Below are 47,531 nucleotides of genomic sequence, written 5' to 3' on the forward strand. Positions count from 1 at the left end.
AGACCACCTTTCGAGAGACAAACGGGGACAGGCCACCTTCAAATTCGCGTCGAGCGTAAAAGCGGCGGTGACCTGCAGCTCGATGCCGTCGCAACATCTATTTGTCCTCGGCCGGAGATGAATACAACGTCGAAACCCATAGCAAGGACGGCAAGAAACGTGTCCATGAACAGGACGACCACACTGTTCAGAAAGCCGCCGAGTTCATCGCCGGCGGCGACGTAAAAACCAGTTCCGGCCGTGACACCACACTGGTCGCGAGCAAAATCAGCGCAGGCAATGAAGCCTACGTCTACGCCGGTAACGACCTCAATCTGCTGGCCGCGCAGAATAGGGACCACACGCTCTATGACATGAAGGAGAAGGGCGGTTTCGGCAACCTGAAACTCCAGCGCGACGAAGTCACCCAGGTCACCCACGTCGGCAGCGAAATCAAGACCGGCGGCAACCTGTCTCTGGTCAGCCTGGGCGACCAGCATTACCAGGTGGCCAAACTCGACAGCGGCAAGGACATCCTCCTCGACAGCGGCGGCGCCATCACCTTCGAAGGGGTGAAGGATCTGCATGACGAGAGCCATACCAAAACCAACAACAACGCCGCATGGGTCTCGGCCAAGGGTCGCGGCAACACCGACGAAACCCTGCGCCAGACGCAGATGATCGCCAAGGGCAACATCGTCCTGAAAGCGGTCGATGGGCTGAAGATTGATATCAAGGATGTGAGTCAGGAGTCCGTCAGCCAGACCATTGATGCGATGGTCAAGGCTGATCCGCAACTGGCGTGGTTGAAGGATGCGGAGGCTCGGGGAGATGTTGATTGGCGGCGCGTGAAGGAGATTCACGAGTCGTTTAAATACAGCAACTCGGGGCTTGGCCCGGCGTCCCAAATGATCATTGCGATCGTGATGGCTGCGGTTGTTGGACCGGCAGCTTTGACGGCGATGAGTGGGATGGGCACGTTCTGGGCGGCATCTTATGCTGCTGTAGCTACCGGAGCAGCGACAAATGCCGCCACCAGTTTTATCAATAACGGTGGCAACCTTGGCGCTGTATTCAAAGATGTAACGTCTTCTGATGCGCTGGCTGGCTATGTTATTTCAGGAGTAACTGCTGGCCTGACGGCGGGCTACTTCGACAGCATTCTCAAGACCACAACAAATCCGATAACCGGCCAAGTCATGACTGACTTGAGCAGTCTGGAAGGCATTGGCCGTTTCGCCGGTAACCAGCTGCTGCAGAACATGACTTCCACTGTTTTGGGCGCGACTTTCGGTCAGCACGCGGATTTCGGTAATGCGTTGACGGGCGCTCTGTTGAGTACTCTGAACGCCGCGGCATTCAATGCTGTAGGCGATTTTGCTGCTAAACAGGGCTGGAAAGACGGCAGTCTCGAAAAAATCGCATTGCACGCGGTTGTTGGAGGGTTGCTGACTGAAGCTGCGGGTGGCGATTTCAAAACGGGTGCATTGGCGGCGGGTGCAAATGAGGCTCTGGTTACACAGTTGGCGACGCTGGTCAAGAACGACAGCAACCTGTTGTCGATGTCCTCCCAACTAGTGGGTATCGCTGCGGCAGCCGTAAGCGACGGTAACCTTCAAGAGGGCGCGACTATTGCGAAGGACGCTACTAACTACAACTACCTTATGCACCACGAAATCGTGGAAATGCTGGATGAGCAGGCAAAATGCGCATCCGAGACGTGCAAAGCAGAAGTGCGAGAGCGTTATGCCAATCTGGATGAGCAGCGAAATGCGGAGTTGGGTAGCCTCTGTCAGAAAAACTTGAGTGCCTGCAAGCAGCTTTCGGATCAGCTCCTAGCCGATCAGCCAAAAATTCGCGAACTGGCAGAGCAGCTGAGGCTCAGTGGGGATATATGTGCAGCTGCAAACGTAGGCTGGATCATTACGGAGAATAACCAAACTGCGCAAAACACGATCATCAGAGAGATTGTAGTTCAGCGTGATGGTGAAAGCGCCGCGTTTTGGGCAGATGCCGCAGGCGTAGCCGCAGATGTCGCGGGCGGTGGTAAACCGGGCGGTAGCAAAGGAACGACCAAAAACAGCGCTTCTCATTCACCAGATGTCGACGGTAATCTTGGTGGGTCTGGAGGCGTAAAGGGCGCGGGTGATATTGTTGTGCGCAGCGATGACGATTTCAGTGCCACCGTGAATGGAAACGGAAAACCGAAAGCGCATCTTAACGAAAATGGCGATTTAGTTCCGCCAAATATAGACGGGACCGGTAGCGTTCAATCACATGTACGCGGTGGTAACGCTGAAAACTCGCCGTATATTTCTGTTACCGACCCGAGCACAACGTCAAACCCAAAAGATTACGGTACGAACAAAATTGAGATTGACGTAAAAAGATTGCAACAGGACATTGATTCCGGTGTATTGCCAAACACTAAATTTTTGACAAATCAGGAAGTGACAACGGAGTTGCAGACGAAAGTCGATGCGGCGCGTGATAAATTTACGAACAATCCCACGCCAAAAAATCAAACCTCATTAGACAGAGCAGAGACAGATTTGGCAAGCGCTGCGAGGGATGGGGAATGTTTGATCAAAGGTTGTGTTCCGGCTGACTACATTAAACCGGTGAAAAAATAGGTGAAGGCGATGGATCCCAAAACATACGAACTGCTCAATGGTATTCCGGAACACGCCGATTACGCTGTGGAGGCGGGTGACCTTGACCGAGAAGACATTTCAGAAGAAAGAATGGCCGCAGTGAGGCAACTGCTCAACAGTGGGAATGAAATGGAGCGTTTTCAGGCTTCTAAACTTCTCACCAGCTGGGGCGTCCATAACGGCTTGATAGTGCTGGAAGAATATATGCGTCGCCCAGAGATTATTGAGGGTATTTATACCCATAGACTCCATGGGTACGATGATACATATCGGCATATATTGATGGCAGTGACGATGTATTTCGCAAATGCCGCTGAGGTCAGTGGAAAGGAATTAGCGAGGCGTCAGGTATATGATGTGCTTTCAAAAATAATCGCTCTGGCCAACGAGAGGCCTTTTGAAATATCGGAAATATATTCTTTCGTGCATCGTGAAAAGTATTCAGAGTACCTACCGCTGCTGAAGCAGCATTTGATCGCAATGGTTGAACATCCGGAACTTCATCGGTGGAAAATCAAGGATGCCATTGGTTTGATAATGGAATTTGACGCTGATTTTGTCAGAGCCTTATTGTCTGAGAAAAATAAAATTCTGGAAAATTTTGTGAAAAAATAAAAAATCAAATTTTCTGTGAAAAAGAATAGGTGGGGGTAGGTCACGTTTAGAAAACACTCTAAAAACTTGGTCTGTCCCCATTTCTCACTATTGAAGGCGGGTCTGACATTTATAATCATTTTTTTGGGGCGGTAGCCCGTCTAATTACAACCCGGTGAAGGACGCATTTTCCTACATTCCCGGAGGGTATGGCCCTGCAGTATATAGTGGCGGGGATCTTGTGTTTTCAGTTGGAGCAGGTTTTGTAAAAGTATCTTTGAAAGTCATCGCTGCGGATGGCCTCAGGTGAACTTCCTTGTTTGGTGTGACTGTGGTGCGAAATAAAAAATATTGTGCTTTAGCTGATTATGTACTTAAGTCTGGCAGGGTTCGTTTGGACTGTATTCATGACGATTACTTTAGTTATGGTTTTCTTGTTGATGGCTGTTATGTATTTGTTTTTTGAACCGGATTTTGAAATGGTGTTTAAATAGTTGTGCCTGCCGTTGTCTATTCTCATGTCTGTATATTGGGCTTCCAGCAAACTTTCAAAAATCAAAGATTATGTTGAAGGGGCGTAAAGGGGCGGAACACGAGGCTGATCGAGCATTGGTTAGCTCGCTCCCTGGTTACTTGTCTCGATGACTTACGTTAGATAAAATGATTGATGATTTTTCATGAGTGTCTTTAAGACTTAGAGTCAGAAGTGGTTGACCAGATTAGTGCCGCGACCAATGGAAGTAATGTTTTTGGCGGCCCAAAGTTTGCTGTTGAAGTCGAGGCAATGATCGGTCGTCGTGTGCAGCGAGGGAGCCCGGGACGGCCGAAAAAATCTACCATTTAGTAAAAGGTGGGCTGTCCCCCTTTTTCCCAAGAAGAATTTTTAGAGTTTAAGAAATGACCATTGATCAAGAAGTTTTTGATGACCTGTGGGACGGCAAAAAAAGTATCGGTTTTTTTGTTCAGTCAGCTCAGTGCTACTGGGTTGTTGATGAAAAACGTAATTTTACGCTTGACGTTGACAAGAGTCTTAGAGCGTCATTGAGTAACGGAACTATGACGCAAGAGCAATACGAACGATCCTGCCTGAAATTCAGGAATGGAATCTTGAAGATGACAGCTGAGAACTTTCCTTCGTATCTTCAAGGGCCGAGTGTGAAGATTTTGTTGTCTTCCGAATTGCAAGGCTTTATTGGGGCTGAGTCGGATGTTTTCGAAAGAATTGAAAACTACTATCTCACAGGCGAAGGTCTGGATTCGGAATTGTTCAAAAATGCAAATGTCATACGCTCGCGGCTTCCTCTGTTTTACGTGAATTTTGATCGAAAGATTTTCATGCATGTGGATGACGGTCGATTTCATGAGGAGTATGTGCATCCGGGTTGGATTGCTGAATCTAGCGATTTCAGCTACTTGATTCCGTCACGAGAAAAGTATTGGGTGGATGCAGGTAAAGATTTTTGGAAAGTCCGTTTTTTATAAACTAAATGCTGATATTTAATATATTGGAGGGTAAATTGGCGCAGGCCACCTTTGAATCACCTTTCAATTCGTGTCGAACGTAAAAAAAGCGAAAAAAAGGGGACCGTCCCCTTTTGTCACCGGCGGCGGTACAAAAGGCGCTAGGAGTAACATTGAAATGATTTACGGCGATCCGTTTATATTCTCAATTCAGTTTGATGTAGTGAGGGATTGGACTGATTCAAGTTGTTTCTGGGTAAACGGCTTGTTTTCGTTGTTTGTTGGTGGGGAAAGGCTCCTTGATGTCGTGGATGTCGTCGAACTTAAAACTGCCGTGAACTTCTACGCAAAAATGGAATTTGAAAATATAGAGGAGGGCGATTCAGCGATTTCTGCAAAAGAATTATTTGCTTCCGCGCATCGTTATTTCTTCAAAGGGGAGTCCGCCATTTTAGAAGGCGTGCAAGATATGACGTGCACCTTCTTGGGGGACGCCGGTCTGTTTATTTATTTTCAAAAAACGGAGCATGCGGACAGGCTGGTCTGGAGTAAAGACTTTGGCAACCTTGTCCATGAGGCGTTGCTGCCTCGGGGGGCAGTGAATGGCGTAATTGAAGGTATTGATGAATTTTAGAGTTCGCAGCGGCATGGATGGGCAGAATGTCCTGATGTTCAAGTCCATTACTGTCTTTTGACTTTATTTAATGGTGGTTGTAGCGGGGCAGGTTTGTTGAGCCCGACAAATCTGGCCGCTACTCTTTGAAAGGGTAATAAAAATTGATTAAACCCGGACTTTTGCTGCCTTTTGTTTTCCTGATTGCAGGCTGCCATTCCAACGTCAGAGACTCTTCCCCCAGTCTTTTAAAGGAGGGTGTCCAACTTCAGCAAAAAACGGTAACACCAGATGCACAACACGCCAAAATCATCATGAAAGCGACAGGTTACACATACCCTGTCGAGTTCTCGGTTCGCCAGGCTTCAGATCCCGATCGGCGAATGGAAGTGCTGGGTACTGTGGTGGATTCCGGGCGGGGCAAGGTATTCGGCTGGATCGCCAAAGTCAGCGAAGCGGCCAATAGCGCCACGTTCAAGCACTTCCCTCAGTTGGAAACGCAAGCCAATGCCGACGAACCTTTCGAGGTGTCGGGGCGTTCCAACGGCATGGGCACTGGCAATACTTATAGCTGCGGGCCGCTGAACAGTACTTTTACCCCGGAGCGAAGCAAGGTCTACCTGGTGGAGTTTCAGTTTGTTGGGCAGGCTTGCGAGCAGCATGTTTACGATGTCACCCGGCCGGGTCAGCGTAGCCTCATCGGAACCTGAGCCATTTGAAATTAAATATTCATTTCCCTGACAACCTGATCTCCGATGACTTGCTCAGACAGCAACGGATTCCGTGTATTTGCAAGGTTTCAACGCAATTCGAAATTTCCTTCTCGGATACAGTCCCTGAATCATCCGGGATCGTATCGGGCTGGAGTCGTGAGGAACTGGAACGACGTGCGGTCGCCGGGGCGGGTGGTCAATACACCCACTATGCCAATGGTCTGATTACCTTGGGTAAAATTAGCGAAGGCTTGTACCAGATCATTGATCTTGAAATGTTCTACCGAAGTTTTGGTTGGTGCGCCGTTTTCCGAGATGGCCAATACGCACCCGCTGGCAATTTTTGGGACGACGAGCCGACGTAAAACTAAAACGCCCCGAACTCTGCCGGGGCGTTTTAATTTACCGGGCCGAGCCAGTAGGGGGTTACCGAAACGCCGGCACCACATCCCTGATAAACAACTCCAGCGATTTCTTCTTCTCTTCATGCGGCAAGCTGTTATCACACCAGAAACTGAACTCATCCACCCCCAGTTCCTGGTAGTACTTGATCCGCGGAATGATCTCTTCCGGCGTGCCGATCATCGCGGTCTTGTGCAGGCTTTCCAGCTCAAACTCCGGACGTCCGGCAAACTTCTCTTCCGGGCTCGGCGCGAGGAAGCCATTGACCGGTGTCTGCTTGTTACCGAACCACGCATCAAAGGTGCGATAGAAACGTGAGATCGCTTTCGCGCCGACTTTCCAGCCGTCCGGGTCGTCGGCGGTGTGCACGTGGGTGTGGCGCAGTACCATCAATTGCGGACGCGGCACGTCTGGGTTGTTGTCCAGCGCGGTCTGGAATTTGTTCTTCAGGTCGAGGACTTCTTCGTCGCCTTTCATCAATGGCGTGACCATGACGTTGCAGCCGTTGGCCACGGCGAAGTTGTGCGAGTCGGGGTCGCGGGCGGCGATCCACATGGGTGGGTTGGGCTTCTGGATCGGCTTCGGCACGCTGGTGGAGGTGGGGAATTTCCAGATGTCGCCGTCGTGGGCGTAGTCGCCTTGCCACAGGGCGCGGACCACCGGGACCATTTCGCGCAGGGCCTGGCCGCCGCTGGAGGCGGGCATGCCGCCGGCCATTCGGTCAAATTCAACTTGATAGGCGCCGCGTGCGAGGCCGACTTCCATGCGGCCGTTGCTGATCACGTCGAGCAGGGCGCATTCGCCGGCGACGCGTAGCGGGTGCCAGAACGGCGCGATGATGGTGCCGGCGCCGAGGTGGATGGTGGTGGTTTTCGCTGCGAGGTAGGCCAGCAGCGGCATCGGGCTTGGGGAGATGGTGTATTCCATGGCGTGGTGTTCGCCGATCCACACGGTGCTGAAACCGCCAGCCTCGGCCATCAGGGTCAGTTCGGTCAGGTCTTCGAACAGTTGGCGGTGGCTGACGCTTTCGTCCCAGCGTTCCATGTGTACGAACAGGGAAAATTTCATGACGCTACCTCGAGTCTTTTGTAATTGGCCGGTCGTGTGCGGGCCTGTCGAACTGACGTGAGCGCTGTGCGCTCGCGAGTCTTCTCACCATTCAGGCACGCCTTCGAGGACGGCTGTTCGGTTGATTGAATATTGGTATACCATAATACGGAATATCCGCAAAATATTTCTGACCGACACTTCGAACAAGGAAGGCGCAAGCAATGAACATAAAACAAAAACTGACTCTGGCGTTTGCGGTAATCGCCAGCCTGCCGGTGTTACTGGTGGCAGCGCTGATCATCCTCAATGTCCGCGAGGGCGCGCGCGACACCTTTACTGACAGCACCGGGCGCGAGGTGCGTCAGGTGGAAAACGCGATGCAGCTGTTTTTCGAGGGCATCAGCCAGAACGTTGCTTATCTGGCCGAGCATCCGCAACTGCAGAGCATCGACACCAGCCTTAAACGCTACCTGAGCAGCGACGCTGCGCAAGTGCCGATGGGGCCGCAGGATCAACAGCTGTTCAAGCTGTTCGACGGTCTGGCCAAGGCGCACCCGGCTTACACCTATCTATCTGTCGGCACCGAGCAAGGCGGTTATCTGTTCTGGCCGGGCGATGCGCAACTGGCCAACTACGATCCGCGCACCCGGCCCTGGTACAAAACCGCGATGGCCAATCCCGGCAAAACCCTGCGCACCGAGGCCTATTACTGGGCGGCGGATGACGTGGTGCTGGTGAGCACCGTACGCAGTTTCAACAACCAGTTGGGCAGCAATGCTGGCGTGGTCAATATCGATGTGTCGCTCAAGCAGTTGACCGACCTGGTCAAGCAGATCCGCCTCGGCGAGAGCGGTTATCTGATGTTGATGGAAGCCAACAACACCGTGCTGGTGGACCCAAGCGATCCGGCGCACAACTTCAAGAAACTCAGCGATCTCGGCGACGGTTATCAGCAACTGGCCGAGGCGGGCAAAGGGCTGGTCGAGGTGCAACTGGCCGGCGAGGATTACATGGCGCTGGTCTGGCCCTCGCAGGCGTTGGGCTGGCGGTTTGTCGGCTTGGTCAAGGCGAGCGAAGTGATGGCCGGGGCGACGCATTTGACCTGGCTGATCGGCGCGATCGCTGTGGTTTGCGCACTGTTGTTTGCAATGGCCGGCGCGTGGTTTGCCGGGTTGATGGTCAAGCCGATTCGTGGTGTCGCCAGCGGACTCGAAGGCATTGCCCAGGGCGAGGGCGATCTGACTGCGCGACTGGAAGTGCGCGGGCAGGATGAAACCGCGCAACTGGCCGGCTGGTTCAATCAGTTTCTGGAAGCGATTCGTACGTTGATTCAGCGCATCGGCCAGGCAGCGGGGCAGATTCACAGCAGCTCTGGCAGCGCCACTGAAGTCTCGGCGGAAATGGCCGATGTCGCTTCGCGTCAGCGTGAGGCGGTGGACATGGTTTCTACGGCGTTTCACGAAATGGTCGCCACTTCCAACGAGGTTGCGCGCTCGTGCAGTCAGGCGGCCGACTCGGCAGACAACGGTCAGCGTCAGGCTCACATCGGGCAGCAGCAGATCGACGCGGCGGTGAGCAACGTCGGGCGCTTGAGTCAGGAGATCGGCCACAGTGCCGAGTCGATGCAGCAACTGGAGCAGGACAGCAACGACATCCAGTCGATCCTCGGCACCATCCGCTCGATTGCCGAGCAGACCAATCTGCTCGCGCTCAACGCCGCCATTGAGGCCGCGCGCGCTGGTGAACAGGGCAGGGGCTTTGCCGTGGTCGCTGATGAAGTCCGGGCGCTGGCCAAACGTACCTCGGATTCCACCGGTGAGATTGACGCACTGCTCGGCAATCTGGCGCGGCGCACCCACCAGATGGGCAAGCAGATGCACGCCAGCCTTGAGGTGTCACAGGAAACCGTGGTGTCGATCAACGAGGCACGGGCGAGTTTTGAGTTGATCCGTGAATCGGTCGACGTGATCCGCGACATGAACACGCAGATCGCCACGGCGGCGGAGGAACAGCATCAGGTGGCGGAGGACATCAATCGGCACATCAGCCAGATTCATGGCGATGCGCAGTTGGTGGCGAGCCTGGCGGATTCGACTCGGCAGGATGCGCAGAACCTGACGGCGTTGTCGCAGACGTTGAATCAGTTGGTGAGCCGGTTTAGGACCTGAAACGGTCGCCCAGGCAACACCAAAACCTGTGGGAGCGAGCAGGCTCGCTCCCACATGGGATATCCGAGATCTGGTGAAATCACGCCACAACCGGCAACGCACCCATCTTGCCGTGGCAATACACCAGCGGCCCGGCGACCTGCTCGGGGACGATCAGGTTCTTCACCGCGCCGACCATGATCGCGTGGTCGCCACCTTCGTATTCACGCCACAACTCGCACTCGATCACCGCCGTCGCATTGGCGAGGATCGGGTTGCCCAGTTCGCTCAAAGTCCACTCGATGCCCTGCGCCTTGTCCTTGCCTTTGCGGGCGAAGGCATAGGCCTCGCTTTGCTGCACGCTGGACAACAGGTGAATCGCAAAGCGTTTGTTCTTGATCAGCACGGGATAAGAGTCGGAGCTGTAATTGGGGCAGAACAGCACCAGCGCCGGGTCCATCGACAACGAGCTGAACGCGCTGGCGGTCAGGCCGACGATCTGGCCGTCGTCGTCCAGCGTGGTGATGACGGTGACGCCGGACGGGAACGAGCCCATGACTTGTTTGTAAATGGCAGCATCGATCATTGGGTGGTCCTCGAGTGGTGTGACGCGGTTTTTATGGTTTGCAGGTCTGATGGTATACCGTAATACATATCTTGCAAGAGCTTTTCTGGTGAACCGATAAACGTGCCACTTTCGTCGGAAACTCAGTGTTTACGGGGCTTTCAGCTAGCCGGTCAGGGGTGGGATCAGCGAGGATAGCGGATCAGACAGCGACAGAATCAGCGGATCAGGCTTGTGCAAAGTTTGGAATACCATAATATGGTCTGCATCTGAGGGGCGACCCAAGAGTCCTCCCGGTTTGGCTTCATACAAAGATAAAAACAGACAAACTCGAGTTCATGCATATGTCCCAGATGTCCCGGCAAGATCCGTTGATCGAGAATCATACGGTCGATTACGTCCCACTCGCGGAACGCCACGGGAAGGCCCGCGATCTGTTCACTCTTTGGTTCAGCACCAACATCGCGCCACTGCCCATCGTCACCGGCGCCATGGTGGTTCAGGTGTTCCACCTCAATCTGTTCTGGGGGCTGCTGGCGATTGCCCTGGGGCACATGATCGGCGGCGTGGTGATTGCGCTGGCCTCGGCGCAGGGCCCGCGCATGGGCATTCCGCAAATGGTCCAGAGTCGCGGTCAGTTCGGCCGCTATGGCGCGCTGCTGATCGTGTTCTTCGCAGCGCTCATCTACATCGGTTTCTTCATTTCCAACATCGTGCTGGCCGGCAAATCCATCGTCGGCATTGCCCCGTCAGTGCCGGCACCGCTGAGCATTCTGATCGGCGCGCTGGCCGCCACGGCGATCGGTGTGATCGGCTACAACTTCATCCATACGCTCAACCGCATCGGCACCTGGGTGATGGGCGGCGCGTTGCTCGCCGGGTTCATCTACATCTTCGCCCATGACTTGCCGGCGGACTTCCTGACGCGCGGCAGTTTCAATCTCTCCGGTTGGCTGGCGACGGTGTCGCTAGGGATCATCTGGCAGATCAGCTTCTCGCCGTACGTCTCCGACTATTCGCGATATCTGCCAGCAGACATCGGTATCGCCAAACCCTTCTGGGCGACGTATCTGGGCGCGACGCTGGGCACGATTCTGTCGTTCAGTTTCGGCGCGGTGGCGGTACTGGCGACGCCGGAAGGCACTGAAGCGATGGCGGCGGTCAAGCAGTCCACCGGCTGGCTGGGGCCGATTCTGATGGTGCTGTTTCTGCTCAACATCATCAGCCACAACGCGCTGAATCTGTACGGCGCGGTGTTGTCGATCATCACCTCGATCCAGACTTTCGCCAGCCAGTGGACGCCGAGCATCAAAGTGCGCGTGGTGCTGTCGAGCGTGATCCTGGCGGGATGCTGTGTGGTCGCCCTTGGCGCTTCGGCAGATTTCATTTCCGAATTCATCGGGCTGATTCTGGCGCTGTTGTTGGTGTTGGTGCCGTGGGCGTCGATCAACCTGATCGACTTCTACCTGATCAAGCGCGGTAACTACGACATCACCTCGATCTTCCGCGCTGACGGCGGGATCTACGGGCGCTTCAACCTGCACGCGATCATTGCCTACTTCATCGGCATCATCGTGCAGTTGCCGTTTGCCAACACCTCGCTGTACGTCGGGCCCTACGCCAATCTGGTGGAAGGTGCCGACCTGTCGTGGCTGGTTGGCCTGGTGGTCACCGTGCCGTTGTATTACTGCCTGGCAACTCGCGGTCAGGCGCAGCAGAGCAGGGCGGCCAGACTCGGCTATACCGACTGATCCCAACGGCAACACAGCAATGCCCGGCCCAGCGCCGGGCATTTTTGTTTGCGTATCTCGGCGGTCAAGCAAATTGGCCATATCGATCCCCTTTTGGCCTGCCGCCTACTGTCATCGCGCTACGCTGTCAGCAAGAATCGAAACCATAACAACAGGCTCGACCTTTTTTGCCCTTGGCTATCGTTACAGCCACTGCCGTGTACAGAACATAAAAACCATCGATCTCACGTCGCATTCGGGGAAACAACCATGGTCACGATCAAACGCATTCTGGGCGCCACCGTGTGGGGCCTGACGCTGCTGGCCAGCGCCGTCCAGGCCGAGCAGCGCGAACTGCGGGTGTACAACTGGGCGGATTACATTCTGCCGTCAGTGCCCAAGGACTTCGCCGAGCAAAGCAAGATCAAAGTGACCTGGGACACCTTCGACACCAACGAATCCCTGGAAGCCAAACTGCTCACCGGCAACTCCGGTTACGACCTGGTAGTGCCGTCCAATCAGTTCATCGAAACCCAGATCAAGGCCGGCGTGTTCCAGAAACTCGACAAGTCGAAATTGCCGAACTGGCAGCACCAGGATCCGGCGTTGCTCAAGTTGCTCGACGCCAACGACCCCGGCAACCAGTACGGCGTGCCATACATGTACGGCACCGTGCTGATCGGCTTCAACCCGGCCAAGGTCAAGGCTGCCCTGGGCGACAACGCGCCGGTGGACAGTTGGGATCTGGTGTTCAAGCCCGAGAACATGGAAAAGCTCAAGGCCTGTGGCGTGGCGATGCTCGATTCGCCGTCGGAAATCCTGCCGCTGGCCCTGCATTACCTCGGCCTCGATCCGAACAGCCAGAACCCGGCGGACTATGAAAAGGCCAAGGCCTTGATGATGAAGATTCGCCCGTACGTGACCTACTTCAACTCGGCCAAGTACATGACCGACATCGCCAACGGCGACATCTGCGTGGCGATCGGTTATTCCGGCAGCTTCTACCAGTTCGGCAATCGCGCTAAAGAAGCGGGCAACGGCGTGGTGGTCGACTGGCGTCTGCCGAAGGAGGGCGCGCCGATCTGGTTCGACACCTTCGCCATTCCGAAGAGCGCGAAGAACGTCGCCGAGGCCCACGAATTCCTCAACCACTTGCTCGACCCGAAAGTGATCGCACCGATCAGCGATTTCCTTGGTTACCCGAATGCTAACAAGGACTCGATGCCGCTGGTCAACAAGGACATCACCGACAACCCCAACCTGACCCCGACCAGCGAAGCGCTGAAAACCCTGTATGTGGTGCAGCCGTTGCCGCAGAAAATGGAGCGGGTGCGCACGCGGGTGTGGACGAGTATCAAGTCCGATAAATAAGAGCACCGCACTTCAAATGTGGGAGCGAGCCTGCTCGCGAAAGCGGGGTGTCATTCAACTTCTACGTTGAATGATCCGGCGTATTCGCGAGCAGGCTCGCTCCCTCAGGTGGGGTTGGGTGGTGTCATTCGGTGCGGCGTTCAGCCTCGCGGGTCGTCACCAGGCTCAACAGCACCGACCCGAGAATCACCGTCCCGACGATTGCCAGCGACCATTCCACCGGCATGTGGAACCACGGCATCAGCACCATCTTGCCGCCGATGAACACCAGCACGATCGCCAGCCCGTATTTGAGCAGGTGAAAGCGATCAGCCATGTCCGCCAGCAGGAAGTACAGCGCGCGCAGACCCATGATCGCGAAGATGTTCGAAGTGAAAACAATGAACGGGTCGGTGGTGACGGCGAAGATCGCTGGAATGCTGTCGACCGCGAACATCAGGTCGCTGGCCTCGATCAGCACCAGCACGAGGAACATCGGTGTTGCCCAGCGCACGCCGTTCTGCAGGATGAAAAACTTCTCGCCATGAAAGCCACTGGTGATGCGCATATGCCCGCGCACCCAACGCAATAACGGATTCTTTTCCAGATCCGGTTGATGATCAGCGAACACCAGCATCTTGATCCCGGTGATGATCAGGAACACACCGAAGGCATACAGCAGCCATTCGAACTGCGACACCAGCCACACACCGGCAAAAATCATGATCGCGCGCATCACAATCGCGCCGAGCACGCCGTACAGCAGCACCCGCCGCTGCAATTCCGGCGGTACGGCGAAGTAGCTGAAGATCATCACGAAGATGAACATGTTGTCGATCGACAGCGACTGCTCAATCAGATAGCCGGTGAGGAATTCCAAGGTTTTCTGCCGGGCGATTTCACCGCCGAATTCACCGTGCAGATACCACCAGAGCAACCCGGCAAAACTCAGCGCCAACAGGCACCAGGCAACCACCCAGGCCGACGCTTCCCGCACCGAAACCCGGTGCGCCTTGCGCCCGCCGAAGACAAACAAGTCCAGGGCCAGCATGGCCAGAACGAAGACGATGAAGGCGCCCCACATCCAGGGTTCGCCGATATTGATGTTCGTGGCAGGCATGGCACGCTCCCCTGTCTTTGGTTTGAATTGAATCAGACGGGGGCCATGCTAGCGACGCATTTGTGGCAAAGAAAAATCGTTTATTTCTGAGGGTTGGTTCGAGAAAAACGAAGTGTCCTACCTCGGGGCACTTTGGCATTTCATTGGAGCATTCCTGCATCGAAAGTACCGCTGATTGGCGAATCCAACTTCCAGCGATACCGCATCACAGAATTCAGGTTGATATCGAGGGGATATATGGATCAAAGCTCTCCCGTTGCCAGCAGGAATATATCTGCAGTGACCGTGTAGGGGGTTGATTCATAAACGATCTCGAACTCGAGAGTTGCTTTAACTGATTTCCGGCTGTCGTCTACATCGTAAGTAACATTACCTCCCTTGACGCTAACTCCGTAGACCATAAAAACAACTGAATGCTTGCCGGGGCCATAATCCTCGAGTTTATACGTGCCGCTTTTAAGCTCCCGTGGAGTAAGTAATGTCAACTGGTAGAAGTTCTGCGAGGTTTGATGGCGCCCAATGATGCTGCGCGAGTCTTCTGTGAAGGAGGCGTACCAGGTATGCGTTGTTTCAAACTTTTTAAGGGGCGGAAAATTTTCTGGGAACGTTACGTCGAAGCGCTCGCCTGCGGCGATCTTGTGCGGCAGATCCTGTGGCTTGTCTTCGCTGTCGAGTCCAAGTTTTTTGTTCTTGGTCAGGTCGGTCATGATCGAATCTCCTGATAAAAATGCGTTCCGTTTTTTTGGCAAACCGGCTTTTCCGCCGGTTGGGAGATTCAATTTACGCTTCGGTTTGTGTGCTAACTACTGACAGACCTGACAGGCGCAAAATTTTGATGAATATGGTAGCGAAGTGTCGGGCGATGAGTTCCCTCGTATACAAACAGGCCATTGGCACATGCCTCAGCGGAAAAACTCCCCCGGCGTCTCGCCAAACTGCTGACGAAACGCTGCGATAAACGCCGATGTCGAGTCGTATCCACAAGCCAGCGCAACGTCGGTCACACGCTCGCCTTTTTCCAGCGGGGTCAGGGCGCCGAGCAAGCGCAAGCGCTGGCGCCAGGCGCGGAAGGTCAGGCCGGTGTCGCGCAAAAACAGCCGCGTCAGAGTCTTTTCGGTGACACCGAATTTTTCGCTCCAGTGGCTCAGCGTGGTCTGCTGCTCCGGGTGTTGCTCCAGGCTCTGATAGATCTGCTTCAGGCGCGGGTCTTGCGGGAGCGGCAGCATCAAGTCGATGGTCGGCGCGTCGGCCAATTGATCAAGGATCACCTGGGCCAAGCGTCCGTCAGGGCCGCTTTCGTCGTATTCCACTGGCACCTGACTGAAGGCGCGAATCAACTCCCTGAGCAAATCGCTGACGCCGAGCACATGGCAATGTTCAGCCGCCCAACCGGTGACGCTGCTGTCGATGTACAGGCTGCGCATTTCCGTATGCGGTGCGCTGAACACCCGGTGCGGCACGCCGGCCGGAATCCACACCGCACGCTCCGGCGGCGCGACGAATCGGCCGGCGCTGGTCTGCACTTCGAGCACGCCTTGAATCGCGTAGGACAACTGCACCCACGGATGACTGTGGCGGCGGGTGAGGGCGCGATTGGGCAGCGATTCGGTGCGTCCGTACACGGGGCGCGGCAGGCTGGGCAACCCGGGAACACTGCGGCGAACGCTTTTGCTATGTCCTTTAGGCGGCATCTTGCGGCTCTTCGGCGTTAGTCGGTAATTGCCAGTCACGTTAGAGTCGTCGGCACGCACTGGCAACCCCCGGATGAATCTCATGACGCGCCCACGTTTTCTGCCCGATAACTTCACGCTGACCTTGATCGGCGTCGTCCTGCTGGCCAGCTTCCTGCCGGCCAGCGGCCAGGTCGCGGTCGGCTTCGGCTGGCTGACCAACATCGCCATCGCCCTGCTGTTTTTCCTGCACGGCGCCAAGCTGTCGCGCGAATCGATCATCGCCGGCGCCGGCCACTGGCGTCTGCATCTGCTGGTGTTCGGGCTGACCTTCGTGCTCTTCCCGATTCTCGGTCTGGCGCTCAAACCACTGTTGTCACCGCTGATCGGTGATCAGCTGTACATGGGCATGCTCTACCTCTGCGCGTTGCCCGCCACCGTGCAGTCGGCGATCGCGTTCACTTCGCTGGCGCGGGGCAATATTCCGGCGGCGATCTGCAGTGCAGCGGCGTCCAGCCTGTTCGGGATTTTTCTCACGCCGCTGCTGGTGACGCTTCTGCTCAACGTCCACGGCGACGGCGACGGCGGCTCGACGCTCGATGCGATCGTCAAAATCAGTGTGCAATTGCTCCTGCCATTTATTGCCGGGCAGATCGCCCGCCGCTGGATCGGCGCGTGGGTAGGGCGCAACAAGAACTGGCTGAAATTCGTCGATCAGGGCTCGATTCTGCTGGTGGTGTACGGCGCATTCAGCGAGGCGGTCAACGAAGGCATCTGGCAGCAGATTCCGTTGTTCGAGTTGCTCGGTCTGGTCGTGGTCTGCTGCATCCTGCTGACGTTGGTTCTGGTGGCATCAATTCTGTTGAGCAAAGCCCTCGGCTTCAATCAGGAAGACCGCATCACCATCCTCTTCTGCGGCTCGAAAAAGAGCCTGGCGACCGGCGTGCCGATGGCGCAGGTGTTGTTCGCCGGCAGCACCATCGGCGTGCTGATTCTGCCGCTGATGCTGTTTCACCAGATTCAGCTGATGGTCTGCGCGGTATTGGCCCAGCGCTATGCGAAACGACCGGAGTCGGTGCCGGATCTGATGGCGCAGGTTGATCCGTAAAAGCGCTTCACAGCCCCGAATACTTGACCGCCGCTGCCGCCCGCGTCGGCACATCCAGCGTGCGCAGCAACGAAGACACATGGATGCGTACCGTGAACGGGGAGATATCCAGTTCACGGGCAATTTCCTTGTTGGTCTTGCCTTGCGCGATCAAACGCAGCACGTCCTGCTGACGCGGCGTCAGCGTCGTCGCGGTTTCCAGCGGCAAGAGGCCGGACGGCGCCGACTTCACCAACACCTCGCCTTCACGAATGGCCAGAATCGCCTGGCCGATTTCATCCGGCGCAATGTTCTTGCCGATAAAACCGTCAATGCCCGCCGCCATGACTTCACTGATCAGCGCCTGATCGTCAACCATCGACACCACGATCAGCGTGGTGCGCGGCAACTGTCGGCGCAAGTCGGTGAGTTGAGTGATGCAGGTCAGCCCGGGAAAACGCAGATCGAGCATCAGCGTGTCCGGCTCGTTGTCCTGTGGCAGCAGCTCAAGCACGGCGTCGAAGTCGCCGGCCTCACAGATATTCGCTTCGGGCAGCAAGCGCTGCACGGTGCGCAGCATTGCCTCGCGAAACAGTGGGTGATCGTCGGCTATGATGATCCGGCACGTCATGATGCGACCCTCCCTGGGTCAGGCGTGATTCAAGGCCTGCACCTTAGCACTGGACGCGAAGGTTGCCTGTAGGCTGCTTCCGAAACTGCAATCGCTGCACAAGGACGTTTCCCATGAAGTTCGAGAAAAACACCGAACTCGACCAAGCCAATCTGCGCATCATCATCGCTGCCATTGCGGTGGTTTACATGGTCGTGCTGGTCTTTCTACCGGGCCATCGCTTCGAGACCTACCTGCCCGTCATCACCTATATCAGCCTGTTCCTGCTGGCGTCGATCGTGTTTCGGCAAGCCATTGCGCGTTGGCCCGGGCATTATCCGGCGCGGCGGATTTTCGCCATGGTCCACGATTACACCGGCACCTGTTTCGGGCTGGTGATCGGCGGCGAGGCAGCGTTGCCGCTGTATGCGGTGATGGTCTGGGTCAATCTCGGCAACGGCATGCGCTACGGCTCGCGCTATCTGGCGATTGCCACCGGCCTTGCATTGGTGGCGCTGCTGGTGGTCTATCGCTTGACGCCGTATTGGCAGGCGCAGCCGTTCATGGTGTTGATGCTGCTGATCACCAGCACGGTGATTCCGTTTTATGCGCACTTGCTGCTTGAGCGCACGCGCAAGGCGTCGGAAGAAGCGCTGGCGGCTAATCTGGAAAAGTCGCGGTTTCTGGCGCAGGCCAGTCATGACTTGCGTCAGCCGATTCATTCCATCGGTCTGTTTACCGCGTGTCTGCGAGAGTCGCGCCTGGGCGATGACGAGCGGCGGCTGGTCGATAACATCGACCGCTCACTGCTCAACGTCTCGCAATTGTTCCGCTCGATTCTCGACCTCTACACCCTCGATAACGGTCGGGTCGAAGCGAAAATGCAAACGCTGAATCTTGGTGAATGGCTTGCGGACATCGTCTGCCAACATCAGGAAGCGGCCCGTTGGGCGGGGGTCGAGCTGCGCCTGCGACCGTGCAACTACTGGGTCAGAACCGACCCGGCGCTGCTCGCGACCATGGTGCAGAACGTGCTCTCCAACTGCTTCAAATACGGCGCGCAGCGGCCGGTGCTGATTGGCGTGCGTAAACGCGGGGCAGGGTTGGCCATCGTCATCCATGACCGTGGCAACGGCATTGCCGAAGAGCATTTGCACAAGGTTTTCGAGGAGTTTTATCGCGTGCGGCAAGTGCGCGACAAAGATGTCGAGGGCGTCGGGCTGGGCCTGTCGATCATCAAGCGTCTTGGTGAACTGATCGATGTGCACGTTGCTCTGCGTTCACGGTTGGGACGCGGCACCGCTGTGACGCTTGCGGGGTTGCCGATCGTGGCCGCGCCGCAGTCACCGGTGGTTCGCAGTGAAGCGCGGCAGGTGGGTTTGTTGACCGGGCTGAAGGTGTGTCTGGTCGAGGATGACCGCAACGTGCTGCTGGCGACTTCAGCTTTGCTTGAGCGCTGGGGCTGCGTGGTGCAGGCCGAGTCGTCGGCTGAAGATCTGGTCACCGACTGCGACATCATCGTCGCCGACTATGACCTCGGCACCCACGCCACTGGCATCGAATGCATTGACGAAGTGCGCAGGCGGCGCGGTTGGGCGGTGCCGGCAATGATCATCACCGGGCATGACGTCGAGAAAATTCAGGCTGCCTTGCATGACCGGCAGATTGCGATTCTGTCGAAACCTGTGCGGCCGGCCGAGTTACGCGCGACGTTGCGCGCCCTGCGTGATCGACAAGGCGCAGCGGTTGAACAGATGCTGTAAAGGCCGATGTAAACGGGCGGCTCAGGAGCTCGCCCGTTATTTCGCGGCGATTATTGTGGGCTGTTGAACTGGTCGGAATAGCTGCCGGTCATCAGCGCCGATGCCACGCGATCAGAACCGACTCCGACCCGGGAGTAGGCCACTCGGTTAACGCCGGTGCGGTCGGCCCCATCCGCTGCCAATGCTCCGGCACCGACACGATCAGCGCCATCGGCAGCCACTGCGCCGGCACCGACACGATCAGCACCATCGGCAGCCACCGCGCCGGCACCGACACGATCAGCGCCATCGGCAGCCACCGCGCCGGCACCGACACGATCAGCGCCATCGGCAGCCACTGCGCCGGCACCGACGCGATCAGCACCATCGGCAGCCACTGCCCCGGCACCGACGCGATCAGCACCATCGGCAGCGACTGCACCTGCGCCGACACGATCAGCGCCATCGGCAGCCACCGCGCCGGCACCGACACGATCGGCGCCATCGGCAGCCACTGCGCCGGCACCGACGCGATCAGCGCCATCGGCAGCCACCGCGCCGGCGCCAACATGATCAGCCCCATCCGAAGCCAACGCCTGCGGTTGCGCCGCCAAGACATTCGGCACCACAACGCTGGCCGCTACCGCAAGAAGCACGCCTGACAACAACTTGTATTTCATGGTTTTCTCCACGACCCAGCAGCCATACAGCGATCAATCGCGCGCGATGCATACAAACGCCACGACTCATTGGCTTGGGTTTTACCTGGTTGGCGAAAGGCACGGGCACACCGAGCGGCGTGCGGGTGTCGAGATAATCCTGATCGAGCCGATTGAGTATAGGATCGGCCTCGGGAACTGCCACGGCGGGGAGATCGACGGACAAAAAAAGACGAAGCCCGCATTGCGCGGGCTTCTTGGTGTGGAGCTGTTTACATTCTTGCCAGTGCCTGAGCCAGATCGGCACGCAAGTCTTCAACGTCTTCAACTCCGACCGACAACCGCACCAAGCCATCGCCAATACCAAGCTTGGCGCGGGTTTCCGGCGGAATCGTCGCGTGGGTCATAATCGCCGGATGTTCGATCAGGCTCTCCACACCGCCCAGACTTTCCGCCAGTGCAAAGATCTGCACGTTCTCGAGAAAGCGCCGCGCACCGGCCAGGTCGCTGTTCAGGTCGACAGAAATCATCCCGCCAAAACCACGCATCTGCCGCTTGGCCAGTTCGTGCTGTGGATGCGAGGTCAGGCCCGGATAGTAGACGCGCTTGACCTGCGGCTGCTGTTCCAGCCACTGCGCCAGGTCCAGGGCGTTGCTGCAATGGCGCTCCATGCGCAGCGCCAAAGTCTTCACCCCGCGCAAGGTGAGGAATGCATCGAACGGCCCGGAAATCGCCCCGACGGCGTTTTGCAGGAAGCCGAGTTTTTCCGCCAGTTCGGCGTTCTGCCCGACCACGGCAATACCGCCGATCACGTCGGAGTGGCCGTTGAGGTATTTGGTGGTCGAGTGCAGGACGATGTCGAAACCCAGCTCCAGTGGGCGCTGGATGTACGGGCTGGCGAAGGTATTGTCGGCCACGCAAATGATCCCGCGCGCGCGGCAGATGCGCGCAATGGCGGCCAGATCCGACAGGCTCAGCAGCGGGTTGGTCGGGGTTTCGACCATGACCATGCGCGTGTCGTCCTGCAGCGAGGCTTCGAACGCCGACAGATCGGTCAGGTCGACGAAGCTGAAACGGTGCCCGGCGCTGCGCTGGCGGACCTTGTCGAACAGGCGGAATGTGCCGCCGTACAAGTCATTGCCGGAGACGATGTGTGAGCCGGCGTCGAGTAGTTCCAATACCGTGGAAATCGCCGCCAGCCCCGAGGCGAAGGCGAACGCGCGGGTGCCGCCTTCGAGGTCGGCGACGCAGCGCTCCAGCGCGAAGCGCGTCGGGTTGTGTGAGCGGCCGTAGTCGAACCCCTTGTGCACGCCGGGGCTGTCTTGCAGGTAAGTGGAGTTGGCATAGATCGGCGGCATCAGCGCGCCGGTGGTCGGGTCCGGCTCTTGCCCGGCGTGGATCACCCGGGTGGCAAAGCCTTGGGATTTGGCGTCGTGCTGACTCATGCAAGGGATCTCCGTAATTGGTTGAGCATGTCGGTGCGGGTGATCAGGCCATGGAAGCCGGAGGCGTCGGCGATGATCGCGACGAGGCCACGGCTGAGCACCGATTCCAGCTCGGCCAGGCTCGCAGCCGGGGCGAGGGTTTGCAGTTTGTCGGTCATCACGCTGGACACCGACTGGCTGAAGCGCGCGGCATCTTCGTGGACGCCGAGGAGGATGTCGGACTCGTCGATCACGCCCACCAGTTGCTTGCCTTCGACCAGCACCGGCAGTTGCGAAACGTCCGCCAGACGCATGCGCTGGAACGCGGTGAGCAGGGTGTCATCGGGGCCGACGCTGATCACTCGGCCATCCTCGAAACGCCTTGCGATCAAGTCGCGCAGGTCGCCATAACCCTTGCGTTGCAACAGGCCTTGATCGGTCATCCACTGGTCGTTGTAAACCTTCGACAGGTACCGCGTGCCGGTGTCGCAGACGAAGCTGACCACGCGTTTCGGCTCGGTCTGTTCGCGGCAATAACGCAGCGCGGCAGCGAACAGGGTGCCGGTCGATGAGCCGCCGAGAATGCCCTCGGCCTTGAGCAACTGGCGCGCGTGATCGAAGCTTTCCGCGTCGCTGATCGAGTAGGCGTGACGCACGCTGGAGAGGTCGGTGATCGACGGAATGAAGTCTTCGCCGATGCCCTCGACCGCCCACGAACCGGGCGTCGGCAAGGTTCCGTCGCGGCTGTATTGCGCCATCACCGAGCCGACCGGATCGGCGAGGACCATTTCCAGATCCGGTTGCACGCGCTTGAAGAAACGGCTCAGCCCGGTCAGCGTGCCGGCCGATCCCACGCCGACGACGATGGCGTCCAGATCATGTTCGGTCTGCGCCCAGATTTCCGGCGCGGTGCTGCATTCATGGGCCAGCGGGTTGGCGGGATTGTTGAATTGGTCGGCGAAAAACGCGCCGGGAATGTCCTTGGCCAAGCGGGCGGCGACGTCCTGGTAATATTCGGGATGGCCCTTGCCGACGTCAGAACGAGTGATGTGCACTTCGGCGCCCATGGCCTTCAAGTGCAGGACTTTCTCGGTGGACATCTTGTCCGGCACCACCAGCACCACACGATAGCCTTTCGCTCGGCCGACCAGCGCCAGACCCAGACCGGTATTGCCGGCAGTGGCCTCGACAATCGTCCCGCCCGGTTGCAGGCGACCGTCACGTTCGGCAGCGTCGATCATCGCCAGACCGATACGGTCTTTGATCGAGCCGCCGGGGTTCTGCGATTCAAGTTTGAGAAACAGCGTGCAGGGTCCGGTATCGAAGCGGGTGACCTGCACCAGCGGAGTATTGCCTATCAGCCCAAGCACGGCAGGGCGTGATTCCTTCGACATTTCTTCACCTCTTTATGGTGTTGATCGCGTTCCAATCGCGGGGAAAAGACTCGCGTGCAACTTAGGCGCAGACATCCTCTCTCGCAACCTCTAATCCTTGGAAAATCCAGCCATTTGGATCTAACGATAGAACGAAAACTTGCATGTTGCCCTGACGTGTTCTGATCGTTCCCACGCTCCGCGTGGGAATGCAGCCTTGGACGCTCTGCGTCCCTACGGCCAGAAGATCCCAGCCTTCGGCAGCTCCCACGGGGCGCCTGTGCATGAGTAGAACTTGTGATGATCTAGAATTTATTGAGTTTGTTTCATCAAGTCCGGTTCCCGACAATACCCGCCATCGATTAAGCATCTGGAGTTGTTTGTCATGGCACTGGCCCATTCCCTTGGATTTCCGCGCATCGGTCGCGACCGCGAACTGAAGAAAGCGCAAGAGGCGTTCTGGAAAGGAGAACTGAACGAGGCGGGCCTGCGTGACGTCGGGCGTGAGCTGCGCAAGGTCCATTGGGACTTGCAGAAAAACGCCGGCATCGACTTGCTGCCGGTTGGCGATTTCGCTTGGTACGACCAGGTGCTGAGCCACTCGCTGATGTTCGGCGTGATCCCCGAGCGCTTCCGCCCGCATGACGGCAAAGCCACGCTGCAGACCCTGTTCAGCATGGCCCGAGGCGTCAGTAATGCTTGCTGCGGCGAAGGCCACGCTCAGGAAATGACCAAATGGTTCGACACCAACTATCACTATCTCGTACCGGAATTCAGTGTCGACCAGCACTTCCAGTTGGGTTGGGAGCAGCTGTTTGAAGAAACCGAAGAGGCCCGTGCGCTAGGGCACAACGTCAAACCGGTGATCATCGGTCCGCTGACCTATCTGTGGCTGGGTAAAACCAAAGGCGCCGACTTCGACAAGCTCGATTTGCTTGACCGCCTGCTGCCGCTGTACGGCCAGATCTTCGCGCGGCTGGCGGCGTTGGGTGTGGAGTGGGTGCAGATTGATGAGCCGATTCTGGTGCTCGATTTGCCACAGGACTGGAAGAATGCCTTCGAGCGCGCCTACAACCAGATCCAGCGCGATCCGCTGAAAAAACTGCTCGCCACGTACTTCGGGGGCCTGGAAGAAAACCTCGGTCTGGCGGCGAACTTGCCGGTCGATGGCCTGCACATCGATCTGGTGCGCGCGCCGGATCAGTACCCGACCATTCTGGATCGTCTGCCGGCCTATAAAGTGCTGTCGCTGGGTGTGGTCAACGGTCGGAACGTCTGGCGCTGCGATCTGCAAAACGCGCTGGCGACGTTGCGTCATGCTCATGAACGTTTGGGTGATCGCTTGTGGGTGGCGCCGTCCTGCTCGTTGCTGCACAGCCCGGTCGATCTCGGCCGGGAAGACCAGCTCGATGCCGAACTGAAAAGCTGGCTGGCGTTCGCCGTGCAGAAGTGCGAAGAGGTCGCCGTGCTCGCTCAAGCGGTCAGCGAGCCGGAAGCGCCGAAGGTACTGCGTGCCCTCGCGCAAAGCCGTTCGGTGCAGACCAGCCGCGCTGCCTCGCCGCGTATTCACAAACCGGCGGTGCAAACGCGGGTCGCGGCGATCACGGCCAAGGATGTGCAACGCCAATCGCCGTTTGCCCAGCGCATCGCCAAACAGCGCGGCAAACTTGATCTGCCGCTGTTTCCGACCACCACCATTGGTTCGTTTCCGCAAACGGCGGCGATCCGTCTGGCGCGCCAGGCCTACAAGCAAGGCAAGCTCAGCGCGGCCGATTACACCGATGCGATGCACACGGAGATTCGCCACGCGGTGGAAATTCAAGAACGCCTCGGCCTGGATGTGCTGGTGCACGGGGAGGCCGAGCGCAACGACATGGTCGAATACTTCGCCGAACAGCTCGACGGCTATGCCTTCACCCGCTTTGGCTGGGTGCAGAGCTACGGTTCGCGCTGCGTCAAACCGGCGGTGATTTTCGGCGACCTCAGCCGCCCGCAGGCGATGACGGTCGAGTGGATCCGTTACGCCCAAGGCCTTACCGACAAGGTCATGAAAGGCATGCTGACCGGCCCGGTGACCATGCTGATGTGGTCCTTCGCCCGCGAAGACGTCAGCCGCGAAGTGCAGGCTCAACAACTGGCGCTGGCCATTCGTGACGAGGTGAATGATCTGGAAGCGGCGGGAATCAAAATCGTCCAGATCGACGAAGCGGCGTTCCGTGAAGGCTTGCCGTTACGCCGGGCGCAGTGGCCGGCGTATCTGGAATGGGCAAGCGCAGCGTTCCGCCTGTGCGCCTCCGGCGTGCGCGACGAAACCCAGATCCACACGCACATGTGCTACAGCGAATTCAACGACGTGATCGAGTCGATCGCGGCGATGGACGCCGATGTCATTACCATCGAAACCTCACGGTCGGACATGGAACTGCTCGAAGCGTTTGAAGCGTTTGCCTACCCGAACGACATCGGCCCGGGCGTCTACGATATTCACTCGCCACGGATTCCCGATGTGTCGGAAATGGTTGGCTTGCTGCGCAAGGCGGCGCAGCGTATTCCGGTTGAGCGTCTGTGGGTCAATCCGGATTGCGGTTTGAAAACCCGAGGTTGGCCAGAGACCGAAGCGGCGCTGGTGCACATGGTCAGCGCCGCACGGCAACTGCGCAAAGAGTGGGCCTGACCCTTTACCGCCCTGGAATACATAACCCTGTAGGAACGAGCCTGCTCGCGAAAGCGGTGTGTCAATCGACATCAATGTCGGATGACCTGACGCCTTCGCGAGCAAGCTCGCTCCCACAGCATTCACATTCCCCCGACATTCACGGCAACACACAATCCCCTTGTGGGAGCGAGCCTGCTCGCGAAAACGGTGTGTCAGTTGACCTATATGTTGGATGACCTGACGCCTTCGCGAGCAAGCTCGCTCCCACAGAATTCGCGTTCCCCCTGTCATTCACGGCAACACACAAATCCTTTGTGGGAGCGAGCTTGCTCGCGAAAGCGGTGTGTCAGCTACACATGCATCAGGCAAGGAAGCGCAATATCGGCGCACCATCGAACGGGTCCGTCAGATAGTGCGCCCTGACCCCGAAAGTCGTCTGTAACCGCTCCGGCGTCAGCACGTGCAGCGGCTCGCCAAGCGCGACCAGACGCCCGCGCTCCAGCACTGCCAGGCGATCGCATTTGAGCGCCTGATTGAGATCGTGCAGGGCGATCAACGTAGTCACCGGCAGTGCGCGCACCACTTGCAGAATGCTCAACTGATGCTGGATGTCGAGGTGGTTGGCCGGCTCGTCTAGCAGCAGGATCTGCGGGCGCTGCGCCAGTGCGCGGGCGATGTGCACGCGTTGGCGTTCACCGCCGGAGAGGCTGCGCCAGAGGCGGTTGCGCAGGTGCACGGCGTCGACGTCGACCAGCGCTTGCTCGACGATGGCGTCATCGGCGGGCGACCACGGTTGCAGCGCCGACAACCACGGCGTGCGCCCGAGCGCCACCGCGTCGAACACGCGAATGCCATCGTCGGTATCGGCCTGTTGCTCAACCACCGCCAGCGTCTGCGCGATAGTGCGCCGCGACATCTTGCCCAGCGCCTGACCGCCGAGCTGCACATGGCCCGCGCTCGGTTCGCGCAGGCCGGCGAGCAGTTTCAGCAGCGTGGATTTACCCGAACCGTTCGGCCCGACAATGCCCAGGGTCTCGCCGCGCTGAACGTCGAGGCTGACACCGTTGAGCAACTCGGCACCGCGCACTTTGAAGCCCACACCCGCACAACTCAGAACCGTGTTCATCGCGCCGATCTCCGGCCCACCAGAATCAGCGCGAACACCGGTGCGCCGACCAGCGCAGTGATCACGCCGACCGGGATCACCTGACCCTTGATCAGGGTGCGCGACAGCACATCGGCGGCAATCAGAAACACCGCACCGCCCAGCGCACTGGCGGGCAACAGACGCGCATGCCCCGTGCCGAGCAACAACCGTGCGGCATGGGGAATCACCAGACCGACAAAGCCGATCGAGCCGACAATCGACACCATCACCGCCGTCACCAGCGCGGCGCAGCCAATCAGCAGAATCTGCACACGTCGCACTGGTATGCCGAGAGACGCCGCCGAGTCCGCACCAAAGGTGAACGCATCCAGCGCCCGGCGATGCCACAGACAAACAACCAACCCCAACACCGCCACCGGCACCGCCAGCCACACCGACGGCCAGCGCACGCCGCCGAGATTGCCCAACAGCCAGAACATGATGCCGCGCGCTTGTTCCGAGCTGGCCGAGCGGGTGATCAGAAAAGCGGTGAGGGCGTTGAACAGTTGCGAGCCGGCAATCCCGGCCAGAATGATCTGCCCGGTGCCGCTGGCCGAGCCGCTGACCCGCGCCAACAGGATCACCAGTGCGAAAGCGGTCACCGCGCCGGCAAAGGCACCGACCGACAATGAAATCGCCCCGGCGCCGACGCCAAGCAGGGCGACCATCACCGCGCCAGTCGAGGCGCCAGCAGAAATACCCAGCAGATACGGATCGGCCAGCGGATTGCGCAGCAGCGATTGCAGGATTACGCCACAGGTCGCCAGACCGGCGCCGCAGGCCGCCGCGACCAAAGCGCGGGTCAGGCGATAGTTCCAGACAATGCCTTCGTCGATCGGGTCGAGCACATAACCGACGCCCCACAGCTTGTTGGCCAGCACCTGCAACACCACGCTCGGCTCGATCGAAGTCTCACCAATGGCCACGCCGCCGATCAGCGCGACCGACAGCGTCAACAGCACCAGCAGCAAACGGATCAGGCGTCTGCTCATGGCGACAGGTCGTAGCCGTTGATCGCGCTGGCCAGTTGTGCGAGGCCGTCGAAGGTGCGCAGGCTGGCCTGCATGGCCATGGCGTCAAGGATGATGATGCGGTTGTGCTTGACCGCGTCCATGTTGCGCGTCACCGGATCACTGCGCAGGAAGGCGAGTTTTTTCTGATAGTCGTCCGCCGGGAAACGTCGACGATCCATGCGCGCAATCACCAGCAACGTCGGGTTGGCCTTGGCGATGGTTTCCCAGCCGACGGTTGGCCATTCTTCATCCGACTCGACGACGTTGCGCACGCCGAGGGTGCTGAGCATGAAATCGGGAACGCCTTTGTGCCCGGCCACGAATGGCTCGATGTCCATCTCGGCGCTGGAGAACCACACCAGGGCGCTGACGTCTTTGCGCTGCTGCTTTTTCGCGGTGGCGATCGACTGCGCGAGGCTGGCTTTGAGCTGCTCATTGAGCTGTTCGCCACGCGCCTGCACATCGAAAATCGCTGCGAGCTGGCTCACGGCTTTGTAGATGCTGTCGATGCGAAACGGCGCCAGCCGCGTGCCGTCCGAACCGACGAGGTTGTCCTTGGCTTCGCAATCGGAGGGCAGCAGATAGGTCGGAATCTTCAGTTCATGAAACTGCTCGCGGGTGCCGACCGCGCCTTGCGGGCCGACCATCCATTCCAGCTCGACGGCAACCAGCTCCGGGCGTTTAGCGATCACCGCTTCGAAACTCGGCTCGTTATCGGCGAGGCGCTCGATCCTGTCGTTCTGCGCTTTGTATCTGCCCAGCACGTCGTTGAACCACAGCGAAGTGCCAACGACTTTGTCGCCCAGGCCCAAGGCGTAGAGCATTTCCGTGCCGGCCTGACCGATGGTCACCGTGCGAGCGGGTGCGTGTTGAAAGGTCAGGCTGCTGCCACAGTTTTCGACGGTCAGCGGATACGCAGTCGGCGCCGCTTGCGCCAGGGCGCAAAGGCTCAGAGCGGTGAGCAGGGTGGCAATGCGGGGCAGCAGCATGGGGCAGTCTCCAGGAGAACCGTACGGGAGCGGGCGGGTACGGTTTGGAAACACACCTCGGGCGCGGTCTGGAAACTGCGCAAGGCCGGCACGGGGAAAATGCGCACGGCACGATGTCCTTCCCGGACACCCCGCCGGTTAGTCAGTCACTGTGCCGGCAGGTCTCCTGACTGATGCGTCATCGCCACGCTCCGGCCTTCCCGGGATTCACCCAGTGGCAGTCGAGGAGCAGGCTCGGCACCTACAGTTGCGGGGGCAGTTCCGATTGATGCTGTGCAAGCATTTCGGATTCCCTATTAATTCCGTGTGGAAACCGGCGGCGGCATGGTAGTCGATTTGCGCGGTGGAGGGGGAGGCGAATCTGCCACAGCGTCGATTTTGTCGTCGGCATTGCAATCTGTCATATGCCCTGGCTAATATACGATCCATATACACATCGTATCGGATTCATATATGGGCATCGTAAAGATTTCAGAGGACATGCACGAGAATCTGCGCATCTCCAGCAACGCCCTCAGCCGCTCGATCAACGCGCAGGCCGAGCACTGGATGCGCATCGGCATGCTCGCCGAGCTGCATCCCAACCTCGACCACAGCGCCATTTGCCGCCTGCTGATCCGCGCCGAACAGAACGGCGGACTGGATCTGCAACAACTGACTCAGGAAGCCGTCAGCGCATGAGAAACCAGATCAAAATCAACACCCAGGCCGACATTGAAAAATCCCGCGCCGCCGGCAAACTCGCCGCCGAAGTACTGGCGATGCTGGTGCCGCATGTGAAGGCCGGGGTGACCACTGATGAGCTGGACCGGCTGTGCAACGATTACATCGTCAATGTGCAGAAAGCCGTGCCGGCCAATGTCGGTTATCACGGCTTTCCAAAAACCGTCTGCGCGTCGGTCAACGACGTGGTGTGTCACGGGATTCCATCGGGTACGCCATTGAAGGATGGCGACATCGTCAATCTCGACATCGCCGTGATCAAGGATGGCTGGTTCGGTGATACCAGCCGCATGTACGTCGTGGGTGAGGCAACTCCTGAAGCGCAGCACCTGATCAAGACCACTTACGACGCGATGTGCGCGGGCATTCGCGCAGTGAAACCGGGCGCAACGCTGGGCGATATCGGTTACGCGATCCAGAGCCTGGCGGAGGCGGAGGGCTTCAGCGTGGTGCGCGAGTACTGCGGCCATGGCATCGGCAAGGTCTATCACGACGAACCGCAAATCCTGCATTACGGCTTTCCCAATCAAGGGCTGAAGCTCAAGGCCGGGATGATTTTCACCGTGGAACCGATGCTCAATGCCGGCAAACGCCATGTGAAGAACATGCCGGATGGCTGGACGGTGCTGACCAAGGATGGCTCCTTGTCGGCGCAGTGGGAGCATATGGTCGCGGTGACGGAGAGCGGGTTTGAAGTGCTGACGGCGTGGCCGGATGAGATTGAAGGGTACCGGGCCATTGGCTGATACCGTGTGGCCTGCTTGCCCTCACCCTAGCCCTCTCCCAATGGGAGAGGGGACTGACCGAGGTGTTGTTGCGAGATACGCCGACGTGCGATACCGAGTCGAACTTACATTTTGAACAGCATGAAGATCGGCTCCCTTTCCCCCTCGCCCCCCGCGGGGGAGAGGGCTGGGGTGAGGGGGTAGATCCAACTGACTCAGCGCAATCAGTGAGCCCCGGCAGCCTTGTTCAAATCGCTCTCGGTCCATTCGGTATAGACACAAGCATCCGCCGTCGCCCAGCGCACCCGGACCGGATCGCCGGCCTTGAGCGGCATGCCCGCTGCCGACAGCGCTTTCACCGTCATCGACGTCCCGCCCGCCGTCACCACGCTGCACGTCTGGCTCTCGCCCAGAAACAGCACCTCTACAACGTTCGCCGACACCTCATTCCAGCCCGCCGCCAGCGGCTCATCCAGCGCCTGCTGCGTGCTCAGCGCCAAGGCTTTTTCCGGGCGCACCATCAGCAGCACATCCTGATCAGTGTGCAACCCGGACGTCAGCCGAATCGACAACGACTGACCCTCGAAACTCGCCGCTGCATTGCCTTGCGCCTTGAGCTTGAGGAAGTTCGAATTGCCCAGGAACGACGCGACAAATGCATTCGGCGGATTCTGGTAAAGGTCATAACCACTGCCCAGGCCGACGATCTTGCCGTGGCTGAAAATCGCGATGCGTTGCGACAGCCGCATGGCTTCTTCCTGGTCGTGGGTCACGTAAACGATGGTGATGCCCAGGCGTCGGTGCAGTTGGCGCAATTCGTCTTGCAGGTCTTCGCGCAGTTTTTTATCCAGCGCGCCCAGCGGTTCGTCCATCAGCAGGATGCGCGGCTCGTAAACCAGCGCCCGGGCGATGGCGACACGTTGTTGCTGACCACCAGACAGTTGCGAAGGGCGGCGATGGGCGAACTGTTCGAGCTGCACCAGCTTCAACATCGCATCGACGCGTTTTTCACGCTCGGCGGCAGCCAGTTTGCGAATCGCCAAAGGGAAGGCGATGTTGTCGCGCACCGACAGATGCGGGAACAGCGAGTAACGCTGGAAGACCATGCCGATGTCGCGCTTGTGTGGCGGCACATTGACCAGCGACTGGCCATTGACGAGGATCTCGCCGCTGCTCGGTGTTTCAAAACCGGCGAGCATCGACAGCGTGGTGCTTTTGCCCGAGCCGCTGGAGCCCAGGAACGTGAGGAATTCACCGTCCTTGATGTCCAGCGAGATATTGTCGACGGCAGCAAAATCGCCGTAGTGCTTGTTCAGGTTGCGCAGGCTGACCAGGGGTTTGTCGCTCTGCTGGGATGCGTCTTTGATCACGGCACTCATGTCGTACTCCTGGGCGCTCAGGCGCTGATTTCGTTGCGCCGGCGCAATGCGGCGGCGATGACCATGACCAAAACCGACAAGCCGATCAGCAGCGTCGAAGCGACGGCGATCACCGGGGTCAGGTCCTGGCGCAGGGTGGTCCACATTTTCACGGGAAGGGTTTGCAGAGTCGGGCTTGCCATCATCACGCTGAGCACCACTTCGTCCCACGAGACGAGGAAGGCGAAGAGGGCGCCGGCGACCATCCCCGGACGGATTGCCGGGAACGTCACCTTGAACACCGCTTGCAAGCGCGAGGCACCGCAGATTACCGCCGCGTCTTCAATCGACTGATCGAACAGCTTCAGCGAGTTGATGATCGAGATGATGGTGAACGGCAGCGCGACGATCACATGGCTGACGACGAAGGCGAACATGGTCCCGGTATAGCCGAGCTTGAGAAACAGCGCGTACACCGCCACGGCGATGATCACCAGCGGCACGATCATCGGCAGGGTGAACAGGCCGTAGAGCATCTCGCGGCCGGGAAAACGCCCGCGCACCAGCGCAAACGCGGTCGGCAAACCGAGGGCCACGGCGCAGATCGTGGTCAGCACGGCAACTTTAAGGCTGGCGGCAGCGGCGTTCATCCAGTCGGGATTGGAGAAGAACTGGCCGTACCATTTCAGCGTCCAGCCCGGCGGCGGGAACACCAGCCACTGCGAGGAGCCGAACGACAGCAGGACGATGAACACGATCGGCAACAGCAGGAACAGACCGATCAGTCCAGTCGTAGCGTAGAGGCCGAAACGCATGCGCCGGCTCATGGCATTGGGGGTCAGGAGCATGTCGGCTTACCTCGCGTTACTGGCGCCAACCGGGGATTCCGGTTGAAGCTTCAGGTAGAAGTAGAACAGCACCAGGGTGATTGCGATCAGCAACGCGGCGCCGGCACTGGCCAGGCCCCAGTTGAGGAACGATTGCACCTGCTGAATGATGAACTCCGGCAGCATCATGTTTTGCGCCCCGCCGAGCAGCGCCGGGGTGACGTAGTAACCGAGCGACATCACGAACACCATCAAACCGCCGGACGCCAGACCCGGCCGGCACAGCGGCAGGAACACCCGGAAGAAGTTGGTCCACGGACTGGCGCCGCAGATCGAGCCGGCCTGCAGGATCATCGGGTCGATGGCCTGCATGGTCGCCTGCAACGGCAGCACGATGAACGGGATCATGATGTAGCTCATGCCGATCACCACGCCCGTGAGGTTGTGCACCATTTCCAACGGCTGATCGATGATGCCCATCGCCATCAGCGCCTTGTTGATCACGCCCGAGGCTTGCAGCAAAACCAGCCACGAATAGGTACGGGCGAGCAGGCTGGTCCACATCGACAGCAGGACGATGTTGAGGATCCAGCGCCCCCAACCGCGCGGCACCAGGGTGATCGCCCAGGCCAGCGGAAAACCCAGGAGCAGGCTGAACAGCGTCACCAGCCCGGCCACCGAAAAGGTGTTGAGCAGCACTCGCGCATAGGCCGAGTTGGCGAACAGTTGTTCGTAGTTGCCAAGGCCAGGTACAGGTTCGAGCACACCGCGCAGCAGCAGGCCAATCAACGGCGCGAGAAAGAACAGGCCGAGGAACAGCAGCGCCGGGACGAGGTTGCCGGCGCCGCGCCAGCGTTGCTTGAAGGCCGAACCGGCAGCGCCGGCGGCGCTCCCGGTGGCAGTGGAAGGACGAGGCGCAGTGGCCGCGATTTTCATTTGACCAGCCATTCGTTCCACCGTGTCGCGATAGCCGGACCGTTCTTGGCCCAGTAAGCGAAATCAAGGGTGATCTGATCCTTGGCGTAAGCCGTCGGCAGGTTGGGGGCCAGCGTCGAATCCAGACGCTCCACACTGTCGAGGTTGACCGGCGCGTAGGCGGTCAGGTTGGAGAAGTCGGCCTGACCTTTGGCGCTGCTGGCATTGGCGAGGAACTTCATCGCTGCGTCCTTGTTTTTCGAGCCTTTTGGAATGACCAGAATGTCGGCCATGACCAGGTTCTGTTTCCAGCTCACTCCGACCGGTGCGCCGTCTTCCTGCAAGGCGTGCACACGGCCATTCCAGAACTGGCCCATGCTCGCTTCGCCGGACGCCAGCAGTTGCTGCGACTGCGCGCCGCCGCCCCACCACACGATGTCTTTCTTGATGGTGTCGAGTTTCTTGAAGGCGCGATCCAGATCCAGCGGGTAGAGCTTGTCAGCCGCAACGCCGTCGGCCAGCAGCGCCAGTTCGAGCACGCCGGGGCTTGGCCATTTGTACAGGGCGCGTTTGCCCGGGTAGGTTTTGGTGTCGAACAGCGCGCTCCAGTCCTGCGGCTTGTTGGCGCCGAGCTTGCCTTCGTTGTAGCCGAGGACGAAGGAGAAGAAGAACGAGCCGACGCCGTGATCGCTGACGAAGCGCGGGTCGATCCTGTCGCGCTGGATCACTTTGAAGTCGAGGGGTTCAAGCAGGCCTTGGGCAGCGGCGCGCAGGGCGAAATCGGCTTCGACATCGACCACGTCCCACTGCACGTTGCCGCTTTCGACCATGGCCTTGAGTTTGCCGTAGTCGGTGGGGCCGTCCTGGACGACGGTGATGCCGCTGGCCTTGCTGAACGGATCGGCCCAGGCCTGTTTCTGCGCCTCCTGGGTGCTACCGCCCCAGCTGACAAAATTCACGCTTTCGGCAGCCATTGCAGCCTGGCCGGTAACGCTGAGCAGTCCCGCGAAAAAGATCGCGGTTGCAGCTTTGTTCAACACCATGTTCACGCCCTCATTGTTGTGTTTTTGAGCGGGCCTTGCGTTGTTGCCCGCCTGTCGGGAGCAGTAGCTGGACGCTTCGTTGGAACGCCCGGTCTATGGAATATCATATTATGGTATTCCAAACTTTGTGCAAGCACTTTGCCTTACCGGTTATCTGGCGGATCTGTTTTTCCGGCCTTCATCCAAATGTGTAGCGAATGAAACTGTGGCGAGGGGATTTATCCCCGTTGGGCTGCGGAGCAGCCCTGAAAGCGGGACATGCGATATTTCTGGCGGATCGCGTTGGCAGGAATCGGGGCCGCTTCGCAGCCCGACGGGGATAAATCCCCTCGCCACAGGGGATTATCGATAGCAGGCTTATTCAGTGAACGGGATGCTCTCAACCACCTCGAGGTCATACCCGGTCAACCCCGCGTACTTCAGCGGCGGACCAAGGTGGCGCAGCTTGCCAACCCCAAGGTTCTGCAGAATCTGCGCCCCAGTCCCGACCTCGGAATAAATCCGCGATTGCGAGCGGCTGAACTGCCGTGGTGGCTGGGTCAGCTGCGGCACGCGTTCGAGCAACGCCTGCGACGATTCATGATTGGCCAGCACCACCACAACCCCATGACCTTCCGCCGCGACCCGTTGCAGCGCCGCCCACAGCGTCCAGTTCGTCGGCCCGCTGTACTCGGCGCCGACCAGATCGCGCAGCGGATCGATCACGTGCACGCGCACCAGTGTCGGCTCTTCACGACGCAAGTCGCCCATGACCATCGCCATGTGCACGCCGCCTTCGATGCGATCCTCGAAGGTGATCAAACGGAACGTGCCATGCACCGTCGGCAGCTCTCGTTCACCGATGCGTTCGATGGTGTGCTCGGTGCTCAGGCGATAGTGGATCAGGTCAGCAATGGTGCCGATCTTGATCCCGTGCTTGCGCGCGAACTGCTCCAGATCCGGGCGGCGGGCCATGGTGCCGTCGTCGTTCATCACTTCGACGATCACCGAGGCGGGGGTGAAACCGGCCAGACGCGCCAGATCGCAGCCGGCCTCGGTGTGCCCGGCGCGGGTCAGCACGCCACCTTCCTTGGCGCGCAACGGGAAGATGTGGCCGGGCTGCACCAGGTCTTCGGCGTGGGCATTCGGCGCGACCGCGGCAGCAACGGTGCAGGCCCGGTCGGCGGCAGAAATGCCGGTGGTCACGCCAACTGCCGCTTCGATCGACACGGTAAATGCAGTGCTGAACACACTGCCGTTGGCGGGTACCATTTGCTCCAGGCCCAAGCGCTGACAATGTTCGTCGGTCAGGGTCAGGCAGATCAGCCCGCGTGCCTCGCGGGCCATGAAGCTGATAGCCTCCGGTGTGCAACGATCAGCGGCCAGCAGCAGGTCGCCTTCGTTCTCGCGGTCTTCGTCATCGACCAGCAGGACCATTTTGCCGAGGCGATAATCTTCGATGATTTCTTCGATGCTGTTGAAGGCCATGCTGGACTCTCAGGGTTCGTTGGAAATATATTGGTATACCATAATACAAAATCAACAAAGAGGTCACTATGAAGGCGTACTGGATTGCACATGTGGATATAGCCAATGCCGAGCACTACAGCCAATACACCCAGCGCACCCCGCAGGCGATTGCTGCATTCGGCGGCAAGTTCCTGGCCAGAGGCGGGCGCAGCGAGGCGATGGAAGGGCGGCAGACGCCACAGCGCACGGTGATCATCGAGTTTGAAAGCTACGAAACAGCCGTGGCGTGCTACCGCTCGGCGGCGTATCAGGAGGCGAAGAGCTACCGCGAAGATTGGGCGAGGGCGGAGATCATCATCGTTGAAGGCATCAACCCAATTTAAGCCACACTGATGATCGTTCCCACGCTCCGCGTGGGAATGCAGCCCGGGACGCTCTGCGTCCCATCCAGAGCCGAACGCGGAGCGTCCGTAGAGGCATTCCCACGCGGAGCGTGGGAACGATCAGGGGACTGGTGATTTTTAGCGCATGAAGTGAATTTTGCCGCTGTCATCATTACCCATGTAAATCCCGTAAACCCCCGCTTGGCGCTCTTCGATATAGCGCTCGAGAATCTGCCGGATCGCCGGGTAATAGATCTGCTCCCACGGAATCTCTTCAGGGGCGAAGAACTTGTAATCCATGGTTTCCGGCCCGTACTGCCCGGTGATCTCCAGGGCGATGGCGCGGAAGATGATGTACACCTCGCTGATTTTCGGCACGCTGAAGATCGAATACGGCGAGACGATTTCCGCGCGCACTCCGCTTTCTTCCCAGACTTCGCGCAGCGCCGCCTGCTCGGTGGTTTCACCGCTTTCCATGAAACCGGCCGGCAGCGTCCAGGTGCCCGGGCGCGGGGGGATCGCCCGTTGGCACAGGAGGTATTTGCCGTCCTGCTCAATGATGCAGCCGGCAATGATCTTCGGATTGACGTAGTGGATATAGCCGCAGCCGCGGCACATCAGGCGCTCGTGCGTATCGCCCGGCGGCGTCTGCTGACCGAGGTCAGGGCCACCGCATTTCGGGCAAAAGCTCGGGCTGAACATGTCATTGACCTATGCGGGGTTCTTTCAGCGCGATCGGCAGGGTGATCGCCGGGGTGCCTTTGACGGCGACGCCGGTTTCTTCCTGCTTGCGCTTGAGGTAATCGAGGGCCACGGCAGCCGCCGCGCGGACGTGATCGACACACGCCTGATGCGCCGCCAGCGGATCACCGCTCTTGATCGCCTCGACCATTTTTTCCATCTCGTGATTACTCGCGCCGCGTCGGTTTTCCTGGGAGACCGAGGTCGCGCGCAGATAGCTGATGCGCGCCTGCAACTGACGCAATTGCGTGGCGGCGACATGGTTGCCCGAGCCTTCGAGCAGCACGTCGTAGAAGCCCTGCACCGAGTCGATCACCTGTTGCAGCTCGCCGTCCTTCAACGCCTTGCGGTTGTCATCGAGGGCTTTTTCCAGGGCTTTGATGTCCTTGGCTTTGGCGCGCAGGGTGAACAACTGCACGATCAAGCCTTCGAGCACGCAACGCAATTCGTAGATATCGACGGCATCGGCGAGGGTGATGATGGCCACGCGCGGGCCTTTGGCGTCGGCGAATTCGACGAGACCTTCGGATTCGAGGTGACGCAAGGCTTCGCGCACCGAAGTGCGGCTGACGCCGAGGCGATCACAGAGGTCGCGTTCGACCAGACGATCACCTGGCATGAGCTGGAAATTCATGATCGCGCTACGCAGTTTGTCCAGCACGATTTCGCGCAGGGTAACGGGGTTGCGATTGACCTTGAAGCTGTCGTCGAGTGGCTGGCGTTTCATGGGGTCCGCTCTTGAGCTTGGCTGTCCATGCCAGACGGGCATCAAAACAGCCGAGGGTTAACTGGAGGCCTCGGCGTCGGCTTCGGCAAAGGCTTCACGGGCCAGCCGGAAACTGTCCACGGCCGCCGGAACGCCGCAATAAATGCCGACCTGAAGCAGAATTTCGCGTATTTGCTCACGACTCAGGCCGTTACGCAAGGCGCCACGCACATGCAGCTTGAGTTCATGCGGGCGGTTGAGCGCCGAGATCATTGCCAGGTTGATCATGCTGCGCTCCTTGAGCGACAGACCCTCACGCCCCCAGACATGGCCCCAGCAGTATTCAGTGACCATTTCCTGCAGCGGGCGGGTGAAGTCGTCGGCGTTCTCGATCGAGCGCTGCACGTAGGCTTCGCCCAATACCTGGGTTCGGATTTTCAGACCTTTTTCATACTTCTCGTTACTCATCATTCCTCCAATCCACAGGTGTTCCCTGTGGGAGCGAGCCTGCTCGCGAAGGCGTCGTGTCAGTCGATGCAAATGTTGAATGATCGACCGCTTTCGCGAGCAGGCTCGCTCCCACATTGGCAATCGTGTCTGGCTGTCAGGCCAGGGGCGGCAACGCACCGAGCTTGCCCTTGTGATAAATCATCGGCGTCACCGGTTGCTCGGGCAGGATCAGGTTCTTCACTGCGCCGACAATGATCGCGTGATCGCCGCCGTCGTATTCACGCCACAACTCGCACTCGATGATCGCCGTGGCCTTGGCCAGAATCGGGTTGCCCAGATCGCTCAGGTGCCACTCGATGCCCTTGGCCTTTTCCTTGCCCTTGCCGGCGAACGCGTAGGCTTCGGCAGTCTGCTCGGCGGAGAGCAAATGGATGGCGAATTTCTTGCTGTCGCGCAGTACCGGGTAGGTGTCGGACGCATAGTTGGGGCAGAACAGCACCAACGCCGGGTCGATCGACAGCGCGCTGAACGCGCTGGCGGTGATGCCGACGATGCCGCCGTCCGGGTCGAGGGTGGTGACCACCGTAACGCCGGACGGGAACGAGCTCATGACGTCTTTGTAAATGCCGGGTTCGATCATTTCGCAGGACTCCTAGCGCATCACAAACGGATCAGGCATTGGCGCCTGGGAGAGGTTGATCCACACCGTTTTCAGTTCGGTGTAGGCCAGCACCGAATCGATGCCGCTTTCGCGTCCATAGCCACTGTTCTTGAAGCCGCCGATCGGCGCCATCGCCGACACCGCGCGGTAAGTGTTGACCCAAATGATCCCCGAGCGCACATCGCGTGCCAGACGATGGGCGCGGCCGAGGTCACGGGTCCAGATGCCGGCGGCGAGGCCGAACTGTGAGTCATTGGCGATCGCCAGCGCTTCGGCTTCGTCTTTGAAACGAATCACCGAGGCGACCGGGCCGAAGACTTCTTCCTGCATGATCTTCATCGAATTGCGGTCGCACTCGAACAGCGTCGGCTCGTAGAACCAGCCTTCACCGAGATCCGCCGGACGCTTGCCACCGGTGCGCAAACGCGCGCCTTCGGCGATCGCATCGGCGACCAGACCTTCGACCACCGCCAGTTGCTGCGCGGTGGCCATTGGACCCATTTCACTGTGGTCTTCCTGCGGGTTGCCGATGCGGATGCGCTGGGCGCGCTCGACCAGACGGTTGACGAATTCGTCGTAGATTTCGTCCTGCACCAGCAAGCGCGAACCGGACACGCAACTCTGCCCGGACGCTGCGTAGATGCCGGCAATCGCACCGTTAATTGCACTGTCCAGATCGGCGTCGGCGAAGATGATATTCGGCGACTTGCCGCCCAGCTCCAGCGACAGCTTGGCGAAGTTCTCGGCGCTGCTGCGCACCACATGCCGTGCCGTGGCCGCGCCGCCGGTGAAGGCGATCTTGCGGATCAGCGGATGGCGGGTGAGGGCGGCGCCGGTGCTCGGGCCGTAACCGGTGACGACGTTGACCACGCCCGGCGGAATCCCGGCTTCGAGGGCCAGGCGCGCCAGCTCGAGAATGGTCGCCGAGGCGTGCTCGGACGGCTTGATCACAATCGTGTTGCCGGCGGCGAGGGCCGGGGCCAGTTTGATCGCGGTCAGGTACAGCGGGCTGTTCCATGGAATGATCGCGGCGACCACACCCATGGCTTCGTGCACGGTGTAGGCAAACAGATCGGGCTTGTCCAGCGGCAGGGTGCCGCCTTCAAGCTTGTCGGCGAGGCCTGCGGTGTAGTGGAAGAACTCCGGCAGATAGCTGACCTGGCCACGGGTTTCGCGGATCAGCTTGCCGTTGTCGCGGCTTTCCAGCTGCGCCAGGTGTTCCTTGTTTTCTGCGATCAGATCGCCGAGGCGACGCAGCAGTTTGCCGCGCGCAGTGGCGGTCAGGCCGCGCCACGCCGGGCTGTCAAAAGCAGTTTGCGCTGCTTGCACGGCGCGTTCGACGTCCGCTTCATCGGCGTCGGGCAGTTCCGCCCAGGCTTGCGCGGAGGCCGGGTTGAGGCTTTCGAAGGTCTTGCCGGAGAGGGCGTCGACCCAGTCTCCGCCGATGCACATCTGGAAGCGTGCGAGTGTCATGCAACGATCCCCTTTATATGGTTTTGTCGGGCGTGTGCGAATTGGAGAAATTCCAGCAGCATCTGATTGACCAGACGCGGCGACTCTACCGGCATCATATGCCGTTGCTCGGGCAGCACGGCAACCTTCGCGCCGGGGATGCGTCGGGCCAGTTGCTCGGCCATTTCCGGCGTCGAGCCGGGGTCGAGTTCGCCGGTGGCGATCAGCGTCGGCGCCTGAATGCTGCTCAGGTCGTCGGCGCGGTACATGTCCTGGGTGGCGAACAATTCGTAGGTGGTCAGATAGCCCTGCGGATCGTTGTTGGCCAGAGTCTGGCGCAACGCGGCGATCTGCGCCGGGTTGGCCGCCTGATATTCACGGCTGAACCAGCGCGACAACGCCGCTTCGGCATTGGCGTCCGGGCCGTGTTCGGCAGCCTGCGCAGTGCGGGCAATCACGCCGGCACGCTGTTCTTCGCTGCGGTTGAACACGCTGTTCAGCACCACCAGGCTTTGCAGGCGCTCCGGGTAATGCAGGGCGAAGGCCCGCGCGACCAGGCCGCCCATGGAGAAACCGATCACCGCTGCCCGGGGCAGATTGAGGTGATCGAGCAGCTCGAGCAACTGATCGGCGTAACCGAGCAGGTCGGTGCCGCTGGCCGGGCGCGGGCTGGCGCCGTGGCCGAGCATGTCGTAGGCGATCACCTGATATTGGCTGGCGAGGCCGACAATCTGCCCGCCCCACATTTCTTTGTTCAGGCCCACGCCGTGGATCAATACCACGGGCTGGCCTTGGCCGGTCGCCAGGTAACTGGTGCCAGCCAGGGTGAGTTCAGCGGTGAGCCGAATCATGGAGCGCTCCTGCAATGCCTTTCTTGTTGTGATTACTGGGCTTTTTCGGCGGCCAGTTCTTCCAGATCGATGTAGCGGTTGCCGATACGCGGGTGCAGGCGGCCACCGTCGGCGCAACCGAGCACGACGACGATTTCGTCGGCACGCGGCGCGTCTTCGATCTGCATTTCCAGGGTGATGTAGTGCGAACGCAGGCCTTCGTCGTCCTTGTGCATCATCGGGATCTGAATCGACGTGCCCGGGCCGCCGCGCTTGTTGGTAAAGCTCAGGTAACTCTTGGCTTTCACCGCTTCGCGATAGTGGTTACCGAAGCGCAGGGTGTGGATCACCGCCGACGCGTGCTCGATCTCGCCGTCAGCGCCGACGACCGCCGCTTTGCCGTAGGCCTCGATCTTCTCGGCACCGCCGATGATCCCGACCAGGCGTTCGACCATCATTGCGCCGAGGTCGGAGCAGTTGGCGCGGATCTGCGGCTTGAGGTCTTCGACAAAACCGTTGCCCACCCACGGGTTCTTCATCACCACGGCGAGGCCGACCATGGTCACCGGCTTGTCAGTAGCCTTGCCGCCTTCAATGAAGGTTTCTTCGACATAGCTGACGATCTTGCGAATTTCGAAACTCATGAGCTGCTCCGTTGGGGGATTGAGAGTGTCTGTGCGTCTGATGGTATACCATAATACCGATCCTGCAAGTCCCTCTGATGAGATTTGCCTCATCACCCCGGCGAATGGTCATGTATTCAAATCCCCAAGCTACCGCCAACCCCTGTGGGAGCGAGCTTGCTCGCGAAGAGGCCCCTCCAGTGGACATCTTCATTGCCAGACCCGGCGCTTTCGCGAGCAAGCTCGCTCCCACAGGGGAATTCCTTGGTTACAGAGAGCCGCCTTCGGTTAACAAAAGATAACGCGGCGCCGATTGTCAGACATTTGCAAAGCCCGATAGGATGAGCCAGCTTCCGAAGGGGCTCTGGATTGCGGGTTTCAGGATGATGCTTCTGATCTGCCACTAGCCGAGCACCCTTGCGGCGCCCTTGAAGGCCCGATGGCCCAACAATAATAAATAGGGGAAGGTCTATGAGTCGTTGCCGCCCGCCGGCGTTACGCAACACCGCGTTGCTGGCCACAGCACTCTCGCTGCTGGGCTTCGCCACGTTATCGGCACCTGTGATTGCCGCCGAGGCCCCGGCTGACGTGGTCTATGCCACCGAATCGGCCAAGGCCGCAAAAAGCCTGATTCTTGATGTCGTCCACGCTGGCGCGCGTCTGGTCGCGGTCGGCGATCGCGGGCACATCGTCTATTCCGATGACCAGGGCAAGACCTGGACCCAGGCCAAGGTGCCGACCCGGCAACTGCTCACCGCCGTGTATTTCGTCGACGACAAAAACGGTTGGGCCGTGGGCCACGACGCGCAGATTCTCGCCAGCGCAGACGGCGGTCTGACCTGGACCAAACAATTCGAAGACCTCGCACGCGAATCGCCGCTGCTCGACGTCTGGTTCAAGGACGCCAGCAGCGGCTTTGCCGTGGGCGCCTACGGCACGCTGCTGGAAACCTCCGATGGCGGCAAGCACTGGGAAGACGTCAGCGATCGCCTCGACAACGAAGACCAGTTCCACCTCAACGCCATCGCCGCCGTGAAAGACGCCGGGCTGTTCATCGTCGGCGAGTCCGGCAGCATGTTCCGCTCCGCCGATGACGGCCAGACCTGGGAAAAGCTTGAAGGCCCGTACGAAGGTTCGCTGTTCGGCGTGATCGGCACGGCGCAGCCGCAGACCCTGCTGGCGTACGGCTTGCGCGGCAATCTTTATCGCTCCACTGATTTCGGCAGCAACTGGGAGCAGGTCGAACTCAAAGCCGCACGCGGTGCACTGGAGTTCGGCCTGTCCGGCGGCACGCTGCTGGAAGACGGCTCGATCGTCATCGTCGGCAACGGCGGCTCGGTGATCAGCAGCAGCGACAACGGCGAAACCTTCAGCGTGTTCAACCGCCCGGATCGCATTTCGCTGTCGTCGGTCACCGCCGCCGGCAACGGCAACCTGATTCTGACCGGGCAGGGTGGCTTGCACATCACCCAGCCAAACGGTGCCGAGACCAATAACAAGAAGGCGGGGCTATGACTTCCTTGATCACTCCTCAGCAGGAAAAGGCGACGGTTCTCGAGCGCCTGATCTTCAACAACCGCCCGGCCGTGATCCTGATCTGCCTGGTGGTGAGCATTTTCCTGTTCTGGCAGGCCACGCTGATCCGGCCGTCGACCAGTTTCGAAAAAATGATCCCGCTGCAGCATCCCTTCATCGAAAAGATGATGGAGCACCGCAACGATCTGGCGAACCTCGGCAACACCGTGCGTATTTCGGTGGAAGCCACCGACGGCGACATTTTCTCCAAGGAGTACATGGAGACCCTGCGCCAGATCAACGACGAAGTGTTCTACATTTCCGGCGTCGATCGTTCCGGCCTCAAATCGCTGTGGAGCCCGAGCGTACGCTGGACCGAAGTGACCGAAGAGGGTTTCGCCGGCGGTGAAGTGATTCCGCAGAGCTACAACGGTTCCCAGGACAGCCTCGATCTGCTGCGCAACAACGTGCTCAAGTCCGGCCAGGTCGGGCGTCTGGTGGCCAACGACTTCAAGTCGAGCATCGTCGACATCCCGCTGCTGGAGGCCTATCCGGACCCCCAGGATCAGGGCAAGTTGCTGGCGCTGGACTATCGCCAGTTCTCCCATGAGCTCGAAGACAAGATCCGCAACAAGTTCGAAGCGCAGAACCCCAACATCAAGATCCACATCGTCGGTTTCGCCAAGAAGGTCGGCGACCTGATCGACGGTCTGGTGATGGTGGTGCTGTTCTTCGGTGTCGCCTTCGTCATCACCCTGATACTGCTGCTGTGGTTCACCAACTGCCTGCGCAGCACCATCGCGGTGTTGAGTACGACGCTGGTGGCGGTGGTCTGGCAACTGGGGTTGATGCACTTCTTCGGCTTCGGCCTCGACCCGTATTCAATGCTGGTGCCGTTCCTGATTTTCGCCATCGGCATTTCCCACGGCGTGCAGAAGATCAACGGTATCGCCCTGCAATCCAGCGAGGCCGAGAACGCCCTGACCGCTGCACGGCGCACCTTCCGCCAGTTGTTCCTGCCGGGGATGATCGCGATTCTGGCCGATGCGGTGGGCTTCATCACCCTGCTGATCATCGACATCGGCGTAATCCGTGAACTGGCCATCGGCGCGTCTATCGGCGTTGCGGTGATCGTGTTCACCAACCTGATCCTGCTGCCGGTGGCGATTTCCTATGTCGGCATCAGCAAGCGCGCGATTGCCAAGAGCAAGAAAGATGCGAACCGCGAGCACCCGTTCTGGCGCCTGCTGTCGAACTTCGCCAGCCCGAAAGTCGCACCGATTTCGGTAGCCTTGGCCCTGATCGCTTTCGGTGGCGGCCTCTGGTACAGCCAGAACCTGAAGATCGGCGACCTCGACCAAGGCGCGCCGGAACTGCGTCCGGACTCGCGCTACAACAGAGACAACAACTTCATCATCAGCAACTACTCGACCAGCTCCGACGTGCTGGTGGTGATGGTCAAGACCAAGGCCGAAGGCTGCTCGCGCTACGAAGCCATGGCGCCGATCGATCAACTGATGTGGAAGATGCAGAACACCGAGGGCGTGCAGTCGGCGATCTCGCTGGTGACCGTGTCCAAGCAGATGATCAAGGGCATGAACGAGGGCAACCTGAAATGGGAAACCCTGTCGCGCAACCCGGACGTACTGAACAACTCGATCGCCCGCGCCGATGGCCTGTACAACAACAGCTGCTCGCTGGCGCCAGTGCTGGTGTTCCTCAACGACCACAAGGCCGAAACCCTCGATCGTGCGGTCAACGCGGTGCAGGAGTTCGCCAAGGAAAACAACAAGGACGGCCTGGAATTCATCCTCGCTGCCGGTAACGCCGGGATCGAAGCAGCCACCAACGAAGTCATCAAACAGGCTGAGCTGACCATCCTGATCCTGGTGTACATCTGCGTGGCGGTGATGTGCATGATCACCTTCCGCTCATGGGCAGCGACCCTGTGCATCGTCCTGCCGCTGGTGCTGACCTCGGTGCTCGGCAACGCGCTGATGGCATTCATGGGCATCGGCGTGAAGGTTGCGACTTTGCCGGTGGTGGCGTTGGGTGTGGGGATCGGCGTGGACTACGGCATCTACATCTACAGCCGCCTCGAGAGTTTCCTGCGTGCCGGGCTGCCGTTGCAGGAAGCCTATTACCAGACGCTGAAGTCGACCGGTAAAGCGGTGCTGTTCACCGGCCTGTGCCTGGCGATCGGCGTGTGCACCTGGATCTTCTCGGCGATCAAGTTCCAGGCCGACATGGGCCTGATGCTGACCTTCATGCTGCTGTGGAACATGTTCGGCGCGCTGTGGCTGCTGCCGGCGCTGGCCAAGTTCCTGATCAAGCCTGAGAAGCTGGCGGGGCAGAAGGGCAATTCGCTGTTTGCCCACTGATCTGACAGGCTGAAACGACAAAGCCGCAACCTTGAGGGGTTGCGGCTTTTTTTGTGAATCAAGATCAAGAGCCCCTCACCCTAGCCCTCTCCCGGAGGGAGAGGGGACTGACCGAGGGGTGCGGCTAGATATATCGACCTGAAATACCGAGTCGGTTATGGATTCACAGCAGAACGTTCAAGTCGGCGTAAATCTCAAATATTCCCCAATCGGTCCCCTCTACCTCTGGGAGAGGGCTAGGGTGAGGGCAAGCGGTCTCAAGCCCTAAGAAAGCTCAGCACCCAGCACCACACTCAACGCACTACGCGCATCATCCAGCTGCACCAGCGTCGCATGCCGGGCACCCAGGGCATCGCGGTTCTCGATGGCGGTCAGAATCGCCTTGTGCCTGGGCAACGCCAGTTCATGCAGATTCGGCCGCTGATTGGAATGCTTCAACGCCTCGGCAATCGCTACCGCCAACATGTTGCACAGGTTCGCCAGCAAGTCGTTGTGCGTCGCATCGGCGATGCGGCTGTGGAAGTCCAGGTCCGGCTGCAACAGCGCTTCCGGGGTCGGCGCGGCTTCCATGCGTTGGTAGGCTTCGTTGATCGCGGCGATGTCGGCATCGGTTGCGTGCTGGGCGGCGAGGGCGGCGGCTGCCGGTTCGATGATGCTGCGCACGCTGGTCAGCACGTTGAAGAATTCATTCTGCGGGCTGCTTTGCATCAGCCAGTGCAGCACGTCCGGGTCGAGCATGTGCCACTCACGACGGGCCTTGACCACGGTGCCGACGCGCGGTTTGGAATACACCAGACCCTTGGCCACCAGCACCCGCGTGGCTTCGCGCAACACCGGCCGACTGACCGCGTACTCCTCGCACAGCAGGGCTTCGGCGGGCAGTTTGTCGTCGGGCAAAAAGCGTCCGGAGACGATCTGCATGCCCAGTTCCTGGACGATGCGCGAGTGCATGCTTTTACGGTCGGAAGGTTTGCGGTAATCCATGGGGAGTGGCGCGATCCTGAGCGATGGAGATGCCGCGCATCATAGCAGGCACGGCACAATCTTGAGGTAGGCAATGATCGTTCCCACGCTCTGCGTGGGAATGCCTCAAGGGACGCTCCGCGTTCCAGCTCTGAAAGGGACGCGGAGCGTCCCGGGCTGCATTCCCACGCGGAGCGTGGGAACGATCAGTGGGGTGTCAATGAGAGTGGCGGGGGACTTCAGCGCCTCGGCAGCCAACCAGGAAGTCAAAGTCGCAACCCTGATCCGCCTGCAGCACGTGATCGATGTACAGCTGACGATAACCGCCCACCAGCAACTGTTGCGGTGCTTGCAGATCGGCCATGCGCGCGGCCAGTTCAGCATCCGGAATGTCCAGATGCAGACGGCCGCTGGCGCAATCGAGTTCGATCCAGTCGCCTTCTTTTACTGCCGCCAAAGGCCCGCCGGCTGCGGCTTCCGGGGCGACGTGCAAAACCACCGTGCCGTACGCGGTGCCGCTCATGCGTGCATCGGAAATGCGCACCATGTCGGTCACGCCTTCTGCCAGCAGCTTGGCCGGCAGGCCCATGTTGCCGACTTCAGCCATGCCCGGATAACCCTTCGGCCCGCAGTTTTTCATCACCAGAATCGAATCCTTATCGACGTCCAGCTCCGGATCGTTGATCCGCGCCTTGTACATGTCGAAGTTCTCGAACACCACGGCGCGACCGCGATGCTGCATCAGTTCAGCGCTAGCGGCGGACGGCTTGAGCACCGCACCCAGCGGCGCCAGATTGCCGCGCAACACGCAGATACCGCCGTCAGCGCGAATCGGATTGTCGAGGGTGCGGATCACTTGGTCTTCGCCGTAGATCGGCGCGTCCTTGGTGTTCTCGCCGATGGACTTGCCGTTGACCGTAAGTGCGTTCGGGTTGGGGATCAGATTGGCTTCACCGAGGCGGCGCAGTACCGCTGGCAAGCCACCGGCGTAGTAGAACTCTTCCATCAGGAAACGCCCGGACGGTTGCAGGTCGACGA

43 protein-coding genes and 1 riboswitch are annotated in these 47,531 nt (G+C 59.3%); of the genes, 17 read left to right on the top strand and 26 right to left on the bottom strand.

The window, feature by feature from the left end; genetic code table 11:
• The first annotated feature begins 101 nt into the window (after positions 1-101).
• The 6 genes from D8U70_RS01905 (at position 102) to D8U70_RS01930 (ending at position 6,379) form a co-directional block, all read left to right on the top strand.
• Positions 102-2,612: a DUF637 domain-containing protein gene (locus tag D8U70_RS01905; protein WP_323168191.1), complete on the top strand. Its 2,511-nt coding sequence runs from the start codon at positions 102-104 to the stop codon at positions 2,610-2,612.
• Positions 2,613-2,621: 9 nt separating this feature from the next.
• Positions 2,622-3,248 carry a hypothetical protein gene (locus D8U70_RS01910; RefSeq protein ID WP_016775043.1) on the top strand — a complete coding sequence of 209 codons (627 nt, stop codon included), beginning with the start codon at positions 2,622-2,624 and terminating at the stop codon, positions 3,246-3,248.
• Positions 3,249-4,124: 876 nt separating this feature from the next.
• A complete protein-coding gene (locus D8U70_RS01915) occupies positions 4,125-4,709 on the top strand; it encodes a hypothetical protein (protein WP_125927943.1) in 585 nt (194 codons plus the stop codon).
• Between the two features lie 157 nt (positions 4,710-4,866).
• On the top strand, positions 4,867-5,322 hold the full coding sequence (locus tag D8U70_RS01920) for an Imm42 family immunity protein (RefSeq protein ID WP_125918453.1): 456 nt from the start codon (positions 4,867-4,869) through the stop codon (positions 5,320-5,322).
• Between the two features lie 146 nt (positions 5,323-5,468).
• On the top strand, positions 5,469-6,011 hold the full coding sequence (locus D8U70_RS01925; RefSeq protein WP_125918489.1) for a hypothetical protein: 543 nt from the start codon (positions 5,469-5,471) through the stop codon (positions 6,009-6,011).
• 5 nt (positions 6,012-6,016) lie between these two features.
• Positions 6,017-6,379: a hypothetical protein gene (locus D8U70_RS01930; protein WP_125918454.1), complete on the top strand. Its 363-nt coding sequence runs from the start codon at positions 6,017-6,019 to the stop codon at positions 6,377-6,379.
• Between the two features lie 61 nt (positions 6,380-6,440).
• On the opposite strand, the gene D8U70_RS01935 is transcribed toward D8U70_RS01930, so the two are convergent.
• Positions 6,441-7,484 (bottom strand): LLM class flavin-dependent oxidoreductase, encoded by a 1,044-nt coding sequence (locus D8U70_RS01935; RefSeq protein WP_122703996.1) that lies wholly within the window; start codon positions 7,482-7,484, stop codon positions 6,441-6,443.
• A 203-nt stretch (positions 7,485-7,687) separates the two neighbouring features.
• On the opposite strand from D8U70_RS01935, the gene D8U70_RS01940 reads away from it, so the two are divergent.
• Positions 7,688-9,634 carry a methyl-accepting chemotaxis protein gene (locus D8U70_RS01940; RefSeq protein WP_130928193.1) on the top strand — a complete coding sequence of 649 codons (1,947 nt, stop codon included), beginning with the start codon at positions 7,688-7,690 and terminating at the stop codon, positions 9,632-9,634.
• Positions 9,635-9,713: 79 nt separating this feature from the next.
• Here the strand turns inward: D8U70_RS01940 and D8U70_RS01945 are convergent, their stop codons facing one another.
• On the bottom strand, positions 9,714-10,199 hold the full coding sequence (locus D8U70_RS01945) for a flavin reductase family protein (RefSeq protein ID WP_016775037.1): 486 nt from the start codon (positions 10,197-10,199) through the stop codon (positions 9,714-9,716).
• A 323-nt stretch (positions 10,200-10,522) separates the two neighbouring features.
• Between D8U70_RS01945 and D8U70_RS01950 the strand changes: the two genes are divergently transcribed.
• Both D8U70_RS01950 and D8U70_RS01955 read left to right on the top strand, forming a co-directional pair.
• Complete coding sequence (locus D8U70_RS01950; RefSeq protein WP_122746053.1) at positions 10,523-11,929, top strand: cytosine permease; 1,407 nt, start codon at positions 10,523-10,525, stop codon at positions 11,927-11,929.
• A 249-nt stretch (positions 11,930-12,178) separates the two neighbouring features.
• Complete coding sequence (locus tag D8U70_RS01955; RefSeq protein WP_071172722.1) at positions 12,179-13,279, top strand: polyamine ABC transporter substrate-binding protein; 1,101 nt, start codon at positions 12,179-12,181, stop codon at positions 13,277-13,279.
• Positions 13,280-13,403: 124 nt separating this feature from the next.
• Here D8U70_RS01955 and D8U70_RS01965 read toward each other — a convergent pair whose 3' ends face one another.
• From D8U70_RS01965 to D8U70_RS01975, 3 genes are all read right to left on the bottom strand, one after another.
• Positions 13,404-14,378, bottom strand: a complete 975-nt coding sequence (locus tag D8U70_RS01965) for a TerC family protein (RefSeq protein WP_130928194.1) — start codon at positions 14,376-14,378, stop codon at positions 13,404-13,406.
• Between the two features lie 242 nt (positions 14,379-14,620).
• Positions 14,621-15,085, bottom strand: coding sequence for a hypothetical protein (locus D8U70_RS01970; RefSeq protein WP_073471142.1), 465 nt, complete (start codon positions 15,083-15,085; stop codon positions 14,621-14,623).
• A 195-nt stretch (positions 15,086-15,280) separates the two neighbouring features.
• Positions 15,281-16,069, bottom strand: coding sequence for a helix-turn-helix transcriptional regulator (locus D8U70_RS01975; protein ID WP_071172719.1), 789 nt, complete (start codon positions 16,067-16,069; stop codon positions 15,281-15,283).
• 82 nt (positions 16,070-16,151) lie between these two features.
• Between D8U70_RS01975 and D8U70_RS01980 the strand changes: the two genes are divergently transcribed.
• Positions 16,152-17,156 (top strand): bile acid:sodium symporter family protein, encoded by a 1,005-nt coding sequence (locus D8U70_RS01980; RefSeq protein ID WP_130928195.1) that lies wholly within the window; start codon positions 16,152-16,154, stop codon positions 17,154-17,156.
• 7 nt (positions 17,157-17,163) lie between these two features.
• Here the strand turns inward: D8U70_RS01980 and D8U70_RS01985 are convergent, their stop codons facing one another.
• Positions 17,164-17,766, bottom strand: coding sequence for a response regulator transcription factor (locus D8U70_RS01985; RefSeq protein WP_130928196.1), 603 nt, complete (start codon positions 17,764-17,766; stop codon positions 17,164-17,166).
• 113 nt (positions 17,767-17,879) lie between these two features.
• Here D8U70_RS01985 and D8U70_RS01990 point away from each other — a divergent pair, with 113 nt between their 5' ends.
• Positions 17,880-19,508, top strand: a complete 1,629-nt coding sequence (locus D8U70_RS01990) for a hybrid sensor histidine kinase/response regulator (RefSeq protein ID WP_130928197.1) — start codon at positions 17,880-17,882, stop codon at positions 19,506-19,508.
• A gap of 50 nt (positions 19,509-19,558) precedes the next feature.
• Here the strand turns inward: D8U70_RS01990 and D8U70_RS01995 are convergent, their stop codons facing one another.
• From D8U70_RS01995 to D8U70_RS02005, 3 genes are all read right to left on the bottom strand, one after another.
• Complete coding sequence (locus D8U70_RS01995; protein WP_177433934.1) at positions 19,559-20,167, bottom strand: hypothetical protein; 609 nt, start codon at positions 20,165-20,167, stop codon at positions 19,559-19,561.
• Between the two features lie 251 nt (positions 20,168-20,418).
• Positions 20,419-21,591, bottom strand: coding sequence for a cystathionine gamma-synthase (locus tag D8U70_RS02000; RefSeq protein WP_130928198.1), 1,173 nt, complete (start codon positions 21,589-21,591; stop codon positions 20,419-20,421).
• Positions 21,588-22,964: a pyridoxal-phosphate dependent enzyme gene (locus D8U70_RS02005; RefSeq protein WP_122698092.1), complete on the bottom strand. Its 1,377-nt coding sequence runs from the start codon at positions 22,962-22,964 to the stop codon at positions 21,588-21,590. Before D8U70_RS02005 ends, D8U70_RS02000 begins: the two co-directional genes overlap by 4 nt.
• Positions 22,965-23,328: 364 nt before the next feature.
• Between D8U70_RS02005 and metE the strand changes: the two genes are divergently transcribed.
• On the top strand, positions 23,329-25,617 hold the full coding sequence (metE, locus tag D8U70_RS02010; RefSeq protein ID WP_130928199.1) for a 5-methyltetrahydropteroyltriglutamate--homocysteine S-methyltransferase: 2,289 nt from the start codon (positions 23,329-23,331) through the stop codon (positions 25,615-25,617).
• A 343-nt stretch (positions 25,618-25,960) separates the two neighbouring features.
• On the opposite strand, the gene D8U70_RS02020 is transcribed toward metE, so the two are convergent.
• The 3 genes from D8U70_RS02020 to D8U70_RS02030 are packed head-to-tail and all read right to left on the bottom strand — an operon-like array spanning position 25,961 to position 28,748.
• Positions 25,961-26,725 (bottom strand): ABC transporter ATP-binding protein, encoded by a 765-nt coding sequence (locus D8U70_RS02020; protein ID WP_016775025.1) that lies wholly within the window; start codon positions 26,723-26,725, stop codon positions 25,961-25,963.
• The gene (locus D8U70_RS02025; RefSeq protein ID WP_130928201.1) at positions 26,722-27,738 is read right to left on the bottom strand and encodes an iron ABC transporter permease; all 1,017 of its coding nucleotides are present in this window, start codon (positions 27,736-27,738) and stop codon (positions 26,722-26,724) included. Before D8U70_RS02025 ends, D8U70_RS02020 begins: the two co-directional genes overlap by 4 nt.
• The gene (locus D8U70_RS02030) at positions 27,735-28,748 is read right to left on the bottom strand and encodes an ABC transporter substrate-binding protein (protein WP_130928202.1); all 1,014 of its coding nucleotides are present in this window, start codon (positions 28,746-28,748) and stop codon (positions 27,735-27,737) included. Before D8U70_RS02030 ends, D8U70_RS02025 begins: the two co-directional genes overlap by 4 nt.
• Positions 28,749-28,886: 138 nt before the next feature.
• Positions 28,887-29,081, bottom strand: a riboswitch (cobalamin riboswitch).
• Between the two features lie 120 nt (positions 29,082-29,201).
• Here D8U70_RS02030 and D8U70_RS02035 point away from each other — a divergent pair.
• Positions 29,202-29,429 (top strand): ParD-like family protein, encoded by a 228-nt coding sequence (locus D8U70_RS02035; protein WP_007918027.1) that lies wholly within the window; start codon positions 29,202-29,204, stop codon positions 29,427-29,429.
• Positions 29,426-30,217 carry a type I methionyl aminopeptidase gene (gene map / locus D8U70_RS02040; protein ID WP_130928203.1) on the top strand — a complete coding sequence of 264 codons (792 nt, stop codon included), beginning with the start codon at positions 29,426-29,428 and terminating at the stop codon, positions 30,215-30,217. Before D8U70_RS02035 ends, map begins: the two co-directional genes overlap by 4 nt.
• Before the next feature lie 203 nt (positions 30,218-30,420).
• Here the strand turns inward: map and D8U70_RS02045 are convergent, their stop codons facing one another.
• From D8U70_RS02045 to ribBA, 5 genes are all read right to left on the bottom strand, one after another.
• Complete coding sequence (locus D8U70_RS02045) at positions 30,421-31,575, bottom strand: ABC transporter ATP-binding protein (protein ID WP_016775021.1); 1,155 nt, start codon at positions 31,573-31,575, stop codon at positions 30,421-30,423.
• Positions 31,576-31,592: 17 nt separating this feature from the next.
• Complete coding sequence (locus D8U70_RS02050) at positions 31,593-32,402, bottom strand: ABC transporter permease (protein WP_007918021.1); 810 nt, start codon at positions 32,400-32,402, stop codon at positions 31,593-31,595.
• Positions 32,403-32,408: 6 nt separating this feature from the next.
• Complete coding sequence (locus tag D8U70_RS02055; protein ID WP_016775019.1) at positions 32,409-33,317, bottom strand: ABC transporter permease; 909 nt, start codon at positions 33,315-33,317, stop codon at positions 32,409-32,411.
• Complete coding sequence (locus D8U70_RS02060; RefSeq protein WP_130928204.1) at positions 33,314-34,339, bottom strand: ABC transporter substrate-binding protein; 1,026 nt, start codon at positions 34,337-34,339, stop codon at positions 33,314-33,316. Before D8U70_RS02060 ends, D8U70_RS02055 begins: the two co-directional genes overlap by 4 nt.
• Positions 34,340-34,696: 357 nt before the next feature.
• Positions 34,697-35,806: a bifunctional 3,4-dihydroxy-2-butanone-4-phosphate synthase/GTP cyclohydrolase II gene (gene ribBA, locus D8U70_RS02065; RefSeq protein WP_130928205.1), complete on the bottom strand. Its 1,110-nt coding sequence runs from the start codon at positions 35,804-35,806 to the stop codon at positions 34,697-34,699.
• A gap of 68 nt (positions 35,807-35,874) precedes the next feature.
• Here ribBA and D8U70_RS02070 point away from each other — a divergent pair, with 68 nt between their 5' ends.
• A complete protein-coding gene (locus tag D8U70_RS02070) occupies positions 35,875-36,171 on the top strand; it encodes a DUF1330 domain-containing protein (protein WP_130928206.1) in 297 nt (98 codons plus the stop codon).
• Between the two features lie 138 nt (positions 36,172-36,309).
• On the opposite strand, the gene D8U70_RS02075 is transcribed toward D8U70_RS02070, so the two are convergent.
• The 7 genes from D8U70_RS02075 to D8U70_RS02105 all read right to left on the bottom strand — a co-directional run bounded on the left by D8U70_RS02075 (position 36,310) and on the right by D8U70_RS02105 (position 41,655).
• Positions 36,310-36,873: an NUDIX hydrolase gene (locus D8U70_RS02075; RefSeq protein WP_024013191.1), complete on the bottom strand. Its 564-nt coding sequence runs from the start codon at positions 36,871-36,873 to the stop codon at positions 36,310-36,312.
• 1 nt (position 36,874) lies between these two features.
• Positions 36,875-37,639 carry a GntR family transcriptional regulator gene (locus tag D8U70_RS02080; protein ID WP_042606770.1) on the bottom strand — a complete coding sequence of 255 codons (765 nt, stop codon included), beginning with the start codon at positions 37,637-37,639 and terminating at the stop codon, positions 36,875-36,877.
• Between the two features lie 57 nt (positions 37,640-37,696).
• Positions 37,697-38,086: a carboxymuconolactone decarboxylase family protein gene (locus tag D8U70_RS02085; protein ID WP_007968634.1), complete on the bottom strand. Its 390-nt coding sequence runs from the start codon at positions 38,084-38,086 to the stop codon at positions 37,697-37,699.
• 136 nt (positions 38,087-38,222) lie between these two features.
• On the bottom strand, positions 38,223-38,708 hold the full coding sequence (locus tag D8U70_RS02090) for a flavin reductase family protein (RefSeq protein WP_110645645.1): 486 nt from the start codon (positions 38,706-38,708) through the stop codon (positions 38,223-38,225).
• 12 nt (positions 38,709-38,720) lie between these two features.
• Positions 38,721-40,202 (bottom strand): aldehyde dehydrogenase, encoded by a 1,482-nt coding sequence (locus D8U70_RS02095; protein ID WP_042606772.1) that lies wholly within the window; start codon positions 40,200-40,202, stop codon positions 38,721-38,723.
• Positions 40,199-41,032: an alpha/beta fold hydrolase gene (locus D8U70_RS02100; protein ID WP_130928207.1), complete on the bottom strand. Its 834-nt coding sequence runs from the start codon at positions 41,030-41,032 to the stop codon at positions 40,199-40,201. The genes D8U70_RS02095 and D8U70_RS02100 overlap by 4 nt, the downstream gene beginning before the upstream one ends.
• Positions 41,033-41,064: 32 nt before the next feature.
• Positions 41,065-41,655 (bottom strand): amino acid synthesis family protein, encoded by a 591-nt coding sequence (locus D8U70_RS02105; RefSeq protein ID WP_007968626.1) that lies wholly within the window; start codon positions 41,653-41,655, stop codon positions 41,065-41,067.
• 450 nt (positions 41,656-42,105) lie between these two features.
• Between D8U70_RS02105 and D8U70_RS02115 the strand changes: the two genes are divergently transcribed.
• On the top strand, positions 42,106-43,149 hold the full coding sequence (locus tag D8U70_RS02115) for a YCF48-related protein (RefSeq protein WP_122507913.1): 1,044 nt from the start codon (positions 42,106-42,108) through the stop codon (positions 43,147-43,149).
• Complete coding sequence (locus tag D8U70_RS02120; RefSeq protein ID WP_130928208.1) at positions 43,146-45,530, top strand: RND family transporter; 2,385 nt, start codon at positions 43,146-43,148, stop codon at positions 45,528-45,530. The genes D8U70_RS02115 and D8U70_RS02120 overlap by 4 nt, the downstream gene beginning before the upstream one ends.
• 264 nt (positions 45,531-45,794) lie before the next feature.
• On the opposite strand, the gene D8U70_RS02125 is transcribed toward D8U70_RS02120, so the two are convergent.
• A complete protein-coding gene (locus D8U70_RS02125; protein WP_024013185.1) occupies positions 45,795-46,514 on the bottom strand; it encodes a FadR/GntR family transcriptional regulator in 720 nt (239 codons plus the stop codon).
• A gap of 196 nt (positions 46,515-46,710) precedes the next feature.
• On the bottom strand, positions 46,711-47,531 hold an 821-nt coding region (locus D8U70_RS02130; RefSeq protein WP_177433935.1), incomplete at its 5' end, for a dihydroxy-acid dehydratase.

Origin of the sequence: Pseudomonas sp. Sample_20, assembly GCF_004307585.1 — a bacterium.
GTDB lineage: Bacteria > Pseudomonadota > Gammaproteobacteria > Pseudomonadales > Pseudomonadaceae > Aquipseudomonas > Aquipseudomonas atacamensis.

Excerpts from the sequence above, each read along its gene's own strand:
- D8U70_RS02105 (WP_007968626.1), bottom strand. The coding sequence starts at position 41,655 with ATGAGTTTCGAAATTCGCAAGATCGTCAGCTATGTCGAAGAAACCTTC.
- D8U70_RS01985 (WP_130928196.1), bottom strand. The coding sequence starts at position 17,766 with ATGACGTGCCGGATCATCATAGCCGACGATCACCCACTGTTTCGCGAG.
- D8U70_RS02080 (WP_042606770.1), bottom strand. The coding sequence starts at position 37,639 with ATGAAACGCCAGCCACTCGACGACAGCTTCAAGGTCAATCGCAACCCC.
- D8U70_RS02030 (WP_130928202.1), bottom strand. The coding sequence starts at position 28,748 with ATGCTGCTGCCCCGCATTGCCACCCTGCTCACCGCTCTGAGCCTTTGC.
- D8U70_RS01955 (WP_071172722.1), top strand. The coding sequence starts at position 12,179 with ATGGTCACGATCAAACGCATTCTGGGCGCCACCGTGTGGGGCCTGACG.
- D8U70_RS01975 (WP_071172719.1), bottom strand. The coding sequence starts at position 16,069 with ATGCCGCCTAAAGGACATAGCAAAAGCGTTCGCCGCAGTGTTCCCGGG.
- D8U70_RS02075 (WP_024013191.1), bottom strand. The coding sequence starts at position 36,873 with ATGTTCAGCCCGAGCTTTTGCCCGAAATGCGGTGGCCCTGACCTCGGT.
- D8U70_RS01935 (WP_122703996.1), bottom strand. The coding sequence starts at position 7,484 with ATGAAATTTTCCCTGTTCGTACACATGGAACGCTGGGACGAAAGCGTC.
- D8U70_RS01950 (WP_122746053.1), top strand. The coding sequence starts at position 10,523 with ATGTCCCAGATGTCCCGGCAAGATCCGTTGATCGAGAATCATACGGTC.
- D8U70_RS01990 (WP_130928197.1), top strand. The coding sequence starts at position 17,880 with ATGAAGTTCGAGAAAAACACCGAACTCGACCAAGCCAATCTGCGCATC.
- D8U70_RS01970 (WP_073471142.1), bottom strand. The coding sequence starts at position 15,085 with ATGACCGACCTGACCAAGAACAAAAAACTTGGACTCGACAGCGAAGAC.
- D8U70_RS01940 (WP_130928193.1), top strand. The coding sequence starts at position 7,688 with ATGAACATAAAACAAAAACTGACTCTGGCGTTTGCGGTAATCGCCAGC.
- D8U70_RS01915 (WP_125927943.1), top strand. The coding sequence starts at position 4,125 with ATGACCATTGATCAAGAAGTTTTTGATGACCTGTGGGACGGCAAAAAA.
- D8U70_RS02025 (WP_130928201.1), bottom strand. The coding sequence starts at position 27,738 with ATGAGCAGACGCCTGATCCGTTTGCTGCTGGTGCTGTTGACGCTGTCG.
- D8U70_RS02035 (WP_007918027.1), top strand. The coding sequence starts at position 29,202 with ATGGGCATCGTAAAGATTTCAGAGGACATGCACGAGAATCTGCGCATC.
- D8U70_RS02055 (WP_016775019.1), bottom strand. The coding sequence starts at position 33,317 with ATGAAAATCGCGGCCACTGCGCCTCGTCCTTCCACTGCCACCGGGAGC.
- D8U70_RS01980 (WP_130928195.1), top strand. The coding sequence starts at position 16,152 with ATGACGCGCCCACGTTTTCTGCCCGATAACTTCACGCTGACCTTGATC.
- D8U70_RS02070 (WP_130928206.1), top strand. The coding sequence starts at position 35,875 with ATGAAGGCGTACTGGATTGCACATGTGGATATAGCCAATGCCGAGCAC.
- D8U70_RS01995 (WP_177433934.1), bottom strand. The coding sequence starts at position 20,167 with ATGAAATACAAGTTGTTGTCAGGCGTGCTTCTTGCGGTAGCGGCCAGC.
- D8U70_RS02045 (WP_016775021.1), bottom strand. The coding sequence starts at position 31,575 with ATGAGTGCCGTGATCAAAGACGCATCCCAGCAGAGCGACAAACCCCTG.
- D8U70_RS01910 (WP_016775043.1), top strand. The coding sequence starts at position 2,622 with ATGGATCCCAAAACATACGAACTGCTCAATGGTATTCCGGAACACGCC.
- D8U70_RS02050 (WP_007918021.1), bottom strand. The coding sequence starts at position 32,402 with ATGCTCCTGACCCCCAATGCCATGAGCCGGCGCATGCGTTTCGGCCTC.
- D8U70_RS02120 (WP_130928208.1), top strand. The coding sequence starts at position 43,146 with ATGACTTCCTTGATCACTCCTCAGCAGGAAAAGGCGACGGTTCTCGAG.
- metE (WP_130928199.1), top strand. The coding sequence starts at position 23,329 with ATGGCACTGGCCCATTCCCTTGGATTTCCGCGCATCGGTCGCGACCGC.
- D8U70_RS02100 (WP_130928207.1), bottom strand. The coding sequence starts at position 41,032 with ATGATTCGGCTCACCGCTGAACTCACCCTGGCTGGCACCAGTTACCTG.
- D8U70_RS02125 (WP_024013185.1), bottom strand. The coding sequence starts at position 46,514 with ATGGATTACCGCAAACCTTCCGACCGTAAAAGCATGCACTCGCGCATC.
- D8U70_RS02000 (WP_130928198.1), bottom strand. The coding sequence starts at position 21,591 with ATGAGTCAGCACGACGCCAAATCCCAAGGCTTTGCCACCCGGGTGATC.
- ribBA (WP_130928205.1), bottom strand. The coding sequence starts at position 35,806 with ATGGCCTTCAACAGCATCGAAGAAATCATCGAAGATTATCGCCTCGGC.
- D8U70_RS02060 (WP_130928204.1), bottom strand. The coding sequence starts at position 34,339 with ATGGTGTTGAACAAAGCTGCAACCGCGATCTTTTTCGCGGGACTGCTC.
- D8U70_RS02085 (WP_007968634.1), bottom strand. The coding sequence starts at position 38,086 with ATGAGTAACGAGAAGTATGAAAAAGGTCTGAAAATCCGAACCCAGGTA.
- D8U70_RS01920 (WP_125918453.1), top strand. The coding sequence starts at position 4,867 with ATGATTTACGGCGATCCGTTTATATTCTCAATTCAGTTTGATGTAGTG.
- D8U70_RS02020 (WP_016775025.1), bottom strand. The coding sequence starts at position 26,725 with ATGAACACGGTTCTGAGTTGTGCGGGTGTGGGCTTCAAAGTGCGCGGT.
- D8U70_RS02005 (WP_122698092.1), bottom strand. The coding sequence starts at position 22,964 with ATGTCGAAGGAATCACGCCCTGCCGTGCTTGGGCTGATAGGCAATACT.
- map (WP_130928203.1), top strand. The coding sequence starts at position 29,426 with ATGAGAAACCAGATCAAAATCAACACCCAGGCCGACATTGAAAAATCC.
- D8U70_RS02095 (WP_042606772.1), bottom strand. The coding sequence starts at position 40,202 with ATGACACTCGCACGCTTCCAGATGTGCATCGGCGGAGACTGGGTCGAC.
- D8U70_RS02090 (WP_110645645.1), bottom strand. The coding sequence starts at position 38,708 with ATGATCGAACCCGGCATTTACAAAGACGTCATGAGCTCGTTCCCGTCC.
- D8U70_RS01965 (WP_130928194.1), bottom strand. The coding sequence starts at position 14,378 with ATGCCTGCCACGAACATCAATATCGGCGAACCCTGGATGTGGGGCGCC.
- D8U70_RS01945 (WP_016775037.1), bottom strand. The coding sequence starts at position 10,199 with ATGATCGATGCTGCCATTTACAAACAAGTCATGGGCTCGTTCCCGTCC.
- D8U70_RS02115 (WP_122507913.1), top strand. The coding sequence starts at position 42,106 with ATGAGTCGTTGCCGCCCGCCGGCGTTACGCAACACCGCGTTGCTGGCC.